At 71.2% G+C, this 56296-nt stretch carries 54 protein-coding genes (2 of these 54 running past the window's edge); 37 read left to right on the top strand and 17 right to left on the bottom strand.

Features of this window, described 5'->3' with window-relative positions; translation table 11 throughout:
• Positions 1–1022 carry the 5' portion of an L-rhamnose isomerase gene (gene rhaI, locus ACFYYH_RS14815; protein WP_388550431.1) on the bottom strand. 148 nt of this gene lie to the left of the window's left edge, so only the first 1022 of its 1170 coding nucleotides appear in the window; it begins with the start codon at positions 1020–1022; its stop codon lies off the left edge, out of view.
• A gap of 280 nt (positions 1023–1302) precedes the next feature.
• Between rhaI and ACFYYH_RS14810 the strand changes: the two genes are divergently transcribed.
• The 7 genes from ACFYYH_RS14810 (at position 1303) to ACFYYH_RS14780 (ending at position 9990) form a co-directional block, all read left to right on the top strand.
• On the top strand, positions 1303–2826 hold the full coding sequence (locus ACFYYH_RS14810; RefSeq protein WP_388550428.1) for a sugar ABC transporter ATP-binding protein: 1524 nt from the start codon (positions 1303–1305) through the stop codon (positions 2824–2826).
• Positions 2823–3872, top strand: coding sequence for an ABC transporter permease (locus ACFYYH_RS14805; RefSeq protein WP_388550426.1), 1050 nt, complete (start codon positions 2823–2825; stop codon positions 3870–3872). The genes ACFYYH_RS14810 and ACFYYH_RS14805 overlap by 4 nt, the downstream gene beginning before the upstream one ends.
• Complete coding sequence (locus ACFYYH_RS14800; protein ID WP_388550423.1) at positions 3856–4926, top strand: ABC transporter permease; 1071 nt, start codon at positions 3856–3858, stop codon at positions 4924–4926. The genes ACFYYH_RS14805 and ACFYYH_RS14800 overlap by 17 nt, the downstream gene beginning before the upstream one ends.
• Positions 4927–5048: 122 nt before the next feature.
• On the top strand, positions 5049–6134 hold the full coding sequence (gene rhaS, locus ACFYYH_RS14795; protein WP_388550422.1) for a rhamnose ABC transporter substrate-binding protein: 1086 nt from the start codon (positions 5049–5051) through the stop codon (positions 6132–6134).
• A 117-nt stretch (positions 6135–6251) separates the two neighbouring features.
• The gene (locus ACFYYH_RS14790; RefSeq protein WP_388550419.1) at positions 6252–7676 is read left to right on the top strand and encodes an arabinose isomerase; all 1425 of its coding nucleotides are present in this window, start codon (positions 6252–6254) and stop codon (positions 7674–7676) included.
• Positions 7676–8701 carry a LacI family DNA-binding transcriptional regulator gene (locus ACFYYH_RS14785; RefSeq protein ID WP_388550417.1) on the top strand — a complete coding sequence of 342 codons (1026 nt, stop codon included), beginning with the start codon at positions 7676–7678 and terminating at the stop codon, positions 8699–8701. The genes ACFYYH_RS14790 and ACFYYH_RS14785 overlap by 1 nt, the downstream gene beginning before the upstream one ends.
• A gap of 221 nt (positions 8702–8922) precedes the next feature.
• Positions 8923–9990 carry a glycoside hydrolase family 19 protein gene (locus ACFYYH_RS14780; protein WP_388550415.1) on the top strand — a complete coding sequence of 356 codons (1068 nt, stop codon included), beginning with the start codon at positions 8923–8925 and terminating at the stop codon, positions 9988–9990.
• Between the two features lie 21 nt (positions 9991–10011).
• On the opposite strand, the gene ACFYYH_RS14775 is transcribed toward ACFYYH_RS14780, so the two are convergent.
• Complete coding sequence (locus ACFYYH_RS14775; RefSeq protein ID WP_388550412.1) at positions 10012–11103, bottom strand: YihY/virulence factor BrkB family protein; 1092 nt, start codon at positions 11101–11103, stop codon at positions 10012–10014.
• A gap of 335 nt (positions 11104–11438) precedes the next feature.
• Between ACFYYH_RS14775 and ACFYYH_RS14770 the strand changes: the two genes are divergently transcribed.
• Positions 11439–12035: a tyrosinase family oxidase copper chaperone gene (locus tag ACFYYH_RS14770; RefSeq protein WP_388550410.1), complete on the top strand. Its 597-nt coding sequence runs from the start codon at positions 11439–11441 to the stop codon at positions 12033–12035.
• 21 nt (positions 12036–12056) lie between these two features.
• Positions 12057–12920: a tyrosinase family protein gene (locus tag ACFYYH_RS14765; protein ID WP_388550409.1), complete on the top strand. Its 864-nt coding sequence runs from the start codon at positions 12057–12059 to the stop codon at positions 12918–12920.
• A 155-nt stretch (positions 12921–13075) separates the two neighbouring features.
• Here ACFYYH_RS14765 and ACFYYH_RS14760 read toward each other — a convergent pair whose 3' ends face one another.
• Both ACFYYH_RS14760 and ACFYYH_RS14755 read right to left on the bottom strand, forming a co-directional pair.
• A complete protein-coding gene (locus ACFYYH_RS14760; protein WP_388550407.1) occupies positions 13076–13369 on the bottom strand; it encodes a chaplin in 294 nt (97 codons plus the stop codon).
• A gap of 125 nt (positions 13370–13494) precedes the next feature.
• Complete coding sequence (locus ACFYYH_RS14755; RefSeq protein ID WP_388550404.1) at positions 13495–13959, bottom strand: DUF2000 domain-containing protein; 465 nt, start codon at positions 13957–13959, stop codon at positions 13495–13497.
• Positions 13960–14056: 97 nt separating this feature from the next.
• Between ACFYYH_RS14755 and ACFYYH_RS14750 the strand changes: the two genes are divergently transcribed.
• A complete protein-coding gene (locus tag ACFYYH_RS14750) occupies positions 14057–14551 on the top strand; it encodes an Lrp/AsnC family transcriptional regulator (protein ID WP_388550402.1) in 495 nt (164 codons plus the stop codon).
• A gap of 117 nt (positions 14552–14668) precedes the next feature.
• Here the strand turns inward: ACFYYH_RS14750 and ACFYYH_RS14745 are convergent, their stop codons facing one another.
• The gene (locus ACFYYH_RS14745) at positions 14669–16456 is read right to left on the bottom strand and encodes an ABC transporter ATP-binding protein (protein WP_388550400.1); all 1788 of its coding nucleotides are present in this window, start codon (positions 16454–16456) and stop codon (positions 14669–14671) included.
• A gap of 217 nt (positions 16457–16673) precedes the next feature.
• On the opposite strand from ACFYYH_RS14745, the gene ACFYYH_RS14740 reads away from it, so the two are divergent.
• Together ACFYYH_RS14740 and ACFYYH_RS14735 are read left to right on the top strand one after the other, a co-directional pair.
• Positions 16674–18368, top strand: coding sequence for a SpoIIE family protein phosphatase (locus ACFYYH_RS14740; RefSeq protein WP_388550398.1), 1695 nt, complete (start codon positions 16674–16676; stop codon positions 18366–18368).
• A 314-nt stretch (positions 18369–18682) separates the two neighbouring features.
• A complete protein-coding gene (locus ACFYYH_RS14735) occupies positions 18683–22264 on the top strand; it encodes a phosphodiester glycosidase family protein (RefSeq protein ID WP_388550396.1) in 3582 nt (1193 codons plus the stop codon).
• A 39-nt stretch (positions 22265–22303) separates the two neighbouring features.
• Here ACFYYH_RS14735 and ACFYYH_RS14730 read toward each other — a convergent pair whose 3' ends face one another.
• From ACFYYH_RS14730 to ACFYYH_RS14715, 4 genes are all read right to left on the bottom strand, one after another.
• Positions 22304–22900 (bottom strand): DUF1349 domain-containing protein, encoded by a 597-nt coding sequence (locus tag ACFYYH_RS14730; protein ID WP_388550393.1) that lies wholly within the window; start codon positions 22898–22900, stop codon positions 22304–22306.
• A gap of 201 nt (positions 22901–23101) precedes the next feature.
• The gene (locus ACFYYH_RS14725) at positions 23102–23734 is read right to left on the bottom strand and encodes a GNAT family N-acetyltransferase (RefSeq protein ID WP_388550391.1); all 633 of its coding nucleotides are present in this window, start codon (positions 23732–23734) and stop codon (positions 23102–23104) included.
• Positions 23735–23912: 178 nt separating this feature from the next.
• Positions 23913–24050, bottom strand: a complete 138-nt coding sequence (locus tag ACFYYH_RS14720) for a hypothetical protein (RefSeq protein WP_388550388.1) — start codon at positions 24048–24050, stop codon at positions 23913–23915.
• Between the two features lie 3 nt (positions 24051–24053).
• Entirely contained in the window at positions 24054–24695 is a 642-nt protein-coding gene (locus tag ACFYYH_RS14715) for a ScbR family autoregulator-binding transcription factor (RefSeq protein WP_388550386.1), read from the bottom strand.
• 179 nt (positions 24696–24874) lie between these two features.
• On the opposite strand from ACFYYH_RS14715, the gene ACFYYH_RS14710 reads away from it, so the two are divergent.
• The 6 genes from ACFYYH_RS14710 (at position 24875) to ACFYYH_RS14685 (ending at position 30327) form a co-directional block, all read left to right on the top strand.
• Positions 24875–25711, top strand: coding sequence for a MerR family transcriptional regulator (locus ACFYYH_RS14710; RefSeq protein ID WP_388550384.1), 837 nt, complete (start codon positions 24875–24877; stop codon positions 25709–25711).
• Positions 25712–26001: 290 nt separating this feature from the next.
• On the top strand, positions 26002–27144 hold the full coding sequence (locus ACFYYH_RS14705; protein WP_388550381.1) for a type III polyketide synthase: 1143 nt from the start codon (positions 26002–26004) through the stop codon (positions 27142–27144).
• Positions 27145–27269: 125 nt separating this feature from the next.
• Positions 27270–27800, top strand: a complete 531-nt coding sequence (locus ACFYYH_RS14700; protein WP_388550378.1) for a cupin domain-containing protein — start codon at positions 27270–27272, stop codon at positions 27798–27800.
• A 12-nt stretch (positions 27801–27812) separates the two neighbouring features.
• On the top strand, positions 27813–28415 hold the full coding sequence (locus ACFYYH_RS14695) for a hypothetical protein (protein WP_388550376.1): 603 nt from the start codon (positions 27813–27815) through the stop codon (positions 28413–28415).
• A complete protein-coding gene (locus ACFYYH_RS14690; protein ID WP_388550373.1) occupies positions 28412–29488 on the top strand; it encodes a PrsW family intramembrane metalloprotease in 1077 nt (358 codons plus the stop codon). The genes ACFYYH_RS14695 and ACFYYH_RS14690 overlap by 4 nt, the downstream gene beginning before the upstream one ends.
• A 68-nt stretch (positions 29489–29556) precedes the next feature.
• A complete protein-coding gene (locus tag ACFYYH_RS14685; protein WP_388550372.1) occupies positions 29557–30327 on the top strand; it encodes an SDR family NAD(P)-dependent oxidoreductase in 771 nt (256 codons plus the stop codon).
• A 107-nt stretch (positions 30328–30434) separates the two neighbouring features.
• Here ACFYYH_RS14685 and ACFYYH_RS14680 read toward each other — a convergent pair whose 3' ends face one another.
• Positions 30435–31421 (bottom strand): ScbA/BarX family gamma-butyrolactone biosynthesis protein, encoded by a 987-nt coding sequence (locus ACFYYH_RS14680; RefSeq protein ID WP_388550369.1) that lies wholly within the window; start codon positions 31419–31421, stop codon positions 30435–30437.
• A gap of 169 nt (positions 31422–31590) precedes the next feature.
• Here ACFYYH_RS14680 and ACFYYH_RS14675 point away from each other — a divergent pair, with 169 nt between their 5' ends.
• The 8 genes from ACFYYH_RS14675 (at position 31591) to ACFYYH_RS14640 (ending at position 38857) form a co-directional block, all read left to right on the top strand.
• A complete protein-coding gene (locus tag ACFYYH_RS14675; RefSeq protein WP_388550367.1) occupies positions 31591–32259 on the top strand; it encodes a ScbR family autoregulator-binding transcription factor in 669 nt (222 codons plus the stop codon).
• A 277-nt stretch (positions 32260–32536) separates the two neighbouring features.
• On the top strand, positions 32537–33196 hold the full coding sequence (locus tag ACFYYH_RS14670; RefSeq protein WP_388550364.1) for a ScbR family autoregulator-binding transcription factor: 660 nt from the start codon (positions 32537–32539) through the stop codon (positions 33194–33196).
• 207 nt (positions 33197–33403) lie between these two features.
• The gene (locus ACFYYH_RS14665; RefSeq protein WP_388550361.1) at positions 33404–34249 is read left to right on the top strand and encodes a BTAD domain-containing putative transcriptional regulator; all 846 of its coding nucleotides are present in this window, start codon (positions 33404–33406) and stop codon (positions 34247–34249) included.
• Positions 34250–34614: 365 nt separating this feature from the next.
• Complete coding sequence (locus tag ACFYYH_RS14660; RefSeq protein ID WP_388550358.1) at positions 34615–35400, top strand: SDR family NAD(P)-dependent oxidoreductase; 786 nt, start codon at positions 34615–34617, stop codon at positions 35398–35400.
• A gap of 99 nt (positions 35401–35499) precedes the next feature.
• The gene (locus ACFYYH_RS14655) at positions 35500–36339 is read left to right on the top strand and encodes an NmrA family NAD(P)-binding protein (RefSeq protein WP_388550355.1); all 840 of its coding nucleotides are present in this window, start codon (positions 35500–35502) and stop codon (positions 36337–36339) included.
• 116 nt (positions 36340–36455) lie between these two features.
• Positions 36456–37109: a hemerythrin domain-containing protein gene (locus ACFYYH_RS14650; protein WP_388550353.1), complete on the top strand. Its 654-nt coding sequence runs from the start codon at positions 36456–36458 to the stop codon at positions 37107–37109.
• A gap of 77 nt (positions 37110–37186) precedes the next feature.
• On the top strand, positions 37187–37708 hold the full coding sequence (locus tag ACFYYH_RS14645; RefSeq protein WP_388550351.1) for a DUF1772 domain-containing protein: 522 nt from the start codon (positions 37187–37189) through the stop codon (positions 37706–37708).
• A gap of 156 nt (positions 37709–37864) precedes the next feature.
• Positions 37865–38857, top strand: a complete 993-nt coding sequence (locus ACFYYH_RS14640) for an AraC family transcriptional regulator (protein ID WP_388550348.1) — start codon at positions 37865–37867, stop codon at positions 38855–38857.
• Positions 38858–39114: 257 nt separating this feature from the next.
• Here ACFYYH_RS14640 and ACFYYH_RS14635 read toward each other — a convergent pair whose 3' ends face one another.
• The 6 genes from ACFYYH_RS14635 to ACFYYH_RS14610 all read right to left on the bottom strand — a co-directional run bounded on the left by ACFYYH_RS14635 (position 39115) and on the right by ACFYYH_RS14610 (position 45305).
• Entirely contained in the window at positions 39115–39852 is a 738-nt protein-coding gene (locus tag ACFYYH_RS14635) for a 4'-phosphopantetheinyl transferase (RefSeq protein WP_388550347.1), read from the bottom strand.
• Positions 39853–39860: 8 nt separating this feature from the next.
• Complete coding sequence (locus tag ACFYYH_RS14630) at positions 39861–40730, bottom strand: alpha/beta fold hydrolase (protein WP_388550344.1); 870 nt, start codon at positions 40728–40730, stop codon at positions 39861–39863.
• Positions 40727–41215, bottom strand: coding sequence for an SRPBCC family protein (locus ACFYYH_RS14625; RefSeq protein ID WP_388550341.1), 489 nt, complete (start codon positions 41213–41215; stop codon positions 40727–40729). The genes ACFYYH_RS14630 and ACFYYH_RS14625 overlap by 4 nt, the downstream gene beginning before the upstream one ends.
• 106 nt (positions 41216–41321) lie before the next feature.
• Positions 41322–42827: an FAD-binding protein gene (locus tag ACFYYH_RS14620; RefSeq protein WP_388550338.1), complete on the bottom strand. Its 1506-nt coding sequence runs from the start codon at positions 42825–42827 to the stop codon at positions 41322–41324.
• A gap of 20 nt (positions 42828–42847) precedes the next feature.
• A complete protein-coding gene (locus ACFYYH_RS14615) occupies positions 42848–44410 on the bottom strand; it encodes a flavin-containing monooxygenase (RefSeq protein ID WP_388550336.1) in 1563 nt (520 codons plus the stop codon).
• Between the two features lie 10 nt (positions 44411–44420).
• Complete coding sequence (locus ACFYYH_RS14610; RefSeq protein ID WP_388550334.1) at positions 44421–45305, bottom strand: class I SAM-dependent methyltransferase; 885 nt, start codon at positions 45303–45305, stop codon at positions 44421–44423.
• Positions 45306–45488: 183 nt separating this feature from the next.
• On the opposite strand from ACFYYH_RS14610, the gene ACFYYH_RS14605 reads away from it, so the two are divergent.
• The 3 genes from ACFYYH_RS14605 to ACFYYH_RS14595 are packed head-to-tail and all read left to right on the top strand — an operon-like array spanning position 45489 to position 47499.
• Positions 45489–45749: a hypothetical protein gene (locus ACFYYH_RS14605; protein WP_046502425.1), complete on the top strand. Its 261-nt coding sequence runs from the start codon at positions 45489–45491 to the stop codon at positions 45747–45749.
• 11 nt (positions 45750–45760) lie between these two features.
• A complete protein-coding gene (locus ACFYYH_RS14600) occupies positions 45761–46747 on the top strand; it encodes a 3-oxoacyl-ACP synthase III family protein (RefSeq protein WP_388550331.1) in 987 nt (328 codons plus the stop codon).
• Complete coding sequence (locus tag ACFYYH_RS14595) at positions 46744–47499, top strand: 3-oxoacyl-ACP reductase family protein (RefSeq protein WP_388550329.1); 756 nt, start codon at positions 46744–46746, stop codon at positions 47497–47499. Before ACFYYH_RS14600 ends, ACFYYH_RS14595 begins: the two co-directional genes overlap by 4 nt.
• A 191-nt stretch (positions 47500–47690) precedes the next feature.
• Here ACFYYH_RS14595 and ACFYYH_RS14590 read toward each other — a convergent pair whose 3' ends face one another.
• Positions 47691–48620 carry a BTAD domain-containing putative transcriptional regulator gene (locus ACFYYH_RS14590; RefSeq protein ID WP_388550327.1) on the bottom strand — a complete coding sequence of 310 codons (930 nt, stop codon included), beginning with the start codon at positions 48618–48620 and terminating at the stop codon, positions 47691–47693.
• Positions 48621–49075: 455 nt separating this feature from the next.
• On the opposite strand from ACFYYH_RS14590, the gene ACFYYH_RS14585 reads away from it, so the two are divergent.
• From ACFYYH_RS14585 to ACFYYH_RS14550, 8 genes are all read left to right on the top strand, one after another.
• A complete protein-coding gene (locus tag ACFYYH_RS14585) occupies positions 49076–50233 on the top strand; it encodes an aminotransferase class I/II-fold pyridoxal phosphate-dependent enzyme (RefSeq protein ID WP_388550324.1) in 1158 nt (385 codons plus the stop codon).
• A gap of 104 nt (positions 50234–50337) precedes the next feature.
• The gene (locus ACFYYH_RS14580; RefSeq protein ID WP_388550322.1) at positions 50338–51588 is read left to right on the top strand and encodes a beta-ketoacyl-[acyl-carrier-protein] synthase family protein; all 1251 of its coding nucleotides are present in this window, start codon (positions 50338–50340) and stop codon (positions 51586–51588) included.
• Positions 51585–52568, top strand: a complete 984-nt coding sequence (locus ACFYYH_RS14575) for a MaoC/PaaZ C-terminal domain-containing protein (RefSeq protein WP_388550319.1) — start codon at positions 51585–51587, stop codon at positions 52566–52568. The genes ACFYYH_RS14580 and ACFYYH_RS14575 overlap by 4 nt, the downstream gene beginning before the upstream one ends.
• Positions 52558–54063 (top strand): AMP-binding protein, encoded by a 1506-nt coding sequence (locus ACFYYH_RS14570; protein ID WP_388550316.1) that lies wholly within the window; start codon positions 52558–52560, stop codon positions 54061–54063. The genes ACFYYH_RS14575 and ACFYYH_RS14570 overlap by 11 nt, the downstream gene beginning before the upstream one ends.
• Positions 54060–54323 (top strand): acyl carrier protein, encoded by a 264-nt coding sequence (locus ACFYYH_RS14565; RefSeq protein WP_046502413.1) that lies wholly within the window; start codon positions 54060–54062, stop codon positions 54321–54323. Before ACFYYH_RS14570 ends, ACFYYH_RS14565 begins: the two co-directional genes overlap by 4 nt.
• 2 nt (positions 54324–54325) lie before the next feature.
• The gene (locus ACFYYH_RS14560) at positions 54326–55342 is read left to right on the top strand and encodes a hypothetical protein (RefSeq protein ID WP_388550313.1); all 1017 of its coding nucleotides are present in this window, start codon (positions 54326–54328) and stop codon (positions 55340–55342) included.
• Positions 55335–56159, top strand: a complete 825-nt coding sequence (gene trpA / locus ACFYYH_RS14555) for a tryptophan synthase subunit alpha (RefSeq protein ID WP_388550310.1) — start codon at positions 55335–55337, stop codon at positions 56157–56159. Before ACFYYH_RS14560 ends, trpA begins: the two co-directional genes overlap by 8 nt.
• A 2-nt stretch (positions 56160–56161) precedes the next feature.
• A protein-coding gene (locus ACFYYH_RS14550) for an ectoine synthase (protein ID WP_388550307.1) crosses the window boundary here: on the top strand, positions 56162–56296 show its 5' end (the start). It continues 240 nt past the right edge of the window; the window shows 135 of its 375 coding nt (coding positions 1–135); the start codon lies at positions 56162–56164; its stop codon lies beyond the right edge, outside the window.

The raw sequence follows: 56296 nt of genomic DNA, 5'->3' as shown, positions 1-56296 counted from the left end.
AAGGCGTCCATGAGCACCGCGTTCGCCGCCAGTACGTCCCCGGCGCGCTGGGCCGCGGCCAGCGCTTCCGCGTCCACCAGCAGCGCCTTGGCCGTGGCCTCCTGCACATTCATCACCGACCGGATGATCGCGGGGATCTTCTCCTCGATGTTGTGGCACTGGTCGAGCATGAACGCCGTCCCCGCCGTGAACCCGCCGCCCCTGATCACCTCGTACATGATCCGGAAGAGCTGGAAGGGATCAGCGGCCCCGGCCATCAGGTCGTCGTCCGCGTAGAAACGGGAGTTGAAGTCGAACCCGCCGAGCTTCCCCTCGCGCAGCAGCACCGCCACGATGAACTCGATATTGGTGCCCGGCGCGTGGTGTCCGGTGTCCACGACCACATGCGCCTTCGGCCCCAGCTTGAGGCAGTGCGCGTACGCCGTCCCCCAGTCCGGCACATCCGTGGCGTAGAAGGCCGGTTCGAACAACTTGTACTCCAGCAGCATCCGCTGGTCGTTCCCCAGCCGCTCGTACACCGCCGACAGCGCGTCGGCGAGCCGGCCCTGACGCGCCGAGATGTCGTCCTGGCCCGGGTAGTTGATCCCGTCGGAGAACCAGAGCTTCAGATCGCGCGACCCGGTGGCGTCCATGACGTCCACGCACTCCAGCAGATGCCCCAGCGCCTTGCGGCGTACGGAGGGGTCCGGGTGGGTGACGGAGCCCAGCTTGTAGTCGTCGTCCTGGAACACGTTCGAGTTGATCGCCCCAATACGCAGGCCCAGCTCCCGGGCGCGGGCGGCGAGTACGCCGTAGTCGTCCACCCGGTCCCACGGGATGTGCAGCGCCACGGTCGGGGCCACACCGGTGTGCGCGTGCACCCGCGCGGCGTCCGCGAGCTTCTCGGCGGGGGTACGCGGCACACCGGGCTGGGCGAACACCTTGAACCGGGTGCCGGAATTCCCGAACGCCCAGGAGGGTGTCTCGACAGCCTGTGACTTCAGCGCCGCCTTCACAGCGGTCTCGGCGGATCGACCCGTCATATCTCAGCGCTCCCGTGGTGCGGACTCGCGGGCGAGCCGGAGTCGGTGCCACGATTCCTTATGAATCGTTTCATCGCGGCGAAGTTATGGGAGCCGCCCAGAGGTGTCAACCCTCCGTGCGACACCGCCATTTGTTCGGGTCGCACCCCTGTGAATTCACCCGAAAATGTCGAGCGCAGCCCATTGACGCCGCGCCGGAACGCCGTTTAGCTTCCGTGCAACCTCATTGAAACCTTTCACGGCGGGTGCTGCCATCGGCCCCCGCCGCCGAGGAGCCCTCATGAACCAGCCCGCCCCGGGCCCCGCCCCGGTCCTGGCCCTGAAGGATGTGAGCAAGTCCTTCGGCGCCGTACGGGCCTTGCGGGACGTCTCCCTGCGACTGTTCCCCGGCGAGGCGCACGCGCTCGCGGGGGAGAACGGCGCGGGCAAGTCCACCCTGATCAAAACGCTCGCCGGGGTGCACAGGCCCGATGCCGGAGAGGTGCTCCTCGACGGCGGCCCCGTCGTCTTCCACGGTCCGGCCGACGCCCGCGACGCCGGTATCGCCGTCATCTACCAGGAGCCGACGCTCTTCCCGGATCTGTCGATCGCGGAGAACATCTTCATGGGCCGTCAGCCCCGGCGCTCCCTCGGCCGGATCGACCGCCGGGCCGTACGGGAGTCCACCGCCGCCCTGATGCAGCGGCTGGGCGTGGGACTCGACCCCGACCGTCCCGCGCGCGGGCTCTCCATCGCGGACCAGCAGATCGTCGAGATGGCCAAGGCGCTCTCCTTCGACGCGCGAGTCCTGATCATGGACGAGCCCACCGCGGCGCTGACGGGCGGTGAGACCGCCCGGCTCTTCTCCGTCGTGCGGACCCTGCGGGCCGAGGGCGCCGCCGTCCTGTTCATCTCCCACCGGCTCGGCGAGATATTCGAGCTCTGCCAGCGGGTCACCACCCTGCGCGACGGCCGCCTGATCTCCTCCGAGCCGCTGGCCGGACTCACCGAGGACGATCTGGTCCGCGGCATGGTCGGCCGCGATCTCGGCGAGCTGTACCCCAAGCAGCCGGCGGCGGTGGGGGAGACCGCCCTGTCGGTGCGCCGGCTGACCAGGGAAGGGGTGTTCCGGGACATCTCCTTCGAGGTGCGGCGCGGTGAGATCGTCGCCCTCGCCGGGCTCGTCGGCGCGGGGCGCAGCGAGGTGGCCCAGGCCGTCTTCGGTGTCGACCGGGCCGACGCGGGCACGGTGGAGGCCGGCGGACGGATCCTGCCCGCCGGTTCACCGACCGCGGCCATGGACGCCGGACTCGCGCTCGTCCCCGAGGACCGGCGGCTGCGCGGACTGGTGATGGAGATGTCCATCGAACGCAATATCGGACTGACCGGGCTGGGCCGGCTCGGCAGGGGCGGCCTGGTGCGCCGGGCACTGGAACGCGGCAGGGCCGCGGACTGGGCCGTACGCCTCCAGCTCAGGTACAACCGCCTCGCCGATCCCGTCGGTGTGCTCTCCGGCGGCAACCAGCAGAAGGTCGTCCTCGCCAAATGGCTGGCCACCGAACCGGCCGTCCTCATCGTCGACGAACCCACCCGGGGCATCGACGTCGGCACCAAGGCGGAGGTGCACCGGCTGCTCTCCGCCCTGGCGGCGGACGGACTCGCCGTCCTCATGATCTCCTCCGACCTGCCCGAGGTCCTGGGCATGGCCGACCGGGTGCTCGTGATGCACGAGGGCCGGCTCACCGCCGAGATCCCGCGCGCGGAGGCCACCGAGGAGACGGTGATGGCCGCCGCGACCGGACGCGCTGAAAGGGCGGCGGCATGACCACCCTGCTGGACAGGCCCGCCGACGCGGGCCGGGACGAACGCTCGGCGCGTTCGCTCGTCGATGCCGTGTTCCGGGCCCGGGAGATCAGCATCGCCGGAGCGCTCGCGCTGCTCGTCCTCGGCACCTGGCTCTCCAACCCGCGCTTCCTCGACGACCAGGGCGTCAAGGACCTCCTCCTCAACGCCTCCATCCTGGTCCTGCTGGCCGTCGGCCAGTCCGTGGTCGTCGTCACCCGCAACATCGACCTCTCGGTCGGCTCCGTCGTCGGGCTCTCCGCCTTCGCCTGCGGCAAGTTCGTCGCCGGGACCGACCACGGCGTGCTCACCGTCATGCTGCTCGGAGCCGCCCTCGGGGTGTGCTGCGGCCTGGTGAGCGGCGCACTGGTCAGCTTCGGCCGGGTCCCGGCGCTCGTGGTCACCCTGGGGATGCTCTACATCATCCAGGGCCTCGACTACTGGTGGGCGCAGGGCGAGCAGATCAGCGCCAACGACATCCCGGAGCCGGTACTCGACCTGGGCAGCGGCAGCGTTCTCGGTGTCCCGTACCTTCCGCTGATCACGCTCGCGCTGCTCGCGCTCACCGCCTTCTATCTGCGCGGCTACCGGTCGGGACGCGAGCTGTACGCGATCGGCTCCAACCCGGAGGCGGCGCGGCTCGCGGGCGTACCGATCCGCCGCAGGATCCTCGGCGCGTACGCCTTCTCCGGAGCCGTGGCCGGATTCGCCGGGGCCCTCTGGCTCGCCCGCTTCGGCACTGTCGTCGCGGACAACGCCCACGGCTGGGAACTCACCGTCGTCAGCGCCGTGGTCGTCGGCGGAGTCGCCATCACGGGCGGTACGGGCACGGTCTGGGGCGCGGCGCTCGGCGCGCTGCTGCTCACCACGATCGGCAGCGCCCTGGTCGTGCTGAGGGTCGACGCGTTCTGGCAGGGCGCCATCACCGGCGCGCTGCTGCTCGCGGCCATCACCGTCGACCGGATCGTCTCCCTGCGTATGACAGCCGCACTGAGGAAGAGGAGCGCCCGCCATGGGAACGGCGCCTGAGACAGAGACCGCGCCCCGGCCCCGGGCCAGCGCGCCCGAGCCCCGCCCCACGACGGCCGGACAGGTCGTCAGGACGGTGGGGCTGCGCTGGGACACCGCGGTCGGCGCCCTGCTGGTGGCGGTCTTCGTGACCGGCCTCGGCACCACCGACGGGTTCGCCTCCGGCGGGAATCTCGCCTTCGCCTTCAACGACATCGCCGAAGTCGCCCTGATCGCGCTGCCCATGACCCTGCTGGTGGTGGCCGGACAGGTCGATCTGTCCGTGGCCTCCATGCTGGGCCTCGGCAGCGCGCTGACCGGGGCGCTGTGGAACGCGGGCTGGGCCTTCGAACTGATCGTGCCCGTCGTGCTGCTGGCCGGAGTCGCGGGCGGACTGCTGAACGGCTGGCTGGTCACCCGGGTGGGACTGCCCTCGCTCGCCGTCACCATCGGCACGCTCGCCCTCTACCGGGGACTCGCCTCCGTCGTGCTCGGCAGTGACGCCGTCACCGGCTTCCCGCGGGTGTACGCCGACTGGGCCGTGGACACCACCACGATCCCCGGCACCTTCCTCACCTATCCGGTCACCCTGTTCCTCGTGCTGGCCGTCGCCACGGCCGTACTGCTCCACTCCACCTCCTTCGGCCGGTCGCTCTTCGCCATCGGCGCGCAGGAGGAGGCCGCCTACTTCGCGGGGATCAGGGTCAAGCGGTTCAAGCTGATCCTCTTCGTGGTCACCGGGGTGTTCTCGGCCTTCGCCGGGATCGTCTTCACCCTGCGGTACGGCAGCGCGCGCGCCGACAACGGCCTCGGTTTCGAAATGCTCGTCATCGCCTCCGTCCTGCTCGGCGGCGTCGACTTCGACGGCGGCAAGGGCACGCTCTTCGGCGCGGTCGCCGGTGTGCTGCTGATCGGGGTCCTCAGGAACCTGCTCACGCTCAACGATGTGCCCAACGAGGTCCAGGTCATCGTGACCGGGCTGCTCCTCGTCGCCTCGGTCCTCACCCCCAGAGTCGTGGCGGCCGTGGTGGAGCGCCGCCACCGGCGCGCGGCCGGCGGCACGTCCGGGCCCTGAGCCCCACCGCGGCGCCCCGCACCTACACCCACCCGCACCCGCGCCGAGACCGGCACCCGCACCGCGCTCAGCCCCGCACCTCCCCGAGCCCCCGCCGTACTTCCCGAAAGGCCACGCCCGTCATGATCATCCGTACCGCCGCCCGGCGCCGCACGGCGGCCACCGCCGCCACCGTCTGTGCCCTCGCCGTCGCCCTGACCGCCTGCTCGGGCACCACCAAGGACAGCACGGAGAAGGACTCGGCGCGGACGGGCACCGCCGCCGCGGCCAATCCGGACGCGCCCCTGAAGAAGGGCCTCAAGCTCGCGTTCCTGCCCAAGCAGATCAACAACCCGTACGAGAAGATCGTGGACGAGGCCGGCATGGCCGCCGCGGCCGAGTACGGCGCCACCGGCAAGGAGGTCGGCCCCTCCGACGCCAGCGCCTCCTCCCAGGTCTCGTACATCAACACCCTCATCCAGCAGCGCCAGGACGCCATCCTGATCGCGGCCAACGACCCGAACGCGGTGTGCGGCCCGCTCAAGCAGGCCATGAAGAAGGACATCAAGGTCGTCGCGTACGACTCCGACACCGCCAAGGACTGCCGCCAGCTCTTCATCAACCAGGCCAGCTCCGAGGAGATCGGCCGCAGTCTCGTCCGGCACCTCGGCGAACAGATCGGCCACCGGGGCAAGATCGCCATACTCTCGGCCACCCAGAACGCCACGAACCAGAACACCTGGATCGCGTTCATGAAGGACGAGCTGAAGCGGCCCCAGTACCGGAACATGCGGCTCGTCAAGGTCGCGTACGGCGACGACGCGGACCAGAAGTCCTTCCAGCAGACGCAGGGCCTGCTCCAGGCCTACCCGGACCTCAAGGGCATCATCTCGCCGACCACCGTCGGGATCGCCGCCGCCGCCCGCTATCTCAGCGACTCCTCGTACAAGGGCAAGGTCGTCCTCAACGGCCTCGGCACGCCCAACCAGATGCGCTCGTACGTCAAGGACGGCACGGTCGAGCAGTTCTCGCTCTGGAACCCCGAGGAGCTGGGCTATCTGGGGTCGTACGCGGCCGCGGCCCTGGCATCGGGGCAGATCACCGGCGCCGAGGGGGAGAAGTTCAAGGCGGGCAGGCTCGGCGAGTACACGGTCGGGAAGGACGGCGAGGTCATCCTCGGCGAGCCGACCGTCTTCGACAGGAACAACATCGACGCGTTCGACTTCTGACCCCGCGATGTCCGGCCCCCGGCCTCCGGGCAGCGCACGTCCCGCACGCTCATGTCCCGCACGCTCACGTCCGGACAGTTCGAGTTCCGGACGCCGGATCCCGACCACGGAGCCGCCATGACCGTCCGTACCCCCGCCGTCGCCCGCAAGCCCAGGATCGGGCTGGTCGCGGGCGGCCTGGGCGCCTACTGGCCGCAGTTCCCCGATCTCCTGCCACAGCTACGGCGGTCCGCGCAGCGGGTCACCGCGCGTCTGCGGGAGTTCGACGCCGAGGTCATCGACGCCGGTTTCATCTCGGACGCCCAGGAAGGCGCCGAGGCGGCGGAGAAACTGCGCGCCGCCGACTGCGATCTGATCGTCGGCTTCCTCACCACCTATATGACGGCGACCATGCTCGTCCCCGTCGCCCAGCGCGGTGGTGCGCCTGTCCTGATGATCAACCTCCAGCCCACGCCCTCCATGGACCACGCCTCCTTCGACACCGGACAGTGGCTCGCGTACTGCGGTGCCTGTCCGCTGCCGGAGATGGCCAACGCCTTCGAACGCGTCGGTGTCCCCTTCCGCTCCGTCTCCGGACATCTCGAGGACGAGCGGGCCTGGCAGCGCATCGGCCGCTGGATCCGCGCCGCGGGCGTCCGCTCCGTCCTGCGTCACGGCCGGCACGGTCTGATGGGGCATCTGTACCCCGGTATGTACGACGTCTCCACCGACCTCACCATGGTCCCCGCGCATCTCGGCGGCCATGTCGAGGTGGTCGAGTTCGACGATCTGCGCGTACGGGTCGAGCAGGTCGCGGACGGTGAACTCACCGCGAAGCTCGACGAGACCCGGGAGGTCTTCGACCTCGCCGACTCCGTGGCCGAGGACGATCTGCGCTGGGCCGCACGTGTCTGCGTCGGACTCGACCGGCTCGTCGCCGACTTCGACCTGGACTCGCTCGCGTACTACCACCGCGGGCTCGACGGCGAGATCCACGAGCGGCTCGGCGCGGGCATGATCCTCGGCTCCTCCCTGCTGACCGCCCGCGGGATCCCGGCCTGCGGCGAGTACGAACTGCGCACCTCGCTCGCCATGCTGATCGCCGACCGCCTCGGTGCCGGCGGGTCCTTCACCGAACTCCAGGCGCTGGACTTCACGGCGGGCGCCGTCGAGATGGGCCATGACGGCCCCGGCCATCTCGCCATCAGCGAGCGCAAGCCCCTGCTGCGCGGTCTCGGCGTCTACCACGGAAAGCGGGGCTGGGGCGTCTCCGTCGAGTTCGACGTACGGCACGGGCCCGTCACCCTGCTCGGGGTGGGACAGAGCCGTGACGGCCGGTACCGGCTGGTCGCCGCCGAGGGAGAGGTCGTCCCCGGCCCGCATCTGGAGATCGGCAACACCACCTCCCGCGTCGACTTCGGCTGCGACCCGGGGGAGTGGACCGACGCCTGGAGCGCCAGCGGGGTCGGTCATCACTGGGCCCTGGCCACCGGCCGGCTGCTGCCGGAGCTGCGCGCGCTCTCCGGTCTGGCCGGCCTGGACCTGGTGGAGGTCGCCGTCTGATGCGGCGGCCGGTCGGGATCAAGGATGTGGCGGGGGCGGCCGGTGTCTCGGTGGGCACCGTCTCGAATGTGATCAACCGCCCCGACACCGTCACGGAGGAGACCCGCCGGCGCGTCCGGTCCGCCATCGAACGGCTCGGCTATGTACGCAGCGAGTCCGCGCGCCAGCTCCGCGCGGGCCGCAGCCGCATTCTGGCCATGCTCGTCCTCGACATGGCCAACCCCTTCTTCGTGGCGGTGGCCTCGGGCGCGGAGCGTTCGGCACGCGCCGCCGGGCTCGGGGTGATGCTCTGCAACAGCGCGGAGGACCCGGCCGAGGAGGCCACCTACCTCACGATGTTCTCCGAACAGCGGGTCCGGGGTGTGCTGGTGACCCCGGCCGACACGAGCGGCCGCAATCTCGACGCGTTCCGCCGCCACGGCATCCCGTTCGTCCTCGTCGACCGTGTCGTGCCCAGCGCCGAGGGCTGCTCGGTCTCGGTGGACGATGTGACCGGCGGCGCCATGGCCGTGCGCCATCTGCTGCGCGGCGGATGCCGCGATATCGCGTACGTCAGCGGCCCGATGCGGCTCGCGCAGTGTCAGGACCGCCGGGAGGGAGCGCTGCTGGCCCTCGCCGAGGCGGGGCTGCCGCCCACATCGCTCCGCCATGTCGAGGCGGCCCGGCTCGATGTGGCGGCGGGCCGGGACGCCGGGGCGCGGCTGCTGGGCATGGCGCCCCGGCCGAGCGCGGTGTTCTGCGCCAACGACCTGCTCGCGCTGGGTGTACTCCAGGCGCTGTACCACGCGGGGGTGCGGGTGCCCGGGGAGATGGCGCTCGTCGGCTACGACGACATCGAGTTCGCGTCCGCCGCGGCCGTACCGCTGACCTCCGTGCGCCGGCCCGCCTTCCGGCTCGGCGGCGCCGCGGCCGAACTGCTCATCGAGGAGACCGGTGACGGGGCGGCGGGCCACCGGCACCGGCGTATCGTGCTGCAGCCCGAACTCGTGGTGCGTGATTCCACGCTCTCCCGTACGCGTGGCTGACGGTGGGTCCGCGGAGCTGTTCCGGGCACCGCGCGGGCGGCTCCGGGGCCGCTCCCGGGCAGCCCTGTGCCCGGGGTGGCCGGATCGTCCGGGTGGGCGGCGGCCCCTCGCTCCGCCCCTTGGTCTAGACCTTGACAGGTTCACGCGATTCCGGTTTGGTTCCCTCACCCCCCATGGCGAGCGGCCGTACACCCGGCTGCCCGCGCGAAGGAGTGAGTCGTTTGAGACAGCGCGTCCTTGCCCTGTTCGCGGCGATGGTTTCGGCCCTCGCCCTCACGGTCTTCCTGCCCGCCTCTTCCGCCTCCGCCGCGACCTGCGCGGCGGGATGGAACGCGTCCGCCGTGTACACCGGTGGCAACACGGCTTCGTACAACGGTCACAACTGGTCGGCCAAGTGGTGGACCCAGGGGGAGACCCCCGGATCCGCCGATGTCTGGGCCGACCAGGGAACCTGTGACGGCTCCACCCCCGGCGGCGGCTCCGGCGCCTGCGATCACCCGGCCTGGGTGGCCGGCCGCGCGTATGTCGCCGGCGACATCGTGAAGTACACCGACGGCAAGTTCTATGTGGCCGAGCACGACAACCCGGGCTACGACCCGGTGATCAGCACCTGGTACTGGGAGCCGTACACCTGCGGCAGCACCCCGCCGACCGACCCGCCGCCGGCCGGTGGCTTCGTCGTCAGTGAGAGCCAGTTCAACCAGATGTTCCCGGGCCGGAATCCCTTCTACACCTACAGCGGGCTGACTGCCGCGCTGAGCGCGTACCCCGGTTTCGCGAACACGGGGAGTGACACGGTGAAGCGGCAGGAGGCGGCGGCGTTCCTGGCCAATGTCAGTCATGAGACCGGTGGTCTGGTCCATGTGGTGGAGCAGAACACCGCGAACTACCCGCACTACTGCGACCCCAGTCAGTCGTACGGCTGCCCGGCGGGTCAGGCGGCGTACTACGGGCGTGGGCCGATCCAGTTGAGCTGGAACTTCAACTACAAGGCGGCGGGGGACGCGCTCGGTATCAATCTGCTGGCGGACCCGTGGCGGGTCGAGCGTGAGTCGGCGGTGGCCTGGAAGACCGGGCTGTGGTACTGGAACACGCAGAACGGGCCGGGGACCATGACTCCGCACAACGCGATGGTGAACCAGGCGGGCTTCGGTCAGACCATCCGTTCCATCAACGGTTCGCTGGAGTGCGACGGGCGCAACCCGGCGCAGGTCCAGAGCCGGATCAACAACTACCAGCGCTTCGTCCAGATCCTCGGGACCACCCCCGGGGGCAATCTGAGCTGCTGAGCCGGTCCGGCCCCCGGCGGACTACGGACCCCCGGGGGCCGGAGCGAAGGCCGGTCCGACGGCCTCCGGGTCGCCGGACCGGCCTTCGTGCGGTGCGGACGGCCTCTCCCCGCTCTCCCTGACCAGTTCGGCGTTGAACTGGGCACCGGCCAGCAGGGAGAGATTGGTGACCCAGAGCCATACGAGAAAGACGATGATCCCGGCGAGCGATCCGTACAGCCGGTTGTACGTCCCCGCCTGCGCCGTGTAGAACGCGAATCCGGCGGACGTCAGCAGCCAGAGCGCGACCGCGAGCACGCCGCCGGGCAGGGCGTGGCGCAGCCCGCGCCTGCCGGGCGGACCGGTGCGGAACACGATCAGCACCAGCACCGCCGCGAGCGTCAGCAGCAGCGGCCACTTCAGCGCGTTCCACACCAGGCTCACCGTCGAGTCCATCCCCAGCACACGCCCCAGCGCCGCCGCGACCTCACCGGTCAGCACCAGAGTGAAGGCACTGGTCACCAGCAGCGCCAGCAGCGCGCAGGCGGCGATCGCGATACGCGGCGCCGTACGCCACGGCGGCCTGCGGTCGACGGTCCCGTACATGGTGTGCAGGGCCCGGCGGAACACCCCGAGATAGCTGGAGGCCGACCACAGCGCGCCGACGGTGCCGAACGACGCCAGCACCCAGGCCGCGGAACGCTGCCGCGCCATCTCGTCCAGGGCGCTGTGGACCAGTACCCGCGACTGCGAGGGAACGAGGACGGTGATCTGACCGGCGAGCTGTCCGCTCGCACCTGGACCGGCGAGGCCGATCGAACAGACGGTGACCAGCAGCGCCGGGAAGATCGCCAGAACGGCGTAGTACGTGAGGGCGGCGGCCCGGTCGGTCGCGTCGTCGCGCCACAGCGCCAGCGGCGTACGGCGCAGCGCACCGGTGATCCGGGCGGACCCGCCTGCCCCCGGACCACGATGTTCCCGGCCGGATGCCGGACCGCCGGGTGCGGGACCGCGATGTGCGGTTCCGCCGGGTGCCGGACCCCCGTACGGGGGCGCGCCGGGGGCGTCCCGCGCCACGGGATCCCCCTCGCCGTCCTCCACCGGCTTCCGGTGACCGGATTCCTCGACGGACAAGCTGCCTCCCGTGGCCTCGGTGCCGTGCTGCCGGTGATCTTCCGGTCCCGCCCTACCCTGCCTCATCACCTCACCGGCCTTCGCACCGCACCACCGCCGCGCCGGCCGCCACGGCCGGTACTGATCCGGCTACCCCGTCCCGGCGCGCACAGCCGCCCGTCCGCGCGGGTGCTCCGTACCGCCGTGCGGACCAGAGGCGTCCGCCCGCCGGATAACTGTTTGCCCACCGTCTCGTTGTGCCGGTCGGGGCACCGCCGGTTCACCGCGCGCCCGCGCACCGGAGCGATCGCCCCGACACCGACGAGCGGAGGTCCCTTGTGCCAGGCGGAACCCCTATGGAGCCGAGACCCGTCCGGGTACGGAATCCCGAACCGACGGCCGCGACGCCGGAATCCGCGCCGGAGCCTGTCCCCGCGGAGGAGCCCTCGCCGTCCGGCCGCGTCCGCGCACGGCGCCCGCTGCTGCGCGTGATGTTCACCCTCGGCGTGGTCACCGGCACCTCGGCGGTGCTCGCGCCGGTCCTCAGGGCGGGCCACCGGGCGGCCGGGGGGACGGGCGGGGGCGCGGAGGCGTCCGGCGGTGAGGTGGCCGCGACGGGCGGCACGATCGAGGAGATGTACCGCGGCCGGCATATCCGGATCGGTGTCGCCGGGTCCCCGCACCCGCCGTCCGGAACGCGGACCCACACCGCCTCGTCCGCCCCGGCGGTTCCGGTCGCCTCCTCGGCGGCCGCTCCCGAGATCCGTATCGACGGACGGCCCCTGGAGGTGATGCGGCGCGCGGACGGCAGCTATCTGAGTGTCGTCAACCACTACGAGTCGTTCCCGACCCTGCTCGAAGCGGCGCGCGCCGCGGTCGACGATCTCGCCGGCGCCGAGCTGTCGCTCTCCGGACCGATCCATCACATCCGAGGACCGATCCGTCACATCTGAACTCCTGGAGGGCCTTCACCGGTGTACACGAGAAAGAACCAGCGCAATCTGACCAGCGCGGAGAGAAGAAGATTTGTGAGCGCCGTCCTGGCGCTGAAACGTTCCGGGGAGTACGACGAGTTCGTCCGGACCCATATCGCGCACTATGTCGCCGACGGGGAGGACGGACCACGGGCCGCGCACATGACGCCGTCCTTCTTCCCCTGGCACCGCCGCTTCCTGCTGGAGTTCGAGCGGGCTCTCCAGCGCGTCGACCCGGCGGTGACCGTCCCGTACTGGGACTGGACGGCCGACAACACCCCCGCCGCGGCGCTCTGGTCCGAGGACTTCCTCGGCGGCACCGGCCGCGCCGGCGATCTGAAGGTCATGACCGGTCCGTTCGCCCATGACACAGGGCACTGGACGATCAGGGGCGGGGTGACGGACCGTCCGTATCTCATGCGCGATCTGGGCCGGCCGTCCGCACCGATCGCGCTGCCCACCAGGGACGAACTGGCCTGGGCGATGAACGAGCCGGTGTACGACGCGGCTCCCTGGGACTCGACCGTGACCTCCGGCTTCCGCAACAGGCTGGAGGGCTGGATGTCCGGCGGCGTCGAGCGCTGGCGCAACCACAATCGCGTCCACCGCTGGGTGGGCGGGCAGATGCTGGGTGCCGCCTCCCCGAGCGATCCCGTCTTCTGGCTCCATCACTCCTTCGTGGATCTGCTCTGGGACCGCTGGCAGCGGATGCATCCGGATGCGGTCTATCTGCCGAGGACGCGGCTGGGCCGGGGCGATCCGCAGAGCGGCCGGGTCATGAGCCTGGAGGAACCCATGCCGCCGTGGCACGTCAAGCCGTCCGAACTGCTCGACCACCGGAACCTGTACCGCTACGAGGTCTGACGACCGCCACCCGGGTGATCCCTGGCCGGTCAACCGTCGGGGGCCCGTGGCGCGGTCCCTGTCCCGCGGTGGTGACGGCCCCCCGCGCGCGAACGCGGGAGGCCGTCACTCACCGGTCCGGCACGGCCCTGGGGCCGTCGCCTTCATACGGGCGATCAGCCGCCGTAGCCGCCGTGGCTGTGGTGCGGGGTCTTCTGCTGCTGCACGCCCGAGATGTTGGCGCACTGGTTGCCGAACGCCGGGTTGAGCAGACCGCCCGTGTTGACGGTGTTGCCACAGATGTTGACCGGGATGTGCACGGGGAACTGGAGCACGTTGCCGGACAGGACACCGGGCGAGCCGACGGCCGCCGCCTCGGCCTCGGCGTCGGCAGCGGCCATACCGGCGCTACCGGCCAGCACGGCACCCGTGCCGACGAGAACAGCGGTTGCCTTCGCGATACGCGACATCAAGTTTTCTCCTTGGACGTGTGGGGCGCAGCCGCACGATGTGCGGCCTTCACGCACTTCAACGCCGTGACTCACGCTCGGTAACGGACAACCAGCCATTCGGCCCGGATCTTCCGGGAGGCGGCTCAGCCGAGCAGCCCCAGCCTGCCGACCAGCCGGTCGATTCCGTTGCGGGGCCCGACGAGACTGATCCCGCAGTAGGCCAGGTCGTCCTGGCCGGTCCCGGCCACCGCGTCGAGGTACTCGTCGTACACCCGTGAGGTCTGGGCCTGTTCCGGCATGTCCACGATCAGCAGCTCGTCCTTCGTGGCGGCCTTGGCCCTGAGTGCGCGCAGCGTCGGCGCGTCGGCGGCCAGCACGGAGCATCCGGCCCAGGGCAGCCCCGGATGGACGGCGCCCGAGGCGTCCTTGCCGTCGGGACCGAGCAGCTCGGGCAGTGCCTTGCCGACGGCCGCGGCCATACAGGCCGCGGCGTTCGCCGCCCGGCCCGCAGGCAGGCTCTCGTCCACGACGATCACCCACTTCAGCCGGGCCTGGCGGGTGGAGCGGTGGGTGGTGACGTCCTCGCCGGTCAGCCGGGGGAGAGACATGAGAGGGCTCCTTCGTGTGCGGATATGCCGCTACGCTAGGCAGACGTGCCGGATCTGTCGCTGCCCGCCGTATGTCGTACGGCCGCGGAGGTGTCCCATGAAATTTGATGCGGTCGACCAGGCTCTGCTGCGGGAACTGCAGAACGATGCACGGCAGACCAATCGCGATCTCGCCGCCAAGACCGGGGTCTCCCCCTCCACCTCGCTGGAACGGGTGAGGCTGCTGCGTGAGCACGGTGTCATCACCGGCTATCACGCGGCGGTCGACCTCGGGGCGGTGGGGCGGCCCGTACAGGCCCTGATCTCGGTCCGTATCCGGCCGCCGGCCCGGCCGGTCATCGAGGGGTTCCGTGAGTGGGCCGCACGGCTGCCGGAGGTGATCGGACTGTTCGTCACCTCCGGCGCCCATGACTTCCTGCTCCATATCGCCGTGCCGGATGTCGACGGCGTCTACGCGTTCGTCATCGACCGCCTCACCGAACGACGTGAGGTCGCGGACGTACAGACGATGATGGCGTACGAGCATGTCCGGGCGCGCCGTATCGACCCGGCGGCCGGGGACGGCCCGGCGCGCCCGCGCCGACGTGACTGACGGCCGGCGGCGGCCGGACCTCCTGGCGTCCGGGGACGGCCCGGCCGCCGCCGCGCGGGTCCTTGCGGATCCGGCCGGACCCGTAAGGACCCGCGCGAATGGCCGGGTGACCCGGGCTCAGCCGGAGCGCCGGGGCTGGAGCGTGGTGGCGTACTCCCCGCCCCGCGCCAGCAGCTCATGGTGGCTGCCCACCTCGACGATCCTGCCGCGGTCCATCACGATGATGCGGTCCGCGTTCCTGATGGTGGAGAGCCGGTGCGCGACCACGAAGACGGTTCTGCCCCGGACGAGATGGGACAGCGCGTCCTGGATCAGCCCCTCCGAGCGGTTGTCGAGCGCGGAGGTCGCCTCGTCGAGCACCAGCACCCGCGGATCCCTGATCAGCGCCCTGGCGATCGCGAGCCGCTGCTTCTGACCCCCCGACAGCCGGGCACCGCGCTGGCCCACCACCGTGTCGAGACCGTCGGGCAGCCGTTCGACGAACTCCATCGCGTGGGCGGCCCGCAGCGCCTCCCGCAGCGCGTGCTCGTCCGCGCCGCCCTCCAGACCGTAGGTGACGTTCTCCCGGATGGTCCCCTCGAAGAGGATCGACTCCTGCGGTACGACGGAGAGGAAGCGGCGGTAGGTACGCAGATCCAGGGTCGCCATGTCCGTGCCGTCGAGCAGGATCCGGCCCTCCGTGGGCCGGATGAAACCGATCAGCAGATTGAGGATGGTGGACTTGCCCGCGCCCGAGGCCCCCACCAGCGCGATGGTCTCGCCGGGCAGCACCGACAGATCGAACCCGTGCACGGAGGCCTCCGTCGCGTCGGGGTAGTGGAACCCCGTCCCCTGGAAGTCGATCCGGCCCCCGACCCGCTCGACGGACGTCTTGCCCTCGTTGCTCTCCAGGTCGGGCGCCTGGAGGACCTCGCCGACCGAACGTACCGACTCCAGCCCCTTGGAGATGATCGGGGTCAGATTCATCAGCGTCGTCAGCGAGGCGGTCAGCGCGGTGAAGAAGGTGCTGATCATCACCACATCGCCCGCCGAGAGCCCCATCCAGCCGTAGTACGCGACGACCGCCGAGCCCGAGAGACAGCCGACCGCCATGGTGTTGAGCAGGATCCAGGAGAGCGACCCGAAGCGGCCGTTGAGCACGTCGAGCCGGAATCCGGCGGTGAGCACCCGCTCCAGGGTGTTGTCGACCCGGTGCAGCGCCGCGCGTTCCAGCCCGTGCGCCCGGGTGATCGGGATGAGCGTCGTCATCTCGCCGACCCGGGAGGAGAGCCGCTCGACCTCCAGCCGGAACTCCTCGTTGTTGCTGCGTATCCGGGAGCGCAGGCTGCGCACGAGCAGCGCCGCCAGCGGGACGACGACCAGGAACACCGGCAGGACCACGGGGGCACGGAACCCGATCACCGCCAGTCCGCCCAGCAGCGTCATGATGGCGCCGAGCCCCATGTCGGCGCTCTGCTGGGCCATCGTCTCCACGGACTCGACGTCCCGGACGACCTTGGTCTGGAGGACACCCGCGCTGACCCGGGAGTGGTAGCCGATGGACAGATGCTGCATCCGGCGGCAGAGCGACGAGCGCAGCTCACGTCCCATCCGGCGGATGCTGGCGCTCAGCAGCCGTGCGTACATCAGGTGCAGCGGGAAGTTGAGAAGGAGGACCAGGACCACGGCCCCCGTGTTGTACCAGAGGTGGGCGACGGGCCGGTGGTCCACGACCACGTCGATGATGTTGGCCGTGATGAGCGGCAGCAGCCAGACGGGGATGTGCTTGACGGCGAAGACCACGACGGCGAGCAGCAGCCTGCGGCGGTCGGGGCGGAAGAGGTAGGCGAGCGTGCGGAGCGGGTGCTCCCCCGAGTAGTGGTGGTCCAGCGGACTGGAACGCGGGGTTGATTCGGGATTCTGCATGGAGAGCGGGGTCCTCTTTCGAATGATGATCATATTAGCCCTCGGCGTGCAGACACGCAGTCTCCTCCGACCGGCCCCCGGCCGGAAGCGCTTTCCAGGGCGCTTTCCGGCACGCCCCCGGGGCACCGCCGGACCGTGCGGGGCAGCGCGGAAGGCCTCTCACCCCGTCGGGACGTCCCGGGACGTGGGACGCTCGGATCGGTGAGATGGTGGCTCCATGGCTGATCGGGGTCGACCTCCGGCTGCCGTGTCGCTGCCGGACGACTGGCCCGCCCACCCAGGACGCAGCCTCGCGCTGAACCGCATGGGCGGCTTCGACTGGAATCTCGACAGCGGGCTGGTGCATCTCGACGGGCCCGCCCTCGAGATCTTCGACCTGCGCCCCGAGGAGTTCGACGGCGATCCGGCAGCCCTTCTCGCCCTGGTCCCGAAGGACGAGGCGGCACGGCTGAAGACCCTGATCGCCCGGACGCTCAAGGAGGGCACCGGCTCCTACGGGGTGTACTTCCGGATCCGCCACCGCGACGGATCACTGCACTGGACCCGCACCCAGGCGCATGTGCGGCACGAGGCGGGGCGGCCCCGCAGGATCATCGGCATCGTACGGTCCGCCGAACAGGAGCTGGCCGAGGCCGCCCTGAGGAGCGATGTGGACGAGAGACGGCGCCGGCTGACCGGCGTCGTCGACCGGACCACCGGTCTGCTGTCCCGCGCCTCGTCCATGGACGATGTCATCGCCATCCTGAAGGACGGCGAGACGCTGGGGCATCTCAGGGCCGTCAGCGTGATGCTGGGCGTGATCGAGGGGGGCCGGATCCGGCTGGTCGCCGAGGGACGGCTCGGCTCCTACGTACCGGAGCTGCTCCACACCAGGATCGACGACCAGTTCCCGATGAGCGAGGTGGTGCGGACCCAGCGGCCCCGGTTCATCACCTCACGGGAGGAGTTCCGCTCCTCCTATCCGCTGCTGTGGCCGCATCTCGAACCGCTCTCGGTCGGCTCCGGCGCCTATCTGCCGCTGATCGCCCAGGGCCGGCCGATCGGGGCCCTCGGTCTGCTCTACCCCCGGCACGGCGCCTTCAGCGACGAGGAGCGCAATCTGCTGGTCGCCCTGAGCAGCGGCATCGCCCAGAGCCTCCAGCGCGCCATGCTCTACGAACAGGAGCACGACCTCGCCGAGGGCCTCCAGCAGGCGATGCTGCCGCGCCGTATCCCCGACATCCCCGGCGCGCGGACCGCCGTCCGCTACCGCTCGGCCCGGCTGGGCCGGAACGTCGGCGGTGACTGGTACGACGTGCTTCCGCTGCCCGGCGGCCGGGTGGGGCTGACGATCGGCGATGTCCAGGGCCACGACACGGACGCGGCGGTGGTGATGGGGCAACTGCGGATGGCCCTGTGGGCGTACACGTCCGAGGGACATCCGCCCGCGACCGCGATGGCCCGCGCCTCCGCGCTCCTGCACGAGCTGGGCACCGACCGCTTCGCGACCTGTACCTACGCCGAGGTGAACCTGACGAGCGGGGCGCTGAGCGTCGTACGGGCCGGGCATCTCGATCCGCTGCTCCGGCGCGCCGACGGAAGCTGCCACTGGATCCCGGCCGCCGGCGGACTGCCGCTCGGGCTCTCGGCGGAGTTCACCCGGCCCGACGGGATCGGCTACCCGGTGACCACCGGCGTGCTCGGGCCCGACGAGACGCTGCTGCTCTTCACCGACGGTCTGGTGGAGCAGCCGGGCGTCGATCTGGGGGAGCGGCTCGAAACGCTCCGGGAGACGGTGAGGACCGGCCCCGCCGATCTGACGGAACTGGCGGACCTGCTCTTCGAAGGACTGGGACAGGAGAGCGGCGAGGACGACATGGCGCTGTTGCTGCTGCGCCGGGACGGACCGGGGACGGGGCACTCCTCGCGGTGAGCACCGCCCCCGTACCGGGCGCCCTTCCCGGACGCGGCTCCTGACGCCGCCTGGCGCCGCCTTCGCCTGGCGCCGCCTTCGCCTGGCGCCGCCTCCTCGTGGGCCCCCGCTCTCCTGACGCCATCTCCTCCTGACGCCGCCTCGGGGCCCCGCGTGACGCGGCCCGGTGCACGTCCGCCCCGGCCCGCTCCACCGTGTCACCGCGTGTTCTCCCCGACGTTCCCACGAACCCCTGGATCAATGGTCCGTGCACCGCGATGCTGGCGGCCGGCAGTGTGTGCCGAGCGCGTATCCACCGTCTTCCAGGAGGAGTTGTGGGCCCAGGCTTTGCCGGGCGGTCCGCCGTGCTGTTCGCGGCGGTGACCGCCCTGACGGCGGGGGCGGCGGTACCGTCCCTCGCCGACTCCGTCCCCGTCCCCGACGCCGACCCCCGTCCTCGTGTCGCCGCGGAGATCCTGCGGCCGGTCGCCCCGCCGCCCGCGAGCGCGGCCGCCTCCCCGCCAGGAACCGTGGCAGCCCCCGCGGCCGTCGCCGACGGCGACGGCATCGAGACCGCGCGCACCTCGCGCCCGATCGCCCCCGGCATCAGGCTGACCTCGTACGACCGGCTCGAATCCGACAAGTGGCTGCGTGTCGACGCCCTCTCCGTCGATCTCGACGGCACCGGAGCCTCGGCCGGCTATCTCTCCTCGGGCAAGGTCTCCGACCGCCGTACCGTCTCCCAGCTCGCCGCGGGCCATGACGCGGGGCCGGGCCGCCGTACCGTCGCCGCCGTCAACGCCGACTTCTTCGACATCAACGAGACGGGAGCGCCCCAGGGCCCCGGGATCGCGGACGGCTCCGTCGTCCACTCCCCGGCGGCCGGAGCCCATCAGGCCGTCGGTGTCGGTCCCGGCAACGCCGGACGGATCCTGAAACTGTACTTCGACGGCACCGTGACGCTTCCTTCGGGACCGCGGGCGCTGGAGGCGTACAACGCGGCCAATGTGCCCGCCGGCGGCATCGGCGCCTACACGGCGGGCTGGGGAGAGGCCGACCGCCGCCTCACCGTGGACCTCGCCGCCCCGGTCGCCGAGGCCGCCGTACGCGACGGAAAGGTCGTCTCCGTGTCGGACCGGCCCGGCACCGGGCCGATCGCCGAGGGCACCACGGTGCTGGTCGGCCGGGAGGCGGGCGCCGAGGCGCTCGCCGCACTGCGGCCCGGCGACCCGGTGACAGCGGAGTTCCGGCCGCGCGCCGACAGCGGCCCCGTGCCGCGCACCGCCGTCGGCGGCCGTGAACTGCTGGTCGTGGACGGAGTGGCGCGCGGCCACGAGGGGGAGGGCAACAACACCGCCGCTCCCCGTACCGCCGTCGGCTTCTCCCGCGACGGCACCACCATGCAGGTGATCACCGTCGACGGCCGGCAGGCCGACAGCGGCGGAGTCACCCTCACCGAACTGGGCCTGATGATGCGTGAGGCCGGGGCGTACAACGCGCTCAATCTCGACGGCGGCGGCTCCTCCACCCTCGTCGCCCGCGCGCCGGGCAGCGACTCCCTGCGCGTGGAGAACAGCCCCTCCGACGGCGGCGAGCGCACCGTGCCCAACGGTCTCGCCCTCACCGCGCCGGACGGCAGCGGCCGGCTGACGGGTTTCTGGGTCGAGACCCGTACCCCCGCGGGCGTGGCACCGACCGTCGACCCGGTCAGGGGCGGCCACCCCGAGCGGGTCTTTCCCGGACTGACCCGCCGGCTCACCGCCGCCGGATACGACGAGACCTACGGTCCCGCGGCCGGCACACCGCGCTGGCGGGCCCTACGGCCCTCGGTCGGACGGGTCGACTCCCAGGGGGTGTTCACCGCGCGCGGCAGCGGCACCACCGAGGTACGCGCCGAACGCGGACACGCGGCGGGCGGTACGGAACTGACGGTGCTGGGCGCGCTCGACCGTATCCAGCCCACCACCCGGCGGGTCGGACTCGCCAGCGCGGGCGCGACCGGCGGCTTCGGCATCGTCGGACTCGACGCCCAGGGCAGCAGCGCGCCCGTCGAACCCCGTGACCTGCGGCTGGAGTACGACCGGTCGCTCTTCGACGTCACCGACGACGGCCGGGGCTCCTTCACCGTGACGTCCCTCGCGGGCGGCGGCGCCGGAGTCATCACGGCGAGCGCCGGCGGCGCCACGACCGTACTCGCCGTCAGCGTCGGACTCGACGAACAGCCGGTCTCCGCCCTCGACGACGCCGCGTCCTGGACCTTCAGCCAGGCACGGGCGGACGGCTCGGTCTCGGCCACCCCCGACGGCCGCACGGGCACCGGGCTCGCGCTCTCCTACGACTTCACCCGGTCCACCGCGACCCGCGCCGCCTACGCGACTGCGCCGGGGCGGATCGAGGTGCCGGGCCAGCCGCAGTCCTTCACGCTCTGGATCAAGGGCGACGGCAACGGTGCCTGGCCCACCCTGCATCTCAAGGACGCGGCGGGCTCCGACCAGTTGCTGCGCGGACCGTATGTCACCTGGACCGGCTGGCGGCAGGTGACCTTCACCGTGCCGTCCGGGGCGGCGACGCCGCTGAGCGTCCACCGCTTCTATCTCGCCGAGACCGCCGCGGCCCGGCAGTACACGGGCGGGATCGTGATCGACGACCTGACGGCACAGGTGCCTCCCACCGTCGAACTGCCCGAACAGCCGCGTGCGGCGGACCCGTTGATCGACAGCGCCGCCGGGACGTCGGGCCGGGACTGGCGGTTCGCGGTCCTGTCCGACGCCCAGTTCGTCGCCCGCGCGCCGGACAGCGCGATCGTCGCCCAGGCCCGTCGTACCCTGCGCGAGATCAGGGCGGCGGAGCCGGACTTCCTGGTGATCAACGGCGATCTCGTCGACGAGGGCTCACCCGCGGATCTCGACTTCGCCCGTGCCGTGCTGACGGAGGAGCTGGGGGACGCGGTGCCCTGGTACTACGTTCCGGGCAACCACGAGGTGATGGGCGGCTCCCTGGAGAACTTCACCGACCGGTTCGGCCCCGCGCAGCGGGTCTTCGACCACGGGGGCACCCGCTTCCTCACCCTCGACACCTCGAGTCTGACGCTGCGCGGCGGCGGCCTCGCCCAGATCAGGACCGTACGGGAGCAGCTAAACGCGGCGGCGGGGGACAGCCGGGTCCGCTCGGTGATGCTGATCCAGCACGTTCCCCCGCGCGATCCGACGGTCCAGAAGGCGAGCGAGCTGGGCGACCGCAAGGAGGCGGCCCTGATCGAGCAGTGGCTCGCGGAGTTCCGCCGGACCACCGGCAAGGGCGCGGGACTCATCGGCGGCCATGCCGGGGTGTTCGACGCCTCGCGGGTGAACGGTGTGCCGTATCTGGTCAACGGGAACGCGGGCAAGGCGCCCGCCGCCCCGGTGGACGAGGGCGGCTTCACCGGCTGGTCGCTCATCGGCGTGGACCGGGTCTCGCACGGAGAGCAGTCGGCGGCGCGGCGGAAGCCGTGGGAGGGCGGGCCCGACTGGGTCTCCGTACAGACCCGCGCGCACACGGACGCGCTGGAACTGGACGCGCCCGCCGTGCTGGCCCCCCGTCACCGCGCGCGGGTCACGGCCACCGTCACCCAGGGGGCCCGGCGGATCCCCGTCGGCTTCCCGCTGAGCGCCGACTGGACCGGGTCCCCGAATCTCCGTATCGGTGACCGGGACGGAGTCCGTCCCCGCCCTACGGCGGTCTTCGACCCGGTGACGGGCACACTGACCGCGCTGCGGCCGGGCACGGTGACCCTCGCGGTGACGGTCAGCGGTGTGACCCGGCAGACGGAGATCAGGGTCGGCGGGACACCCGCGACACCGGCGGGAGCGCCGGGAGCGGCCGGAGCGGCGGGCCCGGTCCGGCCCGCGCCCAGGACCGTCACCGTGCCCGCGCGGTGATCCGGAGAGCGTCCCCCCGCGGGCCGGCCCACGGGTTCCTCAGGACAGGGTGTCGAGCCGCAGCGCCGTGAAGCGGGCCGTGAACCCCTTGCCGTCGGGAGAGGCACACATCGGGCCCGCCTGCGTGGCCACGTCCGGCGGGAAGTACGCGAGCCGCAGCATCGTCGCGGGGGAGCCGTCGATGCCGTAGTGGATCGTGACGGTGTCGCCCTCGCGCCGCAGTTCGACGGTCACGGGCGCCGGCCCCTCGGTGAGATGGGCGAGCGGTACGACATTCCAGTCGGACACCTCGCGGGTGACGACGGCGCTGAGCTGCTGGCGCCCGTCGACGTACTCGATACCCGTCTTGATCCAGTTCTTCTCGTCGAGCCGGAGCAGCAGCCCGGCCTGGTCGTACTGTTCGCGGTAGTCGCCGGTGAAGGTGGCACGCAGTACGAAGTTCCCGGGCACCGGCCGCAGCAGGGCGTGCCCCGTGTCCCGGACGAAGCCGTAGTGGGTGGTCACCCAGAAGTCCGTGTCCGGGGCCGTGGTGACATCCAGGGCGTCGTCGTACGGGGCCCAGTGGGCGGGCGGGTTGAGCCAGGTCCAGTCGGTGAAGCCAAGGCACGACTCCGTACCGGTGGCGTGCTCGCCCATGTTCTCTCCTCGTGTCGGCGGTCGTCGGCGGACAGAGGACAGATTCGCACGCCGGTACGTGCGGCGTCGTCCGGATCCCACCCGGTGGATCCGTGACGTCACCCCGCCCCCGTACGACCTCGTGCCCCGTCCGCCCTCCAGGCGATCCGGAACCGGCGGGCGTCCGCTGCTCGGCCGGGTGTCCGTTCAGAACGGTTCGACTCAGAACGGTTCGACCGCGGTAGGGCGGCCGAGATAGGTCAGCGGGCCGGGGTCCGGCACGGCGATCTCGTGGAAGCCGAGACGGTCGTAGAACGCGCGGGCGCCCGTATTGGCGGTGACCATCGAGAGATGGACCGCGCCCACACCCCTGTGGTGCAGGGCGCGCAGGAAGGTGTGCATCAGCGCGCGGCCGTATCCCTGTCCCTGGTGGCCGGGGAGGAGATCGATATGCAGATGCGCGGGGTGGTCGGTCAGCTCGGGCAGGATCATCCGCTCGGGCCGGTGCAGCAGACCGATCATCTCGTCGGTCGGCGTACGGGCCGGACCGACCGGTTCCGGATAGCGGCCGGTCAGCCGGGGGAGCCAGACATCCCGGAACGCCTTCACGAAGGCGGGGGTGTCGGCGGTGCCGAGAACATAACCGACGGCCCGGCCCCGGCCGTCGTCGAGCACAAAGGTCAGCTCCGGCTCCAGGACCGCGTACGGCGCGGCGAAGATGCTCGGCAGCAGATCCGGGTCCGGGTACAGATGCCGCGCGTCCCCTCCTACGTGGCCGGTGCGTACGCAGATGTCGTACAGCGCGGGGGAGTCCTCGGGACGGAAGGCACGGACGGTGGCGGGCAGCGATGACATGTCCGACATGCTGCCGGTTCCGGGAGCGCTCCCACAAGCCGTATCGGCAGAGCAGTCCTGGACACGGACCCCCGGACACGGACCCCCGGATACGGACCCCGGGGCACGGACCGCGTCCGACCGGTCAGACGGGACGGAAGGCCCGGAGATGGCCGGCCACCCAGGGTGTGAGGTCCACCTACCTCAGCGGGCGGGGCTCCGACGCCGTGGCGGGGACCGAGCCGGATCCGGAGGCGACGGGGGCGGCGAGAGGGGCGCGGAGCCGTTCCGCCACCAGCCGTCCCACCGTGCCCGTGACCCCGGTGAGCAGGATCATCGCTCAGCCCGCGAAGTCCGCCGCCGTCACACGCGCCCCTCGGTCGGGCGCGGTGTCGATACCGGGCATCAGCCCGGGGACCGCGATGCTCGGCAGTATGTGCCCCCACAACAGGGAGATCCGGCGGCCGAGATCCTCGCGCTGGGTGAGCGCACGCGACATGAGCTGGATCCCGGCGAACGCGCCCACCAGCAGCTCCACCGTGTCCCTGGGCTGCACATTGGGCAGCAACTCGCCCTGATCGCGAGCCTGTTCCATCAGTACGATCAAGTGCTCCGGCCATTGGCGGAAAGGGCCGCTGTGATCGACACCTGGCGGCGCGCCCTGGTCCACGGTGAGCCGGACGCTCCCCCTCAGCAGGGCGTTCTCCAGCAGCCGGTGGGCGACGGCGAAGGTGATGTCGATGACTTCCTGTAACTTGCAGGCCTGCGGCGGAACGGCGCCGAGCTGCACCTGTTCGTCCAGAACGGCCTGGGCGAGTGCTTCCTTGGACTGGAAGTGGAAGTAGAGGGCGCCCTTGGTGACGCGGGCCCGCTGAAGAACCATCGTGAGCGTGGTCGACGCGTAACCGTACTCGTCGAAGACCGCGCCGGCCGCCTCCAGGATCGCCGTGCGCGTCCTGATGGCGCGCTCCTGTGTCGCCATGAACTGCCTCTCTACGGACCGGCAAGCGGACATCGGCCCCGAAAACAAACCGCCCGCCCCGTACTATAGTGCTCAACTGGATGTGGAATATATCCTGTACGCCCTCACAACGGTCCGCTTCGCCCGCACGGACCGGTCGTCTTCACCCTTCCCCCGCGTGAGGGGGAAGACTTGAGGCCATGAGCACAAGACTCACGATCGGTGACTTCTCGCGCATGACCCATATGAGCGTGAAGACGCTGCGCCACTACCACCAGGTGGGTCTGCTGGAGCCGGCCGAGGTCGACCCGTCCACCGGTTACCGCTACTACGTCACCAGCCAGGTGCCGACCGCCCAGGTCATCCGGAGATTCCGGGGACTGGACATGCCCGTCGAACAGGTCAGGGCGGTTCTGGCGGCGCCCGGCCCGGACGCCCGCAACAAGCTGATCCTCGCCCATCTCGACCGGATGCAGGAGCAGCTCGACCGGACCAGGACGGCGGTGGCGTCGCTGCGCTCACTGCTGGAGGAGCCCGCCGCGCCGGCCGCGCTGACACACCGTACGGCCGGTGAGACTCCCGCCCTGGCCATCACCGGGACCGTGGCGGAAGCGGACCTCGGCACCTGGTGGGGGGCCGCCTTCGAGGAACTGCACGCCGCGCTGCGCGCCCAAGGGGCCGTACGGGCGGGGCCGTCGGGCATCCTCATCGCCGATGAACTCTTCGAGGAGGGCTCAGGGACCCTCGTCGCCTTCGTACCGGTGGCGGAGGAACCACCGGGGGACGGCGCGGTGGCCCCGGGGAGGGTGGCGCCGTTCCGCGTCCCGGCGGCCGAACTGGCGGTCATGACGCACCATGGACAACACGACGACATCGACCGTACCTACGGGGCGCTGGGTACGTATGTCGCCGAACACGCCCTGGGCGTAGCGGCACCCGTCCGCGAGTACTACCTCGTCGACCGCTTCGACACCGCCGACACCTCCCGTTGGCGGACCGAGATCGGCTGGCCGGTGTTCCGTACGACGGGCGGCTGAACACCCCTCGTCCCGCGGGCGTTCACCCCGGCTCCGTTCATCCTCCCCGCGTCGGCCGGCCGGTGGTCCATGCGTCCGTGGGCCACCCGAACGGCCTAACGGGCCCGCGCGTTCCCTACGTTCCGTAGCCGGGACGCGCAACCCGGACGGTTCTTCGTATCCCGCGCCGATCCGTCCTGGGCGGCCGTCCCCGCACGCCCTCTCCCCTGCTCCTCCCGGGTTGCGTCGCGCTGGACCACCCGTGAGTGTGGGCCGCAGTTCACTGCGAACACGAATGAAGGAGAGCACTCGTGGCGACCCTGTGTAAACCCGCTGTCTCGGTTCCCGAGTACGTGATCACCATGGAAGACACACTCGCTCTCGCGCGTTCACTGCATTCGGACCACCCGCAACTGCCCCTGGCGCTGCGACTGATCGAGAACACCGGGGTGGCCAAGCGCCATATCGTCCAGCCCATCGAGGAGACCCTCCGGCACCCCGGCTTCGAGCACCGGAACATGCTGTACGAGACCGAGGCGAAGGCACGTGTGCCCGCAGTGATCAATACCGCCCTCGACCACGCGCGGCTCCGCCCCGGGGACATCGACCTCATCGTCTATGTCTCGTGCACCGGGTTCATGATGCCGTCGCTCACGGCCTGGCTGATCAACACCATGGACTTCCCCCACCACACCCGCCAGCTCCCCATCGCCCAGCTCGGCTGCGCGGCGGGCGGCGCGGCCATCAACCGGGCGCACGACTTCTGCCGGGCCTACCCGGGCGCCAATGTGCTGATCGTCGCCTGTGAGTTCTGCTCGCTCTGCTACCAGCCCACCGACCTGGGCGTCGGCTCGCTGCTCTCCAACGGGCTGTTCGGGGACGCGGTCGCCGCGGCCGTCGTCCGGGGCGAGGGCGGCACGGGTATCGCGCTGGAGCGCAACGGCTCGCACCTGGTGCCCGACACCACCGACTGGATCGCCTACAGCGTCCGGGCCACCGGCTTCCACTTCCTGCTGGACAAGCGTGTGCCCACCACCATGGAGCCGCTGGCCCCCGCGCTCCGTGCGATCGCAGACCAGCACGGCTGGGACGCCACCGGCCTCGACTTCTACATCATCCACGCGGGCGGCCCCCGCATCCTGGACGACCTCAGCCACTTCCTGGACGTGGCCCCCGAGGCGTTCCGGTTCAGCCGGGGGACGCTCACCGAGTACGGGAACATCGCCAGTGCCGTCGTCCTCGACGCGGTACGAAGACTCTTCGACGAGGGCGGACGGGCCTCCGGGGAGCGGGGCATCATCGCCGGTTTCGGGCCCGGTATCACCGCCGAGATGGCCCTGGGCCGCTGGACCACCACCGGAGCCGCGCCCGTGTCCCCCGTGGCGGAACGCCAGGTCGTCGGCGCCCGTGGCCGCGGTCCCCATCCTTCCCCCGCGTCGGAACCGGTGAGCTGACGATGACGGCCGCCCTCATCGGTACGGCGGACGGCCCCGGTGCCCGGTCCCCGTCCCGGTCCCGAGCCGGCGCCGGCCGTCCCGTGACCGGCTCCCCACCGCACCCCACCGCCCTGGAGCACCGCATGACCGAGCTGACGAAGGCCGAGGGGCTGATCGTCCCCCCGGGCGGGGGCACCGTCATCCACACCGCGGCCCAGCAGGTGACCTTCAAGGTCACCGGGGAGCACTCACGGGTCTCCTCCACCTTCGAGGTCGTCGTACCGCCCGGCTTCGACGTCGGCGCCCACCGGCACACGCGCAGCGAGGAACTGTTCTACGTCCTCGACGGCGAACTGGACGTGCTGGCCTTCGAGCCGCGCGTGCTGAGCGAGGACTGGCGCCACTGGGAGTCCGCGTCGGGACTGAGATCCGTACGGGCCACACCCGGCACGGTCGTCGTCGTACCGCCCGGCTGCCCCCACGCGTTCGCCAACCGGACCGGCCAGGACGCCAAGGTGTTCTTCCAGTCGTCCCCGCCGTCCGACCACGAACGGTACTTCGAGGAACTGCTCGACATCCTCAAGGACGGCGGTACGCCCGACGCGGCGGCCATCGCCGAACTGCGGGTGCGCTACGACATCGAGCAGCTCACCCCGCTGCGCCACGACGTCTAGGCCCCCCGGCGCATGGACACCGCAGCGGTCACCCGGCGCCCGCCCCGCCGACTGGCCCGCCCCCGGCGCTGGGCCGTCCTCGGCGTGCTGTTCGTCATGGCGGCCCTCACGGCGGGCTGGCCGCTGATCGACCGGGCCGTCGCGGACCACGAACCCGTGCCCGCCGGCGCGGTGCTGGAGCTGGGGCAGGGCGACGACGCCGCCCTGCTGCGGGTGACGGGCGCGGGCTGGGAGCTGAGCAGGTCGCGGAGCGACCCCGGCTCCTCGTACGCGCTGTCCCGGGACGGCGTCGATCTGGTCGCCGGCTATGTCGACCTCTCCGGCAGCGGCGACGCCGGACAGCTCTGGACGGGCCTGCGCAAGGTCCTGTCCGTCGCCGACGCGGCCAGCCGGCTGGGCGGTCCGCGGCCCGTCACCAGCGCGGCGGGCGCGAGCGGTCTGACCGGGCCGCTGACCCGGCCGGGGCGCACGGGCACCGCCACCGTGTGGGTGCCCCCGGACGAGGACTACGCCGTGGAGATCACCGTACTCACAGAACCGGGCACCGCGGCGGGCACGGTGGCCGACGCCGCGGCCGTGGCCCGCAGCGTCGCCTTTCCGCGGGAGGCCTCATGACCACGGCGGTGCCCTCGGCGGCGTACGCGGCGGTGCGCGGATCGCTGCGACGGCAGCCGGTGGGCTGGCTCTGCGGCGTTCTCTGTCTCCTCGGCGCCGTGCTGATCGTCCTCGACTTCGCCGCGGTCGTCCGGGTCTTCCCCGGCTCCGCGCTGCTCGCCCTGGTGCTGCTCGGGGTCACGGCGGGGGTCGGGGTGGCGGTACTCCAGCGGGTGCGACCGTTCCGGCCGGCGCCGCGCCTGTGGGCCTGGAGCGGTGTGGTCTGGGGCGCCACCGCGGCGACCGGCTGCGCCGTCGTGGCCAATGGCGGGCTCCAGAACATCTGGTTCAAGACCGCCGGCATCGACTTCGGTGCCCGGTGGGCGGCGGCCCTCACCGCACCCCTCAACGAGGAACTCCTCAAAGTCTCCGGGGTCGCGCTGATCGGCCTGGGCGCCCGGCAGTTGGTCCGCGGTCCGCTCGACGGGTTCTTCCTCGGCGCGTTCACGGGTCTCGGCTTCCAGGTGGTGGAGAACTGGACGTACGCCATGAACTCCATCCTGAGCAGCGGCGGGGTCAACGGCACCGCCGATGTCGTCCAGTCCTTCCTCACCCGGGTCGTGCTGACGGGTCTTGGCTCGCACTGGGCGATGACCGGGGTGGCCGGAGCCGGGATCGGCTTTCTGCTCGCGCACGACGCCAGGCCGGCGCACCGGCGGGTCGTCCCGGCCGTGCTCTGTCTGCTGACCGCCATGGCCATGCACTGGTTCTTCGACGCGCCCCTGCTCGGCTCGGTCGGGGGCGTCGTCGTCAAGACGGCGGTCAACTTCGTGATCGCGGCGGGTTTCTGTCTCACACTGCGGCACCGGTCACGGCGGCGGGCGCGCGCCTTCCTGAGCTCGCCCCGCACCCCCCTCTCCGCCGATCTGCTCACCCGGCGCTCCCGGCGCCGGGCCCTCGGGAAAGTGCCGCCCGCGCTGCGCCCCGCCGCCGAGGCACGGGCCTCCGCCTATCTCACCGTGGTCGAGGAGCACGCCGCCAACACCACATCGACCGGGCCCGGTTCGGACATCGGCCGTGGACAGGCGTATTAATCGGTTGTTCAGCCGGGAAAAACCCCAAGAGCGCTCCGGGCCCGGCCGCCCCCTGGCACACTCCGGCCATGTCGACCAACTCACAGATGCTGACCGGCAAGTCCGCCCTCATCACCGGAGCGAGCAGTGGCGTGGGCGCGCGCGCCGCCCATGTGTTCGCGCGCGAGGGGGCCTCGGTGGTGCTGATGGCACGTCGGGAGGAGCGGCTCGCCGCTGTCACCGAGGAGGTGCGCCGGGCGGGTGGCAAGGCCGAGTACGTGGTCGGCGATGTGGCCAGTTCGAGTGATATGGCCCGTGCGGTAAGGACGGCGGTGGAGTCCTTCGGGGGGCTGGATGTGGCGTTCAACAACGCCGGGGTGGGGGCCCATCAGACACCGCTGCATCTCACGGGGGACGCCGAGTACGACGAGATCATGGACACCAATGTCCGCGGGGTGTGGAACGGGCTGAGGCACCAGATCCCCGCCATGCTCCGCGGCGGGGGCGGTGCCGTCGTCAACAACAGCAGTGTCGCCGGGCTGGTGGCCACGCCGGTCTCCGCGGCCTTCATCACGGCGAAGCACGCGGTGATCGGACTGACCAGGGCAGCCGCGGCGGAGTACGGGGCCCGGGGCGTACGGGTCAACGCCATCGCGCCCGGCATAGCGGGCAGCGAGGTGGTCCAGGAGTGGTTCAGCAGACACCCCGAGGCGGAGAAGCTGCTCCACCGGTCGACCCCGCAGCCGCGTACACCGGAACCGGAGGAGGTGGCGGAGGCGGCGGCCTGGCTCAGCAGTGACCGGGCCTCCTTCGTCACCGGCGTGATCCTCCCGGTGGACGGCGGCTTCACCGTACTGTGACCGCCCTTCGTCCGGTCACCCCGGCTGTACGTGACCGCGGGCCGGACCGTGCCCGCGGTCCGGCCGTCCGGTCCTGAGCCCGCACCGGGCGGACGGCCGCCGGGTGGTCAGGAGTCGGCCCGGGGAGCGCTCACCACGCAGGTGAAGACCGGTTCGCCCGCCTGGTGCCCGGTCACCAGGACCGACGACATCCCGTGGAACTCCTCCGGCAGCCGGCGTACCCCGATCCGGCACGGCACATCCAGCTCGGCGAAGCGCGGGAACTCGGCGGTGAAGCCGGTCAGTACCCGAACGCCGCCGCGCAGCGCCGAGTTGGCCGCCTGCCGGGCGGCTTCGAGCAGGACCATGCCCGGGATGTGATCGACCGGGTGGTCGAAGAGAACGGGATGCCCGGTGTCGACGCGCAGCAGCCAGGTCCGCTCCTCGCCGGCCGGGGAGAGCACCACGTCGTCGGGGGAGGAGCGGCCGACGGTGCGCGGCGGTACGGGCGCCGTCAGGGGCGGCCGCCGTACGTCGGAGCGGGAGGCGCGCTCCCCGCGCAGCCGGCGGTAGACGGCGGGGGAGACGGAGAGGAACGAGGCGCCCCCGGTGGCGACGGTCCGCCCGTCGCGGCGCACGACCGTCTCGTAGCGCAGACCCGCGAGTTCACCGCCGCGCCTGCGGATCTGCGGACAGAAGACATCGAGTTCCAGCGAGGCGGGGGCGCCGTCGATCGTGAGATGCGACGGCTCGACGGTGAGGGACAGATCCCGGAGGAGGAACTGGTGTCCCAGCGGGGTGCCGAACTCGGTGTGCGCCAGCAGAGAACCGACCTGCCGGACTGTTTCTGCGGCCAGCAGCGGATCGTGGAGGCCGTCGACCGCGCTGAAGAAGCCGTGCAGCCGCGGCCACTGGGCGGTCACCGAGAAACGGGTCTCGTCGATCCGGCGCCAGCCGGTGAGCAGGACCTCCGCCAGCGCGGCGCGGTGCACATACTCTCTGGGCACGGTGGTGGTCAGCCGGGGCGCCGACGGACCGGTTCCGCCCGTTCCGGCCGGTGCCGTCGTTCTCCCGGTGCGCGCGGTGCTGTCCATCCGGACCGTCGTTTCGGGCATGGGGTCTCCCCGGGGAGCGCGGACGCTGGGACGGGAGCGGTCGAGTGCTCCCGGAGCGGGGGAATATACAGACCACCCGGTTTACTCGGTAGGCTTGACCGAGAACAGCGGGGGAGCCACCTCAGGGCGTCACGAGGACCCCTGGAACTGCACGACGGGAGCCACCCGCATGGCGCAGCAACAGCGTGCGATCAAAACGCGCGCTGCCATTCTGGAGGCCGCGGCCTCGGTCTTCGACCAGTACGGCTACGACGCGGCCACGATCTCGGAGATTCTCGCACGCTCCGAGGTGACCAAGGGCGCCCTCTACTTCCACTTCCCGTCCAAGGAGGACCTGGCGCGGGGTGTGCTGAGCGACCAGACCAGGAACCTGGTGACCGGGCCGTCGGACTCCAAGGTCCAGGAACTGATCGACATCACCATGGTGGTCGCGCACCGGTCCCTGCACGACATGGTCCTCAGGGCCGGCACCCGGCTGGCCGTGGAGCAGGGATCGGTCGACTTCTCCGATGTCAGCCCCTTCCCGGTGTGGGCGTGTCTCAGTGAGGAACTGCTGGTCGAGGCGAAGGAGCGCGGCGAGCTGCTTCCGTACGTCACCCCGCGGGAGACGGCCGAACTGGTCGTCGGGGCGTGGACGGGGATCCATGTCTACTCCCGGGTGGTGGCCGGCCGTCAGGACGTGGAGCGCCGGGTGGCCGTGATGTGGGAGCACCTGCTGCCCAGCATGGTGATGCCGCGCCTGCTGCTCGGACTCGATGTGGCGCACGACCGGGGGGCGCGGGTCGAGGCCGCCCGCAGGCTCGCCGCGGCGGAGGGGGCCGGACCGGACGCCGAGTGATGACGGACCGTGACGGAACGGGTCGCCAGGATCTCCGCGGACCGATTGGCCCGTCGTATGCCGGGCGCTCGTGTGATGTTCATCGGATCGAGCTGGTCTCCAACGGCTCTCCACCCGTCCTCCACGCCGGCTCCAGCGGCCCTTGAGTCCGGTCGGCACAGGACGATTCCGGTCAGCGAGAGTGGCGTAAAGCTTGTACAAACCGCGCCGACGGTTTGTTAATCTCGCAGCGCACCACCGCGCATCGCTTCCGTCTTCCCGACATATGGAGCCGTTGATGGTCAAGCAGGAGCGCGCCGCCCGTACGCGACGATCGTTGATCCGGGCCGCCGCGGAGGTGTTCTCGAACGAGGGATACGTTCCTGCGTCGCTCACCATGATCAGCCGCCGGGCCGGGGTGAGCAACGGCGCGCTGCACTTCCACTTCGCCAGCAAGGAGGCCCTGGCCAGGGCCGTCGAGGAGGAGGCGGCCCAGGAGGTGCGGCTGATCACCGAGCGCTGCCGGCGGGAGGGAGCGGTGGGCCTCCAGCTTCTGGTGGACGCCACGCACCTGCTGATGCGCGGCCTCGACGACGATGTCGTCGTCCGGGCGGGATTCGAGCTGAGCGGTGACATCTCGCGGCCGGACGGGATCAATCTGCGGCGCGAGTGGCGGCGCTGGGTCGAGGACGAGGTCGAACGGGCCGCCGTCGACGGCGGACTGGCCGACGGAGTGGCCCCCGCCGATGTGGCGAGCGCGCTGATGGCTGCGACGGTCGGTTTCGAGGTGCTGGGCGCCCGGGACGACAGGAAGTGGATCTCGCGCCGCACGCTCACCCGGTTCTGGGAGCTGATGCTCCCCGCGATGGCGGCCCGTCAGGCCCTTGATACCCTGGTGACCTGCGGATCTTGCCAGTCGGTCCATGCCGGGCAGGCGGGTGTCGAGGAGCCCGTTTAACGGGAGTACGCTGCCCGTGTCACGCCCGTATCCCGGCTGTTCGGTGACCTGCCGGTGACGCCGATGTACGGAGCGTTAACAAAAAACAGTCTGTACGGTTTGGTATTGACAAACCGTCTGTCCTGTTTTTGAATCCATCCGCAGCAATCGCACCCCGTGAGCGGCCTCGAACGGTACTGACTTCACCTGCAGGGATTGGGGAGACGCGTGGACATCGACGTACTGGGCGCATTGGCTGTGCGGGAGAACGGGAGATCGATCACGCCGACGGCGCCGAAGCCCCGGCAGGTGCTCGCCTTACTGTCGCTCCACGCCGACCATGTCGTGCCGGTGACCGCGTTGATCGAGGAGCTGTGGGCGGGGGAGCCCCCGCGCAGCGCCAGGACCACGCTCCAGACGTATGTGCTCCAGTTGCGGTCGCTGATCGCGGCGGCGCTCAAGCACGGTGCCCAGGAAGGCCAGGAAGGCCAGGAAGGCCCCGCGAGGACCGCCAAGGACGTGCTGGTGACCCTGCCCGGCGGATACCGCCTCGACAGCGGTGGCGGCACCAGTGACGTCCGGGAGTTCGACCGGCTCGCCGGTCTCGGCTACCGGGCGATGGACGCGGGCGACTACGCGGGCGCGGCCCGCCAGTTGCGCGACGCGCTCGCGCTGTGGACCGGCCCCGCCTTCGCGGATGTGCACGGCGGGGCCCAGCTCGACATGGAGATCAAGCGGCTGGAGGAGAGCCGGCTGTGCGCGCTCGACCAGCGCATCGAGGCCGATCTCCGGCTGGGACGCCACCGCGAGCTGCTCGCCGAACTGACCGTGCTCGTCAGCCGCTACCGCACCCATGAGAACCTGCACGGCCAGTTCATGCTCGCGCTGCACCGCTCCGGCCGCCGGGGCGAGGCGCTGAACGTATACCACCGGCTCCGCGGCACACTCGTACGGGAGTTGGGCCTCGAACCGTCCGCCGGGCTGCGCCGGCTCCAGCGTTCGATCCTGATGGCCGGACCGGAGGCGGCGGCGCCCGTCGAGAATTCCCGTGAGCCCCTTGTCCGGGTGAGCTGACCTGACATCCGGGAGCTGACCGAACGGGCACACCGCCCTCGTTCCGCCTGTGCGTCGGTTCCGGCTGTCCGGCCCGCCCGGACGGCCGGGCATTTCGCTCCCATTGTTTCCCGTGCCGTTTCCGTGGATCTATTCCCGGCGGATCGTTCTCCGTTCCGCCGACGGCATTCGGCGCGCTGGAAATGACATACCGTTTGCCGGTCTTGGAGCCGTACTAGACGGGTACTCAAGAATTCAAGAAGTAAAGGCTGGGCGCGGCTACCGTACTCGTGTCGAAGAGATTCGGTTCGACGGGGATTCGACGAGGTACGGAGGGAAACCGTGGAGATCGAGGTTCGGGACCCACTGAGTGCCGGGGAAATCCGATGAGGGCGCCGAAAAACCCGGTGGCATTGATCACGGGTGCGACGCGGGGAATCGGTCTGGGAGTCGCCCGGGAACTCGGCGGGCGCGGCCACCGGGTGTTCATCTGCGCGCGGACCGGCCAGGAGGTCAAGCAGACCGTCGAGGATCTGCGCGCGGAGGGGTTCGAGGCGGAGGGCACGGTGGCCGACGTACGGGACCGGGCGTCGGTCGCCGCCCTGGTGGCCACGGTCGTCGCCCAGTTCGGCCCGGTGAACATCCTGGTGAACAACGCGGGCCGGGGCGGCGGAGGGCCCACGGCCGAGATCGCCGACGAGCTCTGGTACGACGTCATCGACACCAACCTCAACGGGGTGTTCCTGCTGACCCGTGAGGTCCTGCTGCACGGAGGCCTGGTGGAGGCCGGCCATGGGCGGATCATCAACATCGCCTCGACCGCGGGGAAGCAGGGCGTCCTGATGGGCGCCCCGTACTCCGCCTCCAAGCACGGCGTCGTCGGCTTCACCCGGGCGCTCGGCAAGGAGCTGGCGCCGGTCGGGGTCACGGTGAACGCGGTCTGCCCCGGCTATGTGGAGACCCCGATGGCCGAGCAGGTCCGCCAGGGGTACGCGGCGGCCTGGAACACCACCGAGGACTTCGTCCAGGAGCAGTTCGAGTCGAAGATCCCCCTCGGCCGCTACTCCACCCCCGAGGAGGTCGCCGGTCTGGTCGGCTACCTCACCACGGAGAGCGCCGCGTCGATCACCGCCCAGGCGATCAACGTCTGCGGCGGTATGGGAAGTTCCTGAGCCCCGCACCGGGTTCCGGGGCCGGGGCGTAGACGCATACGTATGGAACTGAGCTTCACAGCTATGTCGCGTCTCAGGTGAATGGACTTGACTGTACTCATGACTCAGACCACGCAGAACGCCCAGACAGACACGAAGACGACCCTCGTCATCGGCGGCACCGGCAAGACCGGCCGCCGGGTCGCCGAGCGCCTCGCGGCCCAGGGCCTCCCCGTGCGGATCGGTTCGCGCAACGCCGACCGCCCCTTCGTGTGGGAGGACCCGGCCACCTGGGAGGGCGCGCTGGAGGGCGTCGGAGCCGTCTATGTCACCTACTACCCCGACCTCGCCTTCCCCGGCGCCGCCGAGTCCGTCGGCGAGTTCTCCAAGTTCGCCGTCGCCCGCGGCGCGCGCCGCCTGGTGCTGCTCTCCGGCCGCGGCGAGGAGGGCGCGCAGGTCAGCGAGAACAAGCTGAAGGAGTCCGGCGCCGACTGGACCGTCGTACGGTCGAGCTGGTTCAACCAGAACTTCAACGAGAGCTTCTTCCTGGAGCCCGTCCTCGCCGGTGAGCTGGCGCTGCCGACCGGTCACGCCGTCGAGCCCTTCGTGGACGCCGACGACATCGCCGACGTGGTCGTCGCCGCGCTCACCGACCCCGCGCACATCGGTAAGACGTACGAGCTGTCGGGCCCCCGGCTGCTCAGCTACCAGGACGTGGCCGACGAGCTGTCCAAGGCCACCGGCCGCGAGATCAAGTACACCGCGGTCACCAGCGACGAGTACCGCGCCTTCCTGAAGGAGAACGACCTTCCGGAGGACTTCGTCGAGCTGTTCGCCCTGACCCTCGACGGCCGCAACGCCTTCCTGGTGCACGGTGTGGAGGAGGTCCTGGGTCGCAAGCCCCGTGACTTCGCCGACTTCGCCAGGGACGCCGCCGCCACCGGCGTCTGGAACGTCTGAACCGGTACTCCGGCCGGTGGCGCCGGCCGCGGACGACCTCCGCGGCCGGCCCCCGGCGGGGGAGTGACGTACCCCCGATCCCCCAGCGATGACGCGTCAGCCACGAGGAGGCGGCCATGAGCACCCCCATGTCGAGCGAGTTCGGACTCGCGTCCCTGCCCGGCCACTTCCACGGGTTCGCGCTGATGCACATCGCGATGCGCCGGGACGCGGGACGGCTGCTCGCCGCCGCGCCCCGGCTGACCCAGGCCGGACTCGGCGCGGCCGGCGTGTGGTGGCAGCAGTTGCGCGACATCATCGACTGGCACCACCGCAGCGAGGACGACGTCCTGTGGCCGGGACTGCTCCGCAGGGCACCGGAGTTCTCCGCCGAGGCCCGGCGGCTCGGGGACGACCATGTGGTGCTCGACCGGGCCATGGAGGCGGTCACGGCCGCGCTGCGGCCGGGCGGTGACCCTGCCGCCGTCGGTCCGGCGGCCACCCGCTTCGCCTCCGTCCTGCGCGATCATCTGCGGGACGAGGAGACGGTGTCCTTCCCGGTCTTCGCCCGCCTCGCGCCGGACGACTATCTGGCGGTCGAGCGCCAGGTGATCGCCAGCGCCCCGTTCAAGGTCATGACACAGCTTCAGCCCTGGATGTTCGACGGCGCGGACAAGCGGTCGGTGGCGCAGGTCGCCGCCACGATTCCGCCGCCCGTGCGGCTGATCGGCAATACAGTGCTGCGCAGGCGGTACGAGAAGACCCTCGCCGGAGTGATGAGGCCCTCCTGAGCGCCCCAGGGCCCCGACTGGGCCCCAGGGCCCCGACCGTGACCCCGCCCCCGCCACCGACCGGATGAGGAAGCCCGATGGACACCCTCCCCGCAGCCGCCGGCCCCGTGCTCACCGCCGCCACCATCGGCACCGGGCTGATGGCCGGGCTGTACTTCACCTTCGACGTCGGGGTCATGCCCGCACTCGCCCGCCGTGACGACCGTACGTATGTGACCGTCATGCGGCAGATCAACGGAGTCCTCGACAACAGCGCGCTGTTCGGCCTGCTGTTCGTCGGGGTGTTCCTCGCCACGGGCGTCGCCGCGGCCCTCCAGCGCCGGCTGGGACGGCCGGACGCCGCACGCTGGACCCGGACCGCGTTCGTGCTCTACGGCGTCTCCATCGCCGTCACGATGTGCGTCAACATCCCCCTCAACAGGATGCTGGCCCGCGCCGGCGCGCCGGCCGCGAGCCCCGACTTCGGGGCCCTGCGCGGCCGGTTCGAACGGCCGTGGACCTCGGCCAACATCGCGCGCACGGTGGCCTGCACGGCGGCGCTCGCCGCGCTCGGACGCGCGCTGGTCCTGCACAACAGGCCGGTGACCCCGCCCTCCTGACCGGTACACCCCGGGCCGTCCGGCCCGCCCCGAACTGCGCCCGTCCTCCCATTCGTTCCCCCGCGGGGAGGGCGGGCGCACCTCCCTCCCCGCCCCGCCTGAGACGGATCCGTTGAAACCGGTGACCATTCATACGGGGCCGTCTAAGGTGATGTCATGGACACACTTACAGGTCTGCTCGAAGGTCCGAAGGCCCGCGGCGCGTTCCTGCTGAAGTCGGTCTTCAATCCGCCGTGGTCCCTCCGGGTCGAGGACCGGGCACCGATCTCCGTGGTCACCATGGTGCGCGGGGACGCCTGGGTGCTCCCCGACAAGGGCCGTCCCGTACGGCTGCGTCCCGGCGACGTCGCCGTCGTGCGCGGCCCCGACGCGTACACCATCTCCGACCGGCCGGAGACGGACGTGCGGATCGTCGTGGGGCCCGAGCAGCGCTGCAACACCACCGAGGGCGAGGACGTCACCGAGACGATGGCGCTGGGCGTACGCACCTGGGGCGACGACAGCAGGGCCGACGCCTCGGTGATGCTCAGCGGCACCTACCAGGCGCCCAGCGAGATCGGCCGGCGGCTGCTGGCGGCCCTGCCCGTGCTGCTGGTGCGGCCCGCGGAGGCGGGCGACAACCCGCTCGTCCAGATCCTCGCCGAGGAGATCAGCAAGGACGAGATCGGCCAGGAGCTGGTGCTCGACCGGCTGCTGGACCTGCTGCTGGTCAGCGTGTTGCGCACCTGGCTCGCGGTGCCCGAGTCGGGCGCCCCCGCCTGGTACCGCGCCCAGAGCGACCCGGTGGTCGGCCCCGCGCTGCGACTGCTCCACGAACAGCCCGGCAAGGCCTGGACGGTGGCCTCCCTCGCGGACACCGTCGGTGTCTCCCGCGCGGGTCTGGCCCGCCACTTCACCACACTCGTCGGCGAGCCGCCCATGGCCTATCTGACGGGCTGGCGGCTCACCCTCGCCGCGGATCTGCTGCGCGAGCCGGACGCGACGGTGGCCACGGTGGCCCGCCGGGTCGGCTACAGCGGAGCCTTCGCGCTGAGCGCGGCGTTCAAGCGGGTACGGGGCGTGAGCCCGCAGGAGTTCCGCAAGGGCGGCCAGGGCGAACCGGTACACCGCCTCAGCGCCCCGACGCAGACGGTGGTGCTGGACAGATAGTTTGGGGGCTCGGTTCGCCTCCGGGCGCTGGATGCCACTGTCGACGGTCTACCGTGCTCGGGTCCCTCGTACCTCGGAACCCTCCGCGCGCTCTCCCTTTCGACAGCGGCGCGCCCTTCGGCTCACTCGCCTTCTTTTTTGGGCTCGGTTCGCCTTCGGGGCGCCTCATGTCGGTGCCGACAGTCGACCGTGCTCGACCGCTCGTACCTCACGGCCTCCGCGCGCTCTCCCTTTCGGCACCGACGCGCCCCTTCGGCTCACTCGCCGGCGGCCGACAGAAACCGGAACATGTCCGCACCCCGGGCGGACGGGGCCGTGCCGTCCGCGGGGGCCGCATCTATGGGTGCCTGGCCGGGAGGGGATACCGCTGTCAGCAGCAGGCCCCCGCGGACCAGCCAGCGGCCGGAGAAGCGGGTGGGCGCTCCCGGCGGGGGCTCCGCGGGGTGCAGGCGGGCCGTGAACGTGCCCTCGGGGCTGATCCGTACCTCCGCGTCCGCGAAGCCCAGCCAGCGCTCAACGGAGGGGTACCACGCCTTGTAGACGGCCTCCTTGGCCGAGAACAGCAGCCGGTCCCAGCACACCTCCGGGCGTGCCCGCGCCAGCCGCTCCAGCGCCGTCCGCTCGCCGTCCGAGGCCACCAGACCGAGCACGCCCCGCGGCAGCGGCCGCGCGGGCTCCGCGTCGATACCGAGCGCCGCCACCTCGGCCGCCCTGGCCACCACCGCGGCCCGGTAGCCGTCGCAGTGGGTGATGCTGCCCACCACCCCCTCCGGCCACCGAGGAGCGCCGCCGGCGCCCGGCAGCAGGGGCGCGGGCGGCAGACCCAGTTCGGCGAGGGAGCGCCGCGCGCAGGCGCGCGCGGTGGCGAACTGCGTCCGCCGGCGCTCCCGGCGGCCGGCCATCAGCGCGGCCTCCTCGGGAAACAGCGGCGCGGGCGCCAGATCGTCGAACGCTTCCGACGATCTGACGCCCGGCGGCAGAATCTCCTCGATCACGGCGGGGGCTAGCCGCGCGGACGGGCGAGGAGCCCCGCGACGGCCCGCACGATCTCGTCCGGCCGCTCCAGCGGGAGCATATGACCGGCGCCGGGGAGCCGTTCGAACCGCGCGTCCGGCAGCGCCTCGGCCACCGCGCTGCCCAGCTCCGGCTTGACGACCCGGTCGTTCTCCCCCGCGAGCACCACGGCGGGCACCTCCACCGCCGCCAGGCCCGCGCGCAGGTCCATCCCGCGCGACGAGGCGAAGCAGTCGGCGCGCACCCGCGGCGACACCGCCGCGAACATCTGCCGGTTGACTTCGAGAAGGTACGGGTCGACGCCCTTGCCCATCGTCTGGGCCAGCAGCCGCCGCCCGAGCGCCGGACGGCGCAGCGCCTTCGAGAACAGCGCGCTGCCCATCATGCGGACCTCGCTGTCGGGCGTCTCCTGGTCGTGCGCGGCCGTGCCCAGCAGCACCAGGCCGCGCAGCCGGGACGCGGCGGCCGGATCGGCCGTGGCGTACGCCATCGCGGCGAAGCCGCCGCCCGAGTGCCCGACCACCACCGCGTCCCGGGAGCCGGTCTCGCCCAGCACCGCGGCCAGGTCCGCGCCGAACCGCCGGATGGCGACGGGCTCCTTGCCCAGGCTCGACGCGCCGTGCCCGCGCTGGTCGTACAGCACCACCCGGTGGCCCGCACGGATCAGCCGGTCCGTGACCGTGCCCCAGACCCTGCGGCCCGCGGCCCAGCCGTGCGCCAGGACGACCGTCGTACCGCTGCCGGGACCGGCCTTCAGCGGGGCGAGGACGCTCACCGCGAGCGCCGCTCCGTCGTCGGTCCGCACCGTGGTCTCGTCGGTACGGGCGTCCGTGCCGGCGGCCGCCGTGACGGGGCTCATCGCGCCCCTCCGGCCGGCACCGCGCTGAGCTGCTCGTTGAGCGAGACGAAGGCCGCCAGCGCCGCCTTCGAGTGCTCGGCACCGATGTCGGCGACCTTGGCCAGCAGCTTCAGCTTGCCGTGCGGACGCCCCCGGAAGTGCATGCTGATCCGGGTGCGGCGCCCCTCGGCCAGCGGTTCCAGAACGAAGTCGGCCGGACCGCGGAAGACCCCGTCGACATACTCGACGGTCAGCCTGCGGCCCGGGACGACGGACTCGGTGCGGGCGGTGAAGCGGAGCTTGGGGCCCCCGTTGCCGACACCCTTCGTGTGGACGGTCACGGCGACCAGGCCGCCCACCGTGTCGGGCGCGCCGGAGACCGTCTCGAAGGTGTTGTACGGGACCCACCAGCGGGCGGCACCGCGGAACTCGGCGACGAGCGCGTCCCAGACGACGTCCGCTGGGGCGTCGACCACCGCCTCGTCGATGATGTCGTAGCCGTTCATGCCTGTCTCCCTGTGTGGGACGGCGGATGGGATCGAAGGAGCGGGGCCCGCGACGGGCCCCGCTTCCGTACCGGCGCGCCGGCCCTGACGGACCGGCGGCACCGGATCAGCCGAAGAAGCCCTGACCGGGGGTGAGGATGCCCGCCGGGTCGTAACGCCGCTTCGCGTTCAGGAGGTCGGAGTAGCGGTTGCCGAAGTGCTTCTTCCAGTCCGCGACGGTCATCCGCGGGATGGCGCCGACCAGATAGCGCTTGGCGCCCAGCGCCACGGCCTTGTCGTACAGCCGCCGGTTCTGCTCCAGCATCCCCGCGATGTTCGGCTCACCCGGGTGCGGGAAGCGCAGCAGGTCGAAGAGGTAGCCGACCGAGTCGTTCGGCTGCACCGCCATCGGACGCCGGAGCTTGGAGGTGCGGTACGGGTACGCCAGCACGAAACCGACACCCAGGTCGTTCGCCGTCAGATCGGCCTCGGCGATCTGGAGGAACTGCTTCGCCTTGGAGGCCGGCAGGAACAGGCTCAGCCAGGGCTTGGGCTGGTCCCAGTAGTGCGCCTCCTTGTAGTACTCGACGTACGCGTCGAACCGGTAGATGTAGTCACGGAACGACATGTCGTCGATGACGGCCTCGGAGCGGACGTCCCGCAGCCCCGCGATCAGCGGCTCCCGGGCGGGAGCGGTGCCGGTGTAGGTGGCGCCCAGCTCCATCTTGTAACGCCAGCCCGAGTCGTCCGGCTTGCGCTGGAGCTCACCGGCCTGGACCTCGAACCGGCCCTGCGCCAGGACCTTCTCCGCGTCGGCGAGATAGGTCGCCACGTCGTTGTAGAAGAGGCTGAAGACGACCACGCGCTCCTTCGGCGGGACGATCTTCACCGTGGCGCGGACGATGATGCCCACCTGGCCGCCGCCGGCCAGCGCGGCGTTGAACAGGTCGGGGCGCACGGAGGGGGAGGCGGTGAGGAGCTGCCCCGCGCCCGTGACGATGTCGATCGACTCGATGGTGTCGACCGCCAGGCCGTACCGGCCGACCGTGCCGCCGATGCCGCCGACACTGATCGTGCCGCCGATCGACAGATGCATGTAGTCGGGCATGGCCGGCGGCATCTTGCCCTTGGCCAGGGCCGCGTCGGTGAGCTGGGACCAGGTGACGCCCGCCTCGACCACCGCGGAGTTCGTACCGACGCTGATGACCTTCGACAGACCGCGGGAGTCGATCGAGATACCGCCCGGGACCGCCGCCTGACCGTAGTTCGAGTGCGACTCGAGGTCGTCGCCGGTGCCGCTGCGGCCGTTCGCGGCGATCTTCAGGTTGTTGGCGCGGGCGAAGTTGACCATCTTGACGATGTCATTGACCGAGCCGGGCACCAGCACGGCCCACGGGGTGATGTTCGACACCAGGGCGCCGAAGTCCTTGCTGAACTGCACAAGGTCGGCCGGCGAGGTCTTCAGGCTGCCGTCCAGCGGCGGGACGGGCGTCACGTTGCCGCCGCCGTGTCCGCGGCCCGCCTCCGCGGCGGTGGCCCAGGTCTGCGTGGCCACGTTCCAGCCCACGACGGTCGCGGCGGTGGCGGCCATTCCGCCCAGGACTCTGCGCCGGGAAGGGGTATTGGTGCTCATCTGGTCCGGTCTCCCGTTCGTCATACGTGATGGACGGCCGGTCGGCCGGCGCCCACGGTGGTGGCGAGCTGGTACTCACCCAGGTCGAAGTGCTTGGTGCCGTTGCGGAACCGCCAGGTGTACGTGGGCCAGATCGACGGGTTGCGCCCGGCGCTGTCCAGGTACCAGCTCTTGCAGCCGCCGGCGCTCCAGACCGCGCGGGCCTGGCGCTTGTCGAGCGTGGCGTTGTACGCCCGCTGCGCCTCCGGCCGCACCTCGACGCTGGACAGACCGCGCTTGTCCATCTGCTTGAGCGCGTCCACGACATAGGCGATCTGGGACTCGATCATCACGGTCTGCGAGGAGTGGCCCAGGGTCGTGTTGGGGCCGAGCAGCATGAAGAGGTTGGGGAACCCGGCGATGGTGGTGCCGCGGTGCGCGGACATCCCCTCGCTCCAGGCCTCCCGGAGCTGGACCCCGCCCCGGCCCCAGATCCGCCGCGCGACCGGACGGTCCGTGGCGAGGAAGCCGGTGCCCATGATGATGGTGTCGACCTCGCGCTCCTGGCCGTCCTTGGTGACGATGGACTTGGCCCGGACATGGTCGATGGAGTCGCTGACGATGTCCACGTTCGGCTGCTGGATCGCCGGGTACCAGGTGTTCGAGAACAGCAGCCGCTTGCATGCCACGACATAGTCGGGGGTCAGCCGCTCGCGCAGCACCGGGTCCTTGACGCTCTTCTTGAGATGGTCGGAGGCCATCTTCTGGACCTTCTCGGCCACCTTGGGCCGGGCGAAGGCGAAGGCCAGGACCTCACGGCCCCACATGTTGAAGTTGCGCCGGAAGCTCTGGTAGCCGGGGAAGCTGCGCAGCATCTTCGTGTGGAAGGCGCTGTTGACCTTGTCGTTCTTGGGCCCCACCCACGGAGGTGTGCGCTGGTACAGGTCGAGGTGGCCGACCTCGGGCTGGATCTTCGGCACGAACTGGATGGCCGAGGCCCCCGTGCCGATCACGGCGACGCGCCTGCCGGTCAGATCGTGGTCGTGGTCCCAGCGGGCCGAGTGGAAGACCTTCCCCTCGAAGTCCGCGAGCCCCGGCAGATCGGGCACGGACGGCTCGCTGAGATAGCCGGCGCCCGCGACCAGGACCTGGGCGGTGTACTCGCCGCCCGAGGTCTCGATGTGCCAGCACCGGGTGTCCTCGTCCCAGCGGGCCGCGATCAGCTCGTGGTTGAAGCGGATGTGCGGGCGGACCCCGAAGCGGTCGGCGCAGTCCCGCAGATAGGCGTACACCTCGTCGCGCTTGGCGAAGGTGCTCTTCCACTCGGGGTTGCGGGCGAACGAGAAGGAGTAGAGATGGGCCTGGACGTCACAGGCGCAGCCGGGGTAGTTGTTGTCCCGCCAGGTGCCGCCCACCTCGTCGGCCCGCTCGAAGACCAGGAAGTCGTCGATCCCCTGCTGGAGCAGCCGGATGGCCGTCCCCAGGCCGGAGAAGCCGGTGCCGATGACCGCGACCCGCAGATGACGCGTGGGGCCCCGGCCGGCCGGCTCCTCCGCCCCGTTGCTCACGCCGCCCCCGTGGGCGGGTTCGAGAATGCTCGTCACGGTGGCCTCCTCAGCCCCTGCGCGCGATGGTGACGCGGAAGTTGTTGAAGAACTTGTCTTCGAGGGTGTAGGCGAAGATGTCGAGGTAGCGCTCGAAGCGGGCCACGACCTCCTCGCCCTCCAGGGCGACAGCCGTCTCACGGTCGGCGGCCAGACGCTTCAGCCAGGCGCGGCACGCCATGGCGAACGACTCGCGCTCGTTGACGATCTCCACCACATGGAAGACGCCCTCGGCGGCGGCCGTCAGCTCGTGGAGGTGGGGGATGTGCATCCCCTCGAACTCGGAGCGCTGGAGGAACTTCAGATCGGCGAGCAGCTCACGGTTCATGGGCTGCGCCTCGGCCGTCATCGTGTGCAGGACGAACTTCGCACCCGGGTTGAGGGCCTTGGCCACCTGGTTGAAGAAGAAGCGGTAGCGCTTGACGCGCTCACGCGGCGGCAGGTTGGAGGAGACGAAGTGCTCCAGCGCGTTGATGCAGAACGCCGCGTCGTACTTGTCGTCCGTCTCGTGGTCCGCCCAGCTCTCCACCCGCGTGGTGATGCGCGGGTTGTCCAGGCCGTCGATGAACGCCTCCTGGGTGCGGCTCAGCGTCAGACCGACAGCCTGCTCCACACCGTGGACGGTGGTGAGGCGGTTGAGCATGGTGCCCCAGCCGCAGCCGATGTCCAGCACACGGCGGGCGCCCGCGGCCCCGGCCAGCTCGGCGAAGGTGTCGAGCTTGCGCTCCTGTGCCTCGTCCAGTGTCGCGACGAGGTCCTCGCCCTGCTCCCAGTAGCCGCCGGAGTACATCATGGTCGGACCCAGCAGGAGCCGGTAGAAATCGTTGCTCACCTCGTAGTGGTGCCGTACCGCGTCGACCTCGGGGTCCACGGATCTGGGGGCGACCGTTGTCATGCTCGACCTCTTTCCTCGTCGCTGCGCCGCTCGTTCCGACCGTTGATTCGGCCCCGAGCAAACCGTGTCGCTCGCAACAGATGTGCAAGACGCCCGTGCTTCGGCGGTGTTGCGCCGGGGTTGCGCGGCCCGCGCTTCCATGCCTCTCGAAACCGGATGCACCGCGAGAGAGGACCGAAGCTCATGACGCTGCCCACCATCGAAGAACTGGCGAGCCAGCTCGAGGCCGTGTCGGGCGCCCAGGAGGTCAGCCCCGATGCACCGCTCCAGCACATCGCCGACGTGGACTCGCTGGACCTGATGGAGTGGCTGTACGGGTTCCAGAACCAGTACCCGGACATCCCCGCCGACGAGTCGCTCTTCGCCGACCTCGACGACACCACCACGCTGCGCCATGTGTACGAGCGGATCCTCGCGCTCGTTCCGCAGCCGGCTCAGGCGTAGCGGGACCGCCTGTGAACGGCTTCGACATCACCGGGTGGGGCATGGCCGTACCCGAGCGCAAGGTCACCAGCGTGGAGTTGGCGGAGCGTTTCGGCGTCGACGAGAACTGGATCGTCAGCCGGTGCGGAATCCGGGAACGCCGGGCCGTGGGACCGGGCCAGACGACCGCCTCACTCGCTGTCGAGGCCGGCCGTCGCGCACTGGAGAAGGCGGGCCTGACGGGTGGCGACATCGCCCATCTGATCGTCGCCACCGCCACGCCCGAGCAGCCTTCCCCGGCGACGTCCGCCTTCGTCCACCACGATCTGGGGATCGCGGGCGGGGCGCACGACGTCAACTCGGAGTGCGCGGGCTTCATCTACGCGCTGGTGTCGGCGATGGCGCTGATCGCCATCGACCCCCGGCCGATCCTGCTGATCGGCTCCGACACCCACACCCTGACGGCCAACCCCGCCGACCGTGATCTGTCCATCCTCGTCGGCGACGGCGCCGGCGCGGTGGTGCTCCAGCCGGGACCCGAGAACCGGGTCAAGGCCTGGAACCTGGGCGCGGACGGCTCCTGCGCCGGCAGTCTCAAGGTGCTGGCGGGCGGCAGCAGGATGCCGACCACCGAGGAGACCGTCCGGCAGGGCCTGCACTACGCGCAGATCAACGGCAACGAGATCTATCTCAACGCCGTGCGCTACACGGTCCGTACGGTCCGGGAGACGCTGGAGAGCGCCAAGGTCGACGCGGCCGACGTCGACCATGTCATCCCGCACCAGGCCAATATCCGGATCATCAACTCGATCCTCAGCCACACCGGGCTGCGGCGCGAGGCACTGATCACCAATCTGGAGCGGTACGGCAACACCGCCTCCGCGTCCGTCCCGATCGCCCTCACCGAGGCGCTCGACGAAGGCCGGATCAACAACGGTGACAAGGTGCTGCTCGCGGGCTTCGGGGCGGGCATGACCTGGGGTTCGATGCTTCTGGAATGGGGCGGGGTGAGGAAATGAGCGGCAGCAAGCCGCAGGGCAGCCGTCCCGAGCGGCCGGTCGCCCTGGTCACCGGGGCGTCCGGCGGACTGGGCCAGGCCCTGGCCCTGGAACTGGACGCGCTCGGCTGCCGGGTGGCGGTCCACTACAACAGCTCCGAGACCCAGGCCAGGGCCGTCCAGGAGAAGCTCGCCAACGACTCGGTCGTGGTCACCGGTGATGTCGGCTCCTGGGACGCCGTCACCGAGATGTACGCCCGGATCAGCGACGAGCTCGGTCCCGTCGACGTACTCGTCAACAACGGCGCGATCCGCAAGGACGCGCTGATGGCGATGCAGTCGCCGGCGGACTGGCAGCAGGTGATCCAGACCAATCTGGTCGGTTCGTTCCACACCGCCAGGGTGGCCGTGCCGTACATGCTCAGGCAGCGGTGGGGACGGATCATCAATGTGGTGTCGCCCTCCGGCCTGATCGCGACAGCGGGCCAGACGGCGTACTCCGCCTCCAAGGCGGGTCTCATCGGCTTCACCCGCACCCTGGCCGCCGAGTGCGGCCGGCGCGGGGTGACCGTGAACGCCCTCTCGCCGGGCTTCATGATCACCGGAATGACGAAGGACCTGCCGGGCCGTGTCATCGAGGGGATGGAGGACAAGGCCCCCATCCCGCGCTTCGTCACGGTGGAGGAGGTGGCCCGCAGCGCCGCGCTCTTCCTGGACCAGGACTGTATGACGGGCCAGGTCATCAGTATCGACAGCGGGGTCTCGATCACCTGAGACCGCTCGGCCCCCGGGCCGTCCGGTACGAGATCCGTCATGCATCCGTGCGGCCGGTGTGCGTTCTGGCACCCGGCCGTCCGGCATGCCCCGGCCGTACGGCAGGACACCGTGCCCCGACCGGCCGGCGGGCAGAAAAAGAGGCGGCCCGGCAACTGCCGGGCCGCCCGCGTATGTTCCCCCGCGGTTGCTTACGCCACACGCCGCGCCGGCGCTGACCGCGCCGGACGCACCGGATGGGTGACACAGCCGTCCGCCGTCAGCGAGCACGGCCGCGGCGCGGCCGGTCTCGGGGACGGGGCCTCGAACATACCCATCAGCACCGGGTCCAGCCGGGTGACGGCCTTCGGCTCCGGTGCCCTCCGCCGCTCCGGCGTGCGCAGCAGCTCCAGATAGGCCGCCTCGCTCTCCGGCGCCGGGTCGATCCCCAGCTCCTCCGCCAGGACCTCCCTGAGCTGCTGATAGGTGCGCAGTGCCTCGGCCCGGTTGCCCGCCGTGCGGTGCGCGGCCATCCGGCACCGGTAGGCGCTCTCGCGGAACGGAGCACGGCGTACGGCCTCCTCGGCGTACCGCAGCGCGTGATGCTCGTCGCCGAGCGCGGACGAGGCCAGACTCGCTGTCTCCAGCGCGGACAGACGCAGCTCGTCGAGCCGCTCCCGCACGCTGTTGACCCACTCTCCCTCGTGGGCGGGAAGGAATGACCCGCGTAGATTTGACACGGCGGCGGACGCGAGCTGCTGCGCCACGGCGTAGGAGCCCGTCGTATACGCCTCGGCCGCCTCCGACAGCGCGGCCTCGGCACACTCGACGTCCACCGCCGCGTCGTCGGGCAGCCGCAGCAGATAGCGGCCTCCCTGGGCGACGAGCGGGGTGACGCCGGGCTGCTGCCGGGGAAACGTGACGAAGGTACGGACCCGGCTGACGACACTGCGCAGGGCCGAGGCCCAGGTGTCGGGCAGGCCGTCGGGCCAGACCGTGTCGGCCAGTTGGTCGCGGCTGGTACCGCCGGACCGTTCAAGGATGAGCCGGGCGAAGGCGACTTGGGCCTGGGCGCTGGACAGGTGCTGCGGAGGAACCCCTTCGGGTTCGATCGTGACGAGACCAGCAAGTCTGATGAGCAAGCTGTACTCCCCGGTGCGGTCGGCTGTCTGCCGGTTCCACCGGCGGCGGTCGCCGCCGGATACATGGTCGCAATCACGCCAGGGGGCCCGTCTCGATGGTCCTCTTGTGAAGGAGATCGGGACAAGAGGTGCATGCCCCCTGCACAAGATTTGGACGATACCAATCGGCCTTCTCCCCGTGTCAACACTGGCCGGGGAACATTCCCCGGGAATTGGTCGGAGAGCAGGATTCCGCTTCCTGGGCCCTGTCGCGTTCTTGTTGCGTTGTCGGATTTCCGCATTTCACAGTCGTGTTGCGCCCGGCTTGCGCGGCTGTCGTTGAATTGCGTCGCACTTTGAGTCCAAGGTTGAGCGGACTCCGGTAATTGTCCGAAACGTGGATGAGGAGACGCACGGTGAACACATCCGGAGGATGGGAACGTCTCGCGCCGAAACTGGACGCGACACTTCGTCGTGTGCAGTCCCTCGAGTGGGAGCCCGCCCGCCGCAACAGCTTCGTGACGTACACGGTCGAGCGTGACTCCGCTTACGCCGACCTCGACGGCGAGCGCCTCCTGATGATGTCGGGCTACAGCTATCTGGGCCTGGCGGGCGACGAACGCGTGGTGGCGGCGGCCAAGGCCGCGGTCGATCTGTACGGTACCGGCAACCACGGGGTGCGGGCGCTGGCGGGCTCGATCCCGCTGCACGAGGAACTGGAGGCGGAGGTCGCCCGGTTCGCCGGCCGCCAGGAGGCGATGGTCTTCGGCTCCGGCTACGCCGCCAACGTCGGTACGGTCGGCGGTCTGGTCGGGGGCGGGGACACCGTCTTCATCGACAAGTACGACCACGCGAGCATCGTCGACGGCTGCCGGCTCAGCGGCGCCACCGTCACCCGCTTCCGGCACAACGACGTCGACCACCTCGACCGGCGGCTGGCCGCCGCGAGCCCCGACGGGGTCAGGCTCGTCATCGTCGACAGCGTCTACTCCATGGACGGCGACATCGCCCCCCTGCCCGAGCTGCGCGCGGTCTGTGACGCGCACGGCGCGCTGCTGATGGTCGACGAGGCCCACGCCCTCGGTGTCATCGGTGCCACCGGCAAGGGCATCGAGGAGCACTTCGACTACACCGCGAAGGTCGACATCAAGCTGGGCACCCTGTCGAAGGCCATCCCCTCGATGGGCGGTTGGGTGGCCGGGCCCAGCGAGCTGATCGGCCATCTCAAGTACGCGGCACGGCCGTTCCTCTTCTCCGCGGCCCTCGGCCCGGCCCAGTCCGCCGCGGCCCTGGAGTCGCTGCGCATCCTGGAGCGCGAGCCCGAGCGGGTCAGCCACATCCAGCAGGAGTCCGCGCGGTTCCGCCGGATGCTGAACGAGGGCGGTATGCGCACCGGCGACAGCGAGACCGCGGTCGTCCCGGTCATCGCCGGTTCCGACGAGGCGGCCTACGACTACGCCACCGCCTGCCGCGCGGCCGGAGTCATCGGACTGCCGGTGGTCACCCCCGCCGTCCCCAACGACCTGGCGCGGCTGCGGATCGCGATCACCGCCCGGCACACCAAGGCGGACATCGACTTCGCCGCGGAGGCCTTCCTCAAGGCCGCCCACGCGTGCGGTCTGATCACGGCCTGACCCACCGGCCCCGCGCTCCGCGCCCGGCCCACCCTCACCCCGCGCGCCGGCCCCAGCCGGCCGCTGTCCGCCGTCCGCCGCTCGTACGGGATACGGGATCAGAGATGTCAACCTCACCGAGGCACGTACAGCTCAAAGCGCCTGTCGCGATCACCGGCATGGGCGTCGTCACACCGGCCGGCTGCACCCCCGACGACCTGTGGACCACACTGCGGGCCGGCCGGTCCACGGCCGCGACCCTCACCCATCTCGATCTGGAGCGTCACCGCGTACGGATCGGCTGCCGGGTCCGCGGACTCGACGAAACCGGTCTGGTGCCCGCCAAGGACGCCCGCAGGATGGACCCGTTCGCGCTGTACGGGACGACGGCGGCCCTCGCCGCCCACCGGGACGCGGGCGCCCCGGCCGTCGACCCGGACCGTACCGCGATCGTCGTCGGCAACGCCGTCGGCGGCCGGGCCACCAGCGACGCGGAGTCCAGGAACTTCACCGAGTCGGGACCGCACCGGGTCAATCCGCTGATGCCCCTGATGACGATGCCCAACGCGGCGGCGGCCCAGATCGCGATGCGGCTCGGCTGGCAGGGGCCCGCCCTGACCATCGCCACCACCTGCGCCAGCGGGGCCGACGCCATCGGCCACGCGCTGATGCTGCTCCAGACCTACCGGGCCGATGTCGTGCTGGCGGGGGGCTGCGAGTCGACACTGACGCCCGTCACCCTCGCCGGGTTCGGCAACCTCAACGCCGTGTCGCTGCGCAACGACGACCCGGAGAGCGCGTCCAGGCCGTTCGACGTCGACCGGGACGGCTTCGTGATGGGGGAGGGCGCCGGCTTCGTCGTACTGGAACGGCTCGACGACGCGCGGGCACGCGGCACCCGGGCCTACGCGACCGTCGCCGGCTACGCCTCCACCGCCGACGCGTTCCACCTCTCGATGCCGCTGCCGGACGGGGGCGCCGCGATCGGGGCCATGGCCGGAGCCATCGCCGACGCCGGCCTGGACCCCTCCGACATCGTCCACATCAACGCGCACGGCACCTCGACCCCGTTCAACGACCGGGCCGAAGCGACCGCGCTGGCCAAGGTGTTCGGCCCCGACGGGCCGCCGGTCACCGCGAACAAGAGCGTCATCGGTCATCTCATCGGGGCCGCCGGAGCCGTCGAACTGATCGCCACCGTCCAGGCGATGCGCGCGTGCGAGGTCCCCCCCACCGCCAACCACGAACGGCTGGAGCCAGGCATGGAAATCGACGTGGTCCACGGCGCCCCGCGCGCCGTCGCATCCGGTCCCGCGCTGTCCAACTCCTTCGGTTTCGGCGGCCACAACTCCAGCCTGGTGGTGGCGCCGGTATGACGACCGCCTCCGCACCCGCCGGGATCCCCGCCCCGGCCGCGACCCGTACCGTCACCGCCGAGGAGATCGCCGCCTACCGCGGCGCGGTCCGCGCCGAACTGCCCGTCACCAAGGACGAACTGGCCTCGCCCGTCCACGCGTTCGTCCTCGCCCACACCGTGGCCGAGCGGACCGTGGCCACGCTGACCGCCGACGAGCCCGGACCCGTCTCCGTCGTCCATCTCGCCCAGGACATCCGCGGCCACCGGCTCGTACGCCCCGGTGAGCGGGTCGCCGTACGCCTGGAGGTGCTCGGCGCCCGGCGCGAGGCGCGCGGGACCCGCGTCGCCCTGCGCTCCCGGCTCACCGGCGACGGGGCGAACGGCACCGAGGAGGCCGAGCCCTTCGCCGAACTGATCACCAGCGCCCTGCTGGTGGGCGCCACCACGCTCGAACCCTTCGGGGACATCACCGCGGGAGCCGCCGCGCCCGCGCCCGCCGGGGCCGGCGAGCCCGCCACCGTCGTCCATGAGCCGACCGCGGAGTGGATCCGCCGCTACGCCCACGCCTCCGGCGACGAGAACCCGATCCACCTCGACGAGGAAGCGGCCCGCGCGGCCGGATTCGGCTCCGTCATCGCCCACGGCATGAGCGTGGTGGCCCTGACGGTCGAGGAGATCGTCGACCGGTACGCCGACGGCGACGCCGCACGCGTACGGGGCATCGGCGGACGCTTCTCGGCGCCCGTCACACCCGGCGAGCCGCTCCGGCTCGACCTCCAGCCCGACGCGGCGGGACGCGTGGTGCGGTTCACCTGCCGCACCCCGGCGGGAGCGGCCGTCAAGAGCGGCTGGGTCGAACTGGCGGCGGCGGAGGCCGGGACGGCGGCCGGAGCGGCGCCGGAAGCGGTCACGGCGGCACACACCGGAGCGAGCACGGACACGGACACGGACACACCGACCCGGAACGCGCACCGAGACGGAGGCGACGATGACGAGTGACGGACTCGGCCTGGTGGGGGGATTCCTCTCCCAGGTCCGTGAGCGGCCCGATGCCACCGCCCTGCTGTGGAACGGCGAGGAGACCAGCTACCGCGAGCTGTACGAGCACGCCGGACGCGAACGCGACCGGCTGGCCCAGCTCGCCCTGGCCCCCGGCGAGCCCGTGGGCGTGCTCGCCACCAAGTCGCCCGCGGCCGTCGCCCTGGTGCTGGCCTGTCTGCTGGCACGGCGCCCCTTCCTGCTGCCCTCGCCCGCGCTCGCGCCCTCCCTGCTCGCGGATCTCTTCGCGCAGGCGGGCTGCCGCCAGGTCATCACCCCCGACGGCACGGACGCGGGCGTAGTGCCCAGCCCCGACGTCACCCCGCAGCCGCTGACACCCCGTGAGGCCGCCGAGGTGTCGTTCATGCTCACCACCTCCGGCTCCACCAGCCTGCCCAAGATCGTCCCACTGGGCCGGGAGGCCGTGAACCGGTTCGCCGCCTGGGCCGGCCCCGCCTTCTCGATCGGCCCCGGCAGCACGGTCCTCAACTACGCGCCGCTCAACTTCGACCTCTGCCTGCTGGACGTCTGGACGACACTGGCGCACGGCGGCCGGGTCGTCCTGGTCGACCCCGGCCTCGCCGCCCGCGGCGGCCACCTCCTCGACCTCCTCGAACGCCATGACGTCCAGGTGGTCCAGGCGGTGCCGATGTTCTACGGGCTGCTGCTCGACGCGGCCCGGCGGCGGGGGGCGGCCCTGCCCGGGGTCGAGCATGTGATGTTCAGCGGCGATGTCATCCCCGACCGCACCTTCGCGGCGCTGCCCGAGCTGTTCCCCAAGGCGCGCATCCACAACATCTACGGCTGCACCGAGACCAACGACAGCTTCATCCACGAGGTCGACACCGCCGCCACCGCCTTCCCGCCGGTGCCGATCGGTGTCCCGCTGCCGGGGGTCGAGGCGCTGATCCTCGACGAGCGGGGCGAACCGGTCGAGGGTCCGGGCTCCGGCGAGCTGTATGTGTCCACGCCCTTCCAGGCGGCCGGCTATCTCGACCGGACCCGCCACGCCGACAAGTTCACCGGCCATCCGCTGGGCCTCGACGACCGGCGCTGGTTCCGCACCGGCGACCTGGTACGGCGCGACGGCGACGGCCGGCTCCATCTCACCGGACGCAGCGACCACCAGGTCAAGGTGCGCGGGGTCGCCGTGAACACGGCGGAGGTCGAACGGGTGCTGCTCGACCACCCCGCGGTGCTCGAAGCGGGCGTGGCCGCCCTGCCCGACCCGATCGAGGGCCGCCGGCTCGTCGCCGCCGTCCAGGCCGCGCCCGGCAGCGGACTGAGCACCCTGACGCTCCGTCAGCACTGCGCCAGGAGCCTGCCCAGGGCGGCGGTCCCCGCGAAGCTCCACATCGTCGCGGAGCCGCTGCCGAAGACCGCCACAGGAAAGGTCGACCGCAAGGCGCTCGACCGTCTCCACGAGTTGTCAACAGCCAAAGGAAGGACGTCATGAGCCACGTCGGCACCATCAAGCAGTTCGTCATCGAGGAGTTCCTGCCGGATGTCACGGCCCAGGAGCTGGCTGACGACCACGACCTGCTCTCGGACGGGGTCATCGACAGCCTCGGTGTGCTGAAGCTGATCGCCTGGGTCGAGGACCGCTTCGAGGTGGCGATCGGCGACGCCGACCTCGACCCCAACAATTTCCGCAGTGTCGCGGCGATCGACGCGTTCATCGCCGGTGCGCGCCGTCCCGAGGTGGCAGGTAGCTAGCGGTGCATGACGCACTCATCGGCCTGCTGGAGCGGCGCGCGCCGGTCGGACGCGAGACCTGGCGGTCGTTCTGGGACGAGCTGGGCGACGGCGGCCTCGACCGGGCGCAGGCCCTCGCCCTGCTCGTATCCCTGACCACCGCGCTGCCCGCCCACGACACCCTGCGCGCACTGCTCGACTCACTGGCCGAACGGCGGCCCGCCGAACCGGCGGGCCGCTGGGCGGGCACGGTCAACGTGGTGGGCACCGGCGGCGGACCGAGGACCTTCAACATCTCCACCGCGTCGGCGTTCGTCGCCGCCGCGGCCGGGGTGCGGGTGGTCAAGACCGGCTCGCGCGCGTACACCGGCTCGCTCGGCTCCGTCGATCTGCTGGAACGGCTCGGCGTCCGGCTGACCTCCTCATACGAGGGGACCGCCGAGACGCTGGACCGGTTCGGGATCGCCTTCGCGGGCCCGTTCGTCTACCCGGTGCAGCTCACCCGGCTGGCCAGGACCATCGCGCCGACGAGCATGAAGCCCTTCGGCCGGTTCCTGAACGCGCTGGGTCCCTTCCTCGCCGATCTGCCCGTCACCGCGCAGATCACCGGGGTCTCGGCGAGCGCTCCGCTGGCCGAACTGCGCGCCCTCGCCACCACCGTCACCGGCCGCACCCTGTGGCTGACCACCAACGACCGCGGGGCCGACGAACTCCTCGGCTTCGCCGACAACACGATCCACACCCACGACGGCGGGGAACTGCGCCTCCCGGCGGGCGAACTGGTACCGGCCGACGGCGGCTTCGACGATCTCGCACCGGTCACCAACCCCGCCGACGCGCCCGCCCACTTCCTGTCCGTCCTCGCCGGCACCGCCGGTGAGGTGGCCACCCGTACGGTCTGCCTCAACGCCGCGGCGCTGTCCGTCGCGAGCGGCCACACGCCCGACTGGACGAAGGCCGTCGCCGTCGCCGAGGACGCCGTACGCGGCGGAGCCGCCCGCGATCTCGCCGAACGCGTGAGGACGGCGAACCATGGCTGACTTCTTCCCGCGGACCGCGCCCGGCGGGGGACCGGGGCTGGCGCTCTTCCTCAACGCCGGGGACCCGCCGCTCGACGTCCTCGCCGATCTGGTCCTCATGCTCGACGAGGAAGGCGTCGACTGCCTCGAACTGGCCGTGCCCTTCCCGGACTCGGTCACCGACGGGCCCGTGATCCGCCGCTCGGCCCGCCGCGCCCTGGACCGGGGCGTCGGGCTCGACGAGGTGCTGGCCTTCATCGCCGAGGTACGGCCCCGGCTGCGCCGGCTGCGGATCGCGCTGCTCGCCGACTGGAGCCACTCGCTCAAGCACCGGGACCCGGAGCCCACCCTCCGTACCATCGCGGACTCCGGCGCCGACGGGCTGCTCGTCCACGCGCTGCCGCCCCGGCTGCGCACCGCGCACTACACGGCCGCCCGCGCGGCCGGAGTGCCCGTCGTCACCACCTGCTACCAGCAGAGCCCGCCCGCGACCATGGCCGAGGCCGCGGCGGAGGCCACCGCGTATCTCTATCTCGTCGCCCACTACGGACGCAGCGGCACCGCTCCGGCCGCCGGCCACGCCGCACTGGCCGCCACGGTCACCGCGCTCCGGGCGCACACAGCGTCCCCGATAGCCATCGGCTTCGGGGTCAGGACCAGGCAGGACGTGGAGACCGTCGGAGCCTGCGGAGCCGATGCCGTAATCATCGGCTCCGCAGGTGTCGCCCGGATCGAGCAGTCGCTCGGTCAAGGGGGCGACGTCATCGACGGCTTCCGCGCCTTCGTCAGGTCCGTATCGCCCAACCGTTCCATCACACCCGAGAGAACTGGGAGCTGACCATGTTCATCCGCGATCTGGAGAACGTGAAGACGGTCGAGTGGGGCAACGGCCTGAGCCGTCGCTTCATCGTGGCCGCCGACGGCCTCGACTACAGCATCACCGACACTACCGTGCGCGCGGGTACCAAGTCCCGT

Source organism: Streptomyces sp. NPDC002018, assembly GCF_042890865.1.
Taxonomy (GTDB): domain Bacteria; phylum Actinomycetota; class Actinomycetes; order Streptomycetales; family Streptomycetaceae; genus Streptomyces.
This window is presented reverse-complemented; position numbering and strand designations above follow the sequence as displayed.

Excerpts from the sequence above, each read along its gene's own strand:
- ACFYYH_RS14620 (WP_388550338.1), bottom strand. The coding sequence starts at position 42,827 with ATGAGCACCAATACCCCTTCCCGGCGCAGAGTCCTGGGCGGAATGGCC.
- ACFYYH_RS14670 (WP_388550364.1), top strand. The coding sequence starts at position 32,537 with ATGGTCAAGCAGGAGCGCGCCGCCCGTACGCGACGATCGTTGATCCGG.
- ACFYYH_RS14575 (WP_388550319.1), top strand. The coding sequence starts at position 51,585 with ATGACGACCGCCTCCGCACCCGCCGGGATCCCCGCCCCGGCCGCGACC.
- ACFYYH_RS14725 (WP_388550391.1), bottom strand. The coding sequence starts at position 23,734 with ATGTCATCGCTGCCCGCCACCGTCCGTGCCTTCCGTCCCGAGGACTCC.
- ACFYYH_RS14750 (WP_388550402.1), top strand. The coding sequence starts at position 14,057 with ATGAAATTTGATGCGGTCGACCAGGCTCTGCTGCGGGAACTGCAGAAC.
- ACFYYH_RS14680 (WP_388550369.1), bottom strand. The coding sequence starts at position 31,421 with ATGCCCGAAACGACGGTCCGGATGGACAGCACCGCGCGCACCGGGAGA.
- trpA (WP_388550310.1), top strand. The coding sequence starts at position 55,335 with ATGGCTGACTTCTTCCCGCGGACCGCGCCCGGCGGGGGACCGGGGCTG.
- ACFYYH_RS14645 (WP_388550351.1), top strand. The coding sequence starts at position 37,187 with ATGGACACCCTCCCCGCAGCCGCCGGCCCCGTGCTCACCGCCGCCACC.
- ACFYYH_RS14755 (WP_388550404.1), bottom strand. The coding sequence starts at position 13,959 with ATGTCTCTCCCCCGGCTGACCGGCGAGGACGTCACCACCCACCGCTCC.
- ACFYYH_RS14745 (WP_388550400.1), bottom strand. The coding sequence starts at position 16,456 with ATGCAGAATCCCGAATCAACCCCGCGTTCCAGTCCGCTGGACCACCAC.
- ACFYYH_RS14675 (WP_388550367.1), top strand. The coding sequence starts at position 31,591 with ATGGCGCAGCAACAGCGTGCGATCAAAACGCGCGCTGCCATTCTGGAG.
- ACFYYH_RS14720 (WP_388550388.1), bottom strand. The coding sequence starts at position 24,050 with ATGATCCTGCTCACCGGGGTCACGGGCACGGTGGGACGGCTGGTGGCG.
- ACFYYH_RS14565 (WP_046502413.1), top strand. The coding sequence starts at position 54,060 with ATGAGCCACGTCGGCACCATCAAGCAGTTCGTCATCGAGGAGTTCCTG.
- ACFYYH_RS14785 (WP_388550417.1), top strand. The coding sequence starts at position 7,676 with ATGCGGCGGCCGGTCGGGATCAAGGATGTGGCGGGGGCGGCCGGTGTC.
- ACFYYH_RS14650 (WP_388550353.1), top strand. The coding sequence starts at position 36,456 with ATGAGCACCCCCATGTCGAGCGAGTTCGGACTCGCGTCCCTGCCCGGC.
- ACFYYH_RS14660 (WP_388550358.1), top strand. The coding sequence starts at position 34,615 with ATGAGGGCGCCGAAAAACCCGGTGGCATTGATCACGGGTGCGACGCGG.
- ACFYYH_RS14770 (WP_388550410.1), top strand. The coding sequence starts at position 11,439 with ATGGAGCCGAGACCCGTCCGGGTACGGAATCCCGAACCGACGGCCGCG.
- ACFYYH_RS14580 (WP_388550322.1), top strand. The coding sequence starts at position 50,338 with ATGTCAACCTCACCGAGGCACGTACAGCTCAAAGCGCCTGTCGCGATC.
- ACFYYH_RS14655 (WP_388550355.1), top strand. The coding sequence starts at position 35,500 with ATGACTCAGACCACGCAGAACGCCCAGACAGACACGAAGACGACCCTC.
- ACFYYH_RS14685 (WP_388550372.1), top strand. The coding sequence starts at position 29,557 with ATGTCGACCAACTCACAGATGCTGACCGGCAAGTCCGCCCTCATCACC.
- ACFYYH_RS14760 (WP_388550407.1), bottom strand. The coding sequence starts at position 13,369 with ATGTCGCGTATCGCGAAGGCAACCGCTGTTCTCGTCGGCACGGGTGCC.
- ACFYYH_RS14690 (WP_388550373.1), top strand. The coding sequence starts at position 28,412 with ATGACCACGGCGGTGCCCTCGGCGGCGTACGCGGCGGTGCGCGGATCG.
- ACFYYH_RS14640 (WP_388550348.1), top strand. The coding sequence starts at position 37,865 with ATGGACACACTTACAGGTCTGCTCGAAGGTCCGAAGGCCCGCGGCGCG.
- ACFYYH_RS14805 (WP_388550426.1), top strand. The coding sequence starts at position 2,823 with ATGACCACCCTGCTGGACAGGCCCGCCGACGCGGGCCGGGACGAACGC.
- ACFYYH_RS14695 (WP_388550376.1), top strand. The coding sequence starts at position 27,813 with ATGGACACCGCAGCGGTCACCCGGCGCCCGCCCCGCCGACTGGCCCGC.
- ACFYYH_RS14595 (WP_388550329.1), top strand. The coding sequence starts at position 46,744 with ATGAGCGGCAGCAAGCCGCAGGGCAGCCGTCCCGAGCGGCCGGTCGCC.
- ACFYYH_RS14625 (WP_388550341.1), bottom strand. The coding sequence starts at position 41,215 with ATGAACGGCTACGACATCATCGACGAGGCGGTGGTCGACGCCCCAGCG.
- ACFYYH_RS14790 (WP_388550419.1), top strand. The coding sequence starts at position 6,252 with ATGACCGTCCGTACCCCCGCCGTCGCCCGCAAGCCCAGGATCGGGCTG.
- ACFYYH_RS14810 (WP_388550428.1), top strand. The coding sequence starts at position 1,303 with ATGAACCAGCCCGCCCCGGGCCCCGCCCCGGTCCTGGCCCTGAAGGAT.
- ACFYYH_RS14630 (WP_388550344.1), bottom strand. The coding sequence starts at position 40,730 with ATGAGCCCCGTCACGGCGGCCGCCGGCACGGACGCCCGTACCGACGAG.
- rhaS (WP_388550422.1), top strand. The coding sequence starts at position 5,049 with ATGATCATCCGTACCGCCGCCCGGCGCCGCACGGCGGCCACCGCCGCC.
- ACFYYH_RS14715 (WP_388550386.1), bottom strand. The coding sequence starts at position 24,695 with ATGGCGACACAGGAGCGCGCCATCAGGACGCGCACGGCGATCCTGGAG.
- ACFYYH_RS14730 (WP_388550393.1), bottom strand. The coding sequence starts at position 22,900 with ATGGGCGAGCACGCCACCGGTACGGAGTCGTGCCTTGGCTTCACCGAC.
- ACFYYH_RS14605 (WP_046502425.1), top strand. The coding sequence starts at position 45,489 with ATGACGCTGCCCACCATCGAAGAACTGGCGAGCCAGCTCGAGGCCGTG.
- ACFYYH_RS14700 (WP_388550378.1), top strand. The coding sequence starts at position 27,270 with ATGACCGAGCTGACGAAGGCCGAGGGGCTGATCGTCCCCCCGGGCGGG.
- ACFYYH_RS14740 (WP_388550398.1), top strand. The coding sequence starts at position 16,674 with ATGGCTGATCGGGGTCGACCTCCGGCTGCCGTGTCGCTGCCGGACGAC.
- ACFYYH_RS14710 (WP_388550384.1), top strand. The coding sequence starts at position 24,875 with ATGAGCACAAGACTCACGATCGGTGACTTCTCGCGCATGACCCATATG.
- ACFYYH_RS14800 (WP_388550423.1), top strand. The coding sequence starts at position 3,856 with ATGGGAACGGCGCCTGAGACAGAGACCGCGCCCCGGCCCCGGGCCAGC.
- ACFYYH_RS14610 (WP_388550334.1), bottom strand. The coding sequence starts at position 45,305 with ATGACAACGGTCGCCCCCAGATCCGTGGACCCCGAGGTCGACGCGGTA.
- ACFYYH_RS14570 (WP_388550316.1), top strand. The coding sequence starts at position 52,558 with ATGACGAGTGACGGACTCGGCCTGGTGGGGGGATTCCTCTCCCAGGTC.